Source organism: Christiangramia lutea, assembly GCF_022489035.1.
Classification (GTDB): domain Bacteria; phylum Bacteroidota; class Bacteroidia; order Flavobacteriales; family Flavobacteriaceae; genus Christiangramia; species Christiangramia lutea.
Map to the genome: position 1 here is coordinate 115343 of NZ_JAKVTV010000004.1, position 57671 is coordinate 173013.

At 39.4% G+C, this 57671-nt stretch carries 54 protein-coding genes (2 of these 54 running past the window's edge); 36 read left to right on the forward strand and 18 right to left on the reverse strand.

All coding sequences use genetic code 11. From position 1 onward, the window contains the following. Window positions 1-41: the 3' portion of a M61 family metallopeptidase gene (locus ML462_RS12570; RefSeq protein ID WP_240714164.1), read on the forward strand. Its footprint begins 1450 nt before the window's first position; the window shows 41 of its 1491 coding nt (coding positions 1451-1491); its start codon lies beyond the left edge, outside the window; its stop codon occupies window positions 39-41. A gap of 30 nt (window positions 42-71) precedes the next feature. On the opposite strand, the gene ML462_RS12575 is transcribed toward ML462_RS12570, so the two are convergent. Together ML462_RS12575 and ML462_RS12580 are read right to left on the reverse strand one after the other, a co-directional pair. Next, window positions 72-1580: a BCCT family transporter gene (locus ML462_RS12575; RefSeq protein ID WP_240714165.1), complete on the reverse strand. Its 1509-nt coding sequence runs from the start codon at window positions 1578-1580 to the stop codon at window positions 72-74. A 25-nt stretch (window positions 1581-1605) separates the two neighbouring features. Continuing rightward, window positions 1606-3042, reverse strand: a complete 1437-nt coding sequence (locus ML462_RS12580) for an SDR family oxidoreductase (protein WP_240714166.1) — start codon at window positions 3040-3042, stop codon at window positions 1606-1608. A gap of 70 nt (window positions 3043-3112) precedes the next feature. Here ML462_RS12580 and ML462_RS12585 point away from each other — a divergent pair, with 70 nt between their 5' ends. Next, window positions 3113-3316, forward strand: a complete 204-nt coding sequence (locus ML462_RS12585) for a hypothetical protein (RefSeq protein ID WP_240714167.1) — start codon at window positions 3113-3115, stop codon at window positions 3314-3316. Here the strand turns inward: ML462_RS12585 and ML462_RS12590 are convergent, their stop codons facing one another. Both ML462_RS12590 and ML462_RS12595 read right to left on the reverse strand, forming a co-directional pair. Next, complete coding sequence (locus tag ML462_RS12590) at window positions 3317-3949, reverse strand: MarC family protein (protein ID WP_240714168.1); 633 nt, start codon at window positions 3947-3949, stop codon at window positions 3317-3319. A gap of 105 nt (window positions 3950-4054) precedes the next feature. After that, window positions 4055-4480: a hypothetical protein gene (locus ML462_RS12595; protein ID WP_240714169.1), complete on the reverse strand. Its 426-nt coding sequence runs from the start codon at window positions 4478-4480 to the stop codon at window positions 4055-4057. 110 nt (window positions 4481-4590) lie between these two features. On the opposite strand from ML462_RS12595, the gene argS reads away from it, so the two are divergent. From argS to ML462_RS12610, 3 genes are all read left to right on the forward strand, one after another. Next, entirely contained in the window at window positions 4591-6369 is a 1779-nt protein-coding gene (gene argS, locus ML462_RS12600) for an arginine--tRNA ligase (RefSeq protein WP_240714170.1), read from the forward strand. Between the two features lie 169 nt (window positions 6370-6538). Next, window positions 6539-7867, forward strand: coding sequence for a signal recognition particle protein (gene ffh / locus ML462_RS12605; protein ID WP_240714171.1), 1329 nt, complete (start codon window positions 6539-6541; stop codon window positions 7865-7867). Window positions 7868-7909: 42 nt separating this feature from the next. After that, window positions 7910-8806, forward strand: a complete 897-nt coding sequence (locus ML462_RS12610) for a bifunctional 5,10-methylenetetrahydrofolate dehydrogenase/5,10-methenyltetrahydrofolate cyclohydrolase (protein ID WP_240714172.1) — start codon at window positions 7910-7912, stop codon at window positions 8804-8806. A 34-nt stretch (window positions 8807-8840) separates the two neighbouring features. Here the strand turns inward: ML462_RS12610 and ML462_RS12615 are convergent, their stop codons facing one another. From ML462_RS12615 to rluF, 4 genes are all read right to left on the reverse strand, one after another. After that, window positions 8841-9245, reverse strand: a complete 405-nt coding sequence (locus ML462_RS12615; RefSeq protein ID WP_240714173.1) for a YkvA family protein — start codon at window positions 9243-9245, stop codon at window positions 8841-8843. An 18-nt stretch (window positions 9246-9263) separates the two neighbouring features. Then, window positions 9264-10283, reverse strand: a complete 1020-nt coding sequence (locus ML462_RS12620; protein ID WP_240714174.1) for an AI-2E family transporter — start codon at window positions 10281-10283, stop codon at window positions 9264-9266. A 31-nt stretch (window positions 10284-10314) separates the two neighbouring features. Beyond that, entirely contained in the window at window positions 10315-10737 is a 423-nt protein-coding gene (locus ML462_RS12625) for a VOC family protein (RefSeq protein WP_240714175.1), read from the reverse strand. A gap of 110 nt (window positions 10738-10847) precedes the next feature. Further along, a complete protein-coding gene (rluF, locus tag ML462_RS12630; protein WP_240714176.1) occupies window positions 10848-11648 on the reverse strand; it encodes a 23S rRNA pseudouridine(2604) synthase RluF in 801 nt (266 codons plus the stop codon). Between the two features lie 134 nt (window positions 11649-11782). Here rluF and ML462_RS12635 point away from each other — a divergent pair, with 134 nt between their 5' ends. The 4 genes from ML462_RS12635 to dnaG all read left to right on the forward strand — a co-directional run bounded on the left by ML462_RS12635 (window position 11783) and on the right by dnaG (window position 16339). Next, window positions 11783-12352 carry an RNA polymerase sigma factor gene (locus ML462_RS12635; protein ID WP_240714326.1) on the forward strand — a complete coding sequence of 190 codons (570 nt, stop codon included), beginning with the start codon at window positions 11783-11785 and terminating at the stop codon, window positions 12350-12352. Further along, complete coding sequence (locus ML462_RS12640; protein WP_240714177.1) at window positions 12333-13118, forward strand: hypothetical protein; 786 nt, start codon at window positions 12333-12335, stop codon at window positions 13116-13118. Before ML462_RS12635 ends, ML462_RS12640 begins: the two co-directional genes overlap by 20 nt. Before the next feature lie 108 nt (window positions 13119-13226). After that, window positions 13227-14270, forward strand: coding sequence for a hypothetical protein (locus ML462_RS12645; protein ID WP_240714178.1), 1044 nt, complete (start codon window positions 13227-13229; stop codon window positions 14268-14270). A 110-nt stretch (window positions 14271-14380) separates the two neighbouring features. Beyond that, entirely contained in the window at window positions 14381-16339 is a 1959-nt protein-coding gene (dnaG, locus tag ML462_RS12650) for a DNA primase (RefSeq protein WP_240714179.1), read from the forward strand. On the opposite strand, the gene ML462_RS12655 is transcribed toward dnaG, so the two are convergent. Continuing rightward, window positions 16332-16970 (reverse strand): response regulator, encoded by a 639-nt coding sequence (locus ML462_RS12655; protein ID WP_240714180.1) that lies wholly within the window; start codon window positions 16968-16970, stop codon window positions 16332-16334. The two genes, dnaG and ML462_RS12655, sit on opposite strands and share 8 nt — an antisense overlap. 113 nt (window positions 16971-17083) lie before the next feature. After that, entirely contained in the window at window positions 17084-17875 is a 792-nt protein-coding gene (gene nadE, locus ML462_RS12660; protein ID WP_240714181.1) for an NAD(+) synthase, read from the reverse strand. A gap of 106 nt (window positions 17876-17981) precedes the next feature. Here nadE and gldB point away from each other — a divergent pair, with 106 nt between their 5' ends. The 3 genes from gldB to ML462_RS12675 are packed head-to-tail and all read left to right on the forward strand — an operon-like array spanning window position 17982 to window position 19657. Further along, entirely contained in the window at window positions 17982-18941 is a 960-nt protein-coding gene (gene gldB / locus ML462_RS12665; protein ID WP_240714182.1) for a gliding motility lipoprotein GldB, read from the forward strand. Continuing rightward, on the forward strand, window positions 18941-19279 hold the full coding sequence (gldC, locus tag ML462_RS12670) for a gliding motility protein GldC (RefSeq protein WP_240714183.1): 339 nt from the start codon (window positions 18941-18943) through the stop codon (window positions 19277-19279). Before gldB ends, gldC begins: the two co-directional genes overlap by 1 nt. Next, on the forward strand, window positions 19280-19657 hold the full coding sequence (locus ML462_RS12675; RefSeq protein ID WP_240714184.1) for a GTPase: 378 nt from the start codon (window positions 19280-19282) through the stop codon (window positions 19655-19657). Here ML462_RS12675 and yihA read toward each other — a convergent pair. After that, window positions 19645-20250, reverse strand: coding sequence for a ribosome biogenesis GTP-binding protein YihA/YsxC (yihA, locus tag ML462_RS12680; RefSeq protein ID WP_240714185.1), 606 nt, complete (start codon window positions 20248-20250; stop codon window positions 19645-19647). The two genes, ML462_RS12675 and yihA, sit on opposite strands and share 13 nt — an antisense overlap. Before the next feature lie 12 nt (window positions 20251-20262). Continuing rightward, window positions 20263-21027 carry an alpha/beta fold hydrolase gene (locus ML462_RS12685; RefSeq protein WP_240714186.1) on the reverse strand — a complete coding sequence of 255 codons (765 nt, stop codon included), beginning with the start codon at window positions 21025-21027 and terminating at the stop codon, window positions 20263-20265. 290 nt (window positions 21028-21317) lie between these two features. Between ML462_RS12685 and mraZ the strand changes: the two genes are divergently transcribed. The 13 genes from mraZ to ftsZ all read left to right on the forward strand — a co-directional run bounded on the left by mraZ (window position 21318) and on the right by ftsZ (window position 36929). After that, a complete protein-coding gene (gene mraZ / locus ML462_RS12690) occupies window positions 21318-21785 on the forward strand; it encodes a division/cell wall cluster transcriptional repressor MraZ (RefSeq protein WP_240714187.1) in 468 nt (155 codons plus the stop codon). Continuing rightward, entirely contained in the window at window positions 21772-22668 is an 897-nt protein-coding gene (gene rsmH / locus ML462_RS12695; RefSeq protein WP_240714188.1) for a 16S rRNA (cytosine(1402)-N(4))-methyltransferase RsmH, read from the forward strand. Before mraZ ends, rsmH begins: the two co-directional genes overlap by 14 nt. A 6-nt stretch (window positions 22669-22674) precedes the next feature. Beyond that, window positions 22675-22992 carry an FtsL-like putative cell division protein gene (locus ML462_RS12700; RefSeq protein WP_240714189.1) on the forward strand — a complete coding sequence of 106 codons (318 nt, stop codon included), beginning with the start codon at window positions 22675-22677 and terminating at the stop codon, window positions 22990-22992. A 6-nt stretch (window positions 22993-22998) separates the two neighbouring features. Further along, a complete protein-coding gene (locus ML462_RS12705) occupies window positions 22999-24990 on the forward strand; it encodes a penicillin-binding protein (RefSeq protein ID WP_240714190.1) in 1992 nt (663 codons plus the stop codon). Further along, the gene (locus ML462_RS12710; RefSeq protein ID WP_240714191.1) at window positions 24990-26456 is read left to right on the forward strand and encodes a UDP-N-acetylmuramoyl-L-alanyl-D-glutamate--2,6-diaminopimelate ligase; all 1467 of its coding nucleotides are present in this window, start codon (window positions 24990-24992) and stop codon (window positions 26454-26456) included. The genes ML462_RS12705 and ML462_RS12710 overlap by 1 nt, the downstream gene beginning before the upstream one ends. Continuing rightward, window positions 26456-27688, forward strand: coding sequence for a phospho-N-acetylmuramoyl-pentapeptide-transferase (gene mraY, locus ML462_RS12715; protein ID WP_240714192.1), 1233 nt, complete (start codon window positions 26456-26458; stop codon window positions 27686-27688). Before ML462_RS12710 ends, mraY begins: the two co-directional genes overlap by 1 nt. Window positions 27689-27697: 9 nt before the next feature. Then, a complete protein-coding gene (gene murD / locus ML462_RS12720; protein ID WP_240714193.1) occupies window positions 27698-29035 on the forward strand; it encodes a UDP-N-acetylmuramoyl-L-alanine--D-glutamate ligase in 1338 nt (445 codons plus the stop codon). 52 nt (window positions 29036-29087) lie between these two features. Then, window positions 29088-30296 (forward strand): FtsW/RodA/SpoVE family cell cycle protein, encoded by a 1209-nt coding sequence (locus ML462_RS12725; RefSeq protein WP_240714194.1) that lies wholly within the window; start codon window positions 29088-29090, stop codon window positions 30294-30296. An 86-nt stretch (window positions 30297-30382) separates the two neighbouring features. Further along, entirely contained in the window at window positions 30383-31486 is a 1104-nt protein-coding gene (gene murG / locus ML462_RS12730) for an undecaprenyldiphospho-muramoylpentapeptide beta-N-acetylglucosaminyltransferase (protein ID WP_240714195.1), read from the forward strand. After that, window positions 31487-32845, forward strand: coding sequence for a UDP-N-acetylmuramate--L-alanine ligase (gene murC / locus ML462_RS12735; RefSeq protein WP_240714196.1), 1359 nt, complete (start codon window positions 31487-31489; stop codon window positions 32843-32845). After that, on the forward strand, window positions 32835-33551 hold the full coding sequence (locus ML462_RS12740) for a cell division protein FtsQ/DivIB (protein WP_240714197.1): 717 nt from the start codon (window positions 32835-32837) through the stop codon (window positions 33549-33551). The genes murC and ML462_RS12740 overlap by 11 nt, the downstream gene beginning before the upstream one ends. A 3-nt stretch (window positions 33552-33554) precedes the next feature. After that, window positions 33555-34907: a cell division protein FtsA gene (ftsA, locus tag ML462_RS12745; RefSeq protein ID WP_240714198.1), complete on the forward strand. Its 1353-nt coding sequence runs from the start codon at window positions 33555-33557 to the stop codon at window positions 34905-34907. Window positions 34908-34940: 33 nt separating this feature from the next. Continuing rightward, window positions 34941-36929, forward strand: a complete 1989-nt coding sequence (ftsZ, locus tag ML462_RS12750; RefSeq protein WP_240714199.1) for a cell division protein FtsZ — start codon at window positions 34941-34943, stop codon at window positions 36927-36929. Between the two features lie 69 nt (window positions 36930-36998). Here the strand turns inward: ftsZ and ML462_RS12755 are convergent, their stop codons facing one another. The 3 genes from ML462_RS12755 to ML462_RS12765 all read right to left on the reverse strand — a co-directional run bounded on the left by ML462_RS12755 (window position 36999) and on the right by ML462_RS12765 (window position 39403). Further along, window positions 36999-37202, reverse strand: a complete 204-nt coding sequence (locus ML462_RS12755) for a hypothetical protein (protein ID WP_240714200.1) — start codon at window positions 37200-37202, stop codon at window positions 36999-37001. A gap of 105 nt (window positions 37203-37307) precedes the next feature. Beyond that, complete coding sequence (locus ML462_RS12760; protein ID WP_240714201.1) at window positions 37308-37865, reverse strand: hypothetical protein; 558 nt, start codon at window positions 37863-37865, stop codon at window positions 37308-37310. Between the two features lie 17 nt (window positions 37866-37882). Further along, a complete protein-coding gene (locus ML462_RS12765; RefSeq protein ID WP_240714202.1) occupies window positions 37883-39403 on the reverse strand; it encodes a helicase HerA-like domain-containing protein in 1521 nt (506 codons plus the stop codon). Between the two features lie 133 nt (window positions 39404-39536). Between ML462_RS12765 and ML462_RS12770 the strand changes: the two genes are divergently transcribed. Beyond that, window positions 39537-40673 (forward strand): serine hydrolase, encoded by a 1137-nt coding sequence (locus ML462_RS12770; RefSeq protein WP_240714203.1) that lies wholly within the window; start codon window positions 39537-39539, stop codon window positions 40671-40673. An 8-nt stretch (window positions 40674-40681) separates the two neighbouring features. On the opposite strand, the gene ML462_RS12775 is transcribed toward ML462_RS12770, so the two are convergent. Beyond that, window positions 40682-41737 (reverse strand): S66 peptidase family protein, encoded by a 1056-nt coding sequence (locus tag ML462_RS12775; RefSeq protein ID WP_240714204.1) that lies wholly within the window; start codon window positions 41735-41737, stop codon window positions 40682-40684. A gap of 17 nt (window positions 41738-41754) precedes the next feature. Beyond that, window positions 41755-43110: a D-alanyl-D-alanine carboxypeptidase/D-alanyl-D-alanine-endopeptidase gene (locus tag ML462_RS12780; protein ID WP_240714205.1), complete on the reverse strand. Its 1356-nt coding sequence runs from the start codon at window positions 43108-43110 to the stop codon at window positions 41755-41757. Window positions 43111-43247: 137 nt separating this feature from the next. On the opposite strand from ML462_RS12780, the gene ML462_RS12785 reads away from it, so the two are divergent. From ML462_RS12785 to ML462_RS12805, 5 genes are all read left to right on the forward strand, one after another. After that, on the forward strand, window positions 43248-46334 hold the full coding sequence (locus tag ML462_RS12785; RefSeq protein WP_240714206.1) for a SusC/RagA family TonB-linked outer membrane protein: 3087 nt from the start codon (window positions 43248-43250) through the stop codon (window positions 46332-46334). An 18-nt stretch (window positions 46335-46352) separates the two neighbouring features. Next, entirely contained in the window at window positions 46353-47765 is a 1413-nt protein-coding gene (locus ML462_RS12790; protein ID WP_240714207.1) for a SusD/RagB family nutrient-binding outer membrane lipoprotein, read from the forward strand. A gap of 62 nt (window positions 47766-47827) precedes the next feature. Beyond that, on the forward strand, window positions 47828-48487 hold the full coding sequence (locus ML462_RS12795) for an N-acetylmuramoyl-L-alanine amidase (RefSeq protein ID WP_240714208.1): 660 nt from the start codon (window positions 47828-47830) through the stop codon (window positions 48485-48487). Window positions 48488-48491: 4 nt separating this feature from the next. Then, window positions 48492-49970, forward strand: a complete 1479-nt coding sequence (locus ML462_RS12800; RefSeq protein ID WP_240714209.1) for a M14 family metallopeptidase — start codon at window positions 48492-48494, stop codon at window positions 49968-49970. Between the two features lie 67 nt (window positions 49971-50037). Next, complete coding sequence (locus ML462_RS12805) at window positions 50038-50670, forward strand: 7-carboxy-7-deazaguanine synthase QueE (RefSeq protein WP_240714210.1); 633 nt, start codon at window positions 50038-50040, stop codon at window positions 50668-50670. 47 nt (window positions 50671-50717) lie between these two features. On the opposite strand, the gene ML462_RS12810 is transcribed toward ML462_RS12805, so the two are convergent. Continuing rightward, complete coding sequence (locus tag ML462_RS12810; protein WP_240714213.1) at window positions 50718-51296, reverse strand: DUF2911 domain-containing protein; 579 nt, start codon at window positions 51294-51296, stop codon at window positions 50718-50720. A 255-nt stretch (window positions 51297-51551) separates the two neighbouring features. Here ML462_RS12810 and asnB point away from each other — a divergent pair, with 255 nt between their 5' ends. From asnB to secDF, 5 genes are all read left to right on the forward strand, one after another. After that, window positions 51552-53162: an asparagine synthase B gene (gene asnB / locus ML462_RS12815; RefSeq protein WP_240714214.1), complete on the forward strand. Its 1611-nt coding sequence runs from the start codon at window positions 51552-51554 to the stop codon at window positions 53160-53162. A 178-nt stretch (window positions 53163-53340) separates the two neighbouring features. Further along, a complete protein-coding gene (gene gyrB / locus ML462_RS12820) occupies window positions 53341-55281 on the forward strand; it encodes a DNA topoisomerase (ATP-hydrolyzing) subunit B (protein WP_240714215.1) in 1941 nt (646 codons plus the stop codon). Window positions 55282-55401: 120 nt separating this feature from the next. Continuing rightward, on the forward strand, window positions 55402-56427 hold the full coding sequence (locus ML462_RS12825) for a DUF6588 family protein (protein ID WP_240714217.1): 1026 nt from the start codon (window positions 55402-55404) through the stop codon (window positions 56425-56427). 91 nt (window positions 56428-56518) lie between these two features. After that, the gene (gene mdh, locus ML462_RS12830) at window positions 56519-57445 is read left to right on the forward strand and encodes a malate dehydrogenase (RefSeq protein ID WP_240714218.1); all 927 of its coding nucleotides are present in this window, start codon (window positions 56519-56521) and stop codon (window positions 57443-57445) included. A 170-nt stretch (window positions 57446-57615) separates the two neighbouring features. Then, on the forward strand, window positions 57616-57671 hold the 5' end (the start) of the coding sequence (gene secDF, locus ML462_RS12835) for a protein translocase subunit SecDF (protein ID WP_240714219.1). 2947 nt of this gene lie beyond the right edge of the window; 56 of the gene's 3003 nt are visible here — the first part of the coding sequence; the start codon lies at window positions 57616-57618; its stop codon lies off the right edge, out of view.

Sequence of the window (57671 nt, forward strand, 5' to 3'; positions counted from 1 at the left end):
AGGCTGAAATATGGGAGGGATTTTTGGGTAGCCTTGAATGATTATCCAAAAACGCAATCTCAATTTCAGAATTAGTTTTCAGATTTCTTTCCAGGTCTGGATAAGACTTGTGCCAGGAAAAGAAATATAATTAATACCGTAAAAAAAGCAAATGGGAGCGAGGTGATAATAAGAAGTTTTTGCATGGCGGTTAGAACATCAGAGTTTGGTTTCACCTGCCCAAGCACAATTATTGCTTCGCAAAAGATAAGTATCAAAATAGCCCATGCCAGGCGGTACTTCTTTTCAGGTTCCTGTTTTCCGTGATCTGTGAACATGCTCAGAACAAAAATCGCTGAATCTGCAGAGGTTACCAGAAAACTGATTAGTAAAAGTATAATAATTATGCTAGTCACTATTGGTAGGGGGTAAGCTTCGAAGAAAACAAAAAGCGAGGTAAATACATTATCGAATTCGTTTTGGTAAGATGGCCATTCACTTATCATTTCGAATGCTGAGGTTCCGAATACGCTGAACCAGAAAAAACTACCCAAAGACGGGATCAATAAAACGCCAAATATCATCTCTCTTATTGTTCTTCCTTTTGAAATTCTGGCAATAAAGATTCCCGTGAATGGCGCCCACGCCAGCCAGAAAGCCCAGTAATAATAGGTCCAGTTGGTTAGAAATTTAACTCCCGGGTTAAAATCTCCCTGGGCCAGGCTTAGGGGGATAAAATCGATGATATACCTGTAAAGTGAATTAAAGAAATTAAGGAAGATATTCTGGATGTTTCCCGAAAGCAAAACAAACAGCATCAGGGTTATGGCGGCATAAATATTCCAGTTCGAAATCCTTCTGATGCCCTTGTTAACACCTGCCCAGGCCGAGATAAATGCCAGGGAACAGATAAGGAGAACCAGACCCATATTCAGTAATAAATTGCCCGGTTCCCAGGATTTAATGTGACTAATTCCACCTTCGATTTGGGTAGTTCCCAGCCCGATCGCCGCAACCAGGCCTATTACGGTTGTAAGAATGGTAAGTATATCTATAGATAAAGGTAGATAGCTTATTTTTCTAAAAAATCTGGATCCTGAGCTTAACCTAACATCAGCCTTTTCAACAAAAATGGAATAGCCTATAACGAGCGCAAATAATCCGTAGAAGGCCCAGGCAGTGAATCCCCATTGATAGAATGTGTATTCCAGAGAAATGATTTCGGCCTCAGAGCCTGTTTCTATGGGAGGGTTCAAAAACATAAAGACAGGCTCCTGGACAGCTCTCAACAGTATGCCTGCTCCCATCCCTGCTGAATATAGCATGGCTATCCAGGAAAGTCTGTCGAATTCAGGTGGAGAGTTACCCAATCGAATTCTTCCGATTTTCGAAAATGCGAGTATAAAAAGGAAGAGTACACAAATTAAACCTAACCAGAGGTAAAAACTGCCGAAATACTCTCTTATCCAAAGCGAAACCCTTTCGATACTATTATAAAACTCGTCTGTAAATATGAAAATGAGAACAGAACTAAATATAAGCACGATCGCGGAGATCGAGAATACGGAATTATTTATAAAACGATCAAATTCGTGCTTCAAGACTTTTGATTCTTACTTTATAAATCTAAGTCTTTTTAATTCCCTTGGCAATTCTATTGATCATCCCTTCAAATATGAAATAGTGAAATGGATACATCGCGTACCAGTAAGCCCTGCCTAATAAGCCTTTTGGTCTAAAAGTCGCATTTTGGTGGAGCACGTTTTTGTCATCGATCTTAAACTCAAGCCAGGCCTCTCCGGGTACTTTCATTTCAGCGAAAAGAAGTAAGCGTCTTTCTTCCTTATCGGCTAATAGAACTCTCCAGAAGTCCAGGGAATCTCCGGCGTTTATTTTGTTAGGATGAGTTCTTCCACGTCTTAGCCCAACACCGCCAAAAAGTTTGTCTATATATCCCCTAACCTTCCAAAGCCAGTTGCCGTAATACCAACCGGTAAGACCACCAATGGCCCAGACTCTTTCTAATGCTTCTTCAGGATCTTCAACTTTAATCGATTTTTTATCCTGGAGACAACCATATTTGGGAATCTGTACATATTTATTCAATTCCTTTCTAAACCTCCCGCTGCTTAATGAGTCCTTCCAACTGGAAAGCACTTCATTTTGTTCGATCTTATAGAAGGCTAGTCGGATGGCTTCTTTATAAGGGATTAATTCAATGTCCAGAATTTCCTTTAATCGGGTATCCCTGGTGATCACTTCAACTGACATGCTGTCTACCAGGTTTTGAGCCAGTCTGTAGGATGTTGAGGTTACGAAGTAGAGCCAGTAGGAACTTAATTTAGGAGACATGAAAGGAACGCCTATGATCCAGATCTTTAATCTGCGCACTTCGGCATATTGTTCCATCATTTCCTGGTAGGTGAGAATATCTGGCCCTCCAACATCAAAAGATTCATTATAGCATTTTTGATTTCCTATAACCCCGGTAAGGTACTGGATAATATTCCTGATTGCGATAGGCTGAGATCTGGTCTTCACCCATTTTGGTGTGATCATAACCGGTAATTTTTCACATAGATCCCTTATGATCTCAAAAGAAGAACTACCGGAACCCACTATAATTGCTGCTCTTAATACAGTTACATTGAAGTCGCCTTTATAGAGAATTTCTTCAACTGCTTTTCTGGATTTCAGGTGTTTTGAAAGTTTCTCTTCATTAATGATTCCACTGAGATAGATGACCTGGTTAACTGAAGTTTCAGCCATCATCCGGTTGAAATTCTTTGCAGCTTCGGCCTCTTTTTTATCAAAATCTTTGGTAGAGGCAGTCATAGAGTGAATTAGATAATAGGCTACATCTATATCCTTGATCTTATCTGGTGCCGAAGTGTCTTTTAGGAAATCAAGCTCAACGATCTCCACCTTACGCTTAAGTTCATCCATCGAGGTGAACCTGTTCCTGTTTCTAACCGCGCAAACAACTTCATGCCCCTGTTCCAGTAATTGGGGTAAAAGCCTCATTCCTATATAGCCGTTGGCACCGGTAAGTAATATGCGCATTTAAAAGGTTTGAATATCAAATTAGAAATTTAATTCTTACTTTCACCACCGATTAATAAAACTTTATTAAATGAATAACGTGCTGAAAATTGTCCTTTTGATCATTGGTGTGGGACTTATAGGGTATGGTCTATATAACCTGATAACACCTGAATTTTCTATAGACGCTGGTCCCTTACAGGTCGAGGCACATGGAGACAATACGCAATCTTACGCGATGATAGCCTTCGGATTACTTTCTCTTGTTGGAGGCCTGGCTTTTGGAAAGCGCTAATTAGTTAAACAGGCTGTTTAAAATATTCATTACTGAAGAGCTTATATATTCTACCCCAATTGCAATTACTATAAAGCCGATAATTCTTGAAATAGCATTGATTCCAGAAGCCCCAAGCATGCTTACAATGTAGGGAGAACATCTTAAGACTAGAAGTGTAGCAAGGCATACGCAAAAAATGGCGGCAACCGCAATTAATTTATCGTTCCAGGCCTCATACTCCTGATAAAGACCTATTAAAAATGAAATAGACCCGGGCCCGGCAAGCATGGGAATTGCAAGAGGCGTAAGGGAAACTCCATCTCTTTGAAAAGCATCTTCCTTTACTTTCGGTTTATCCATCCCTTTATGTTTGGAAAAAGAGCCGGTAAGCAAAGCAAATCCGGAAGTGGTAATAATGAGTCCGCCAGCAATTCGCAGGGAGTCAAGACTTATTCCAAAGAAATTTAAGATATATCTACCTGTGAAAAAGCTTATAAGCAGGATCACAAAAATGTTTATCGCTGTTAAGATCGAGGTTTTAGACCTTTCGGCTTTAGAATCATCTTTAGTGAGACCAACGAAGATAGGAACTGTGCCCAGCGGATTGATTACCGAGAAAAGGGCTGCAAATACATAGATGAATAATTCCATTATTTTTTTTCGCAAAATTGCTTCAGGAATTGCTTTTGTGAATTAAAAGCAGGTCAATTTTGCGTTAAAGAATCGTATGAAATTTCAACAATTGTAAATAGAAGATTAAAGGTCTTCGATCTGGGTGGGAGCGTTATCGTTTTTATAATCTATTATCTTTTGAAAGAACTTGTGTATCCCAGGTTTATCTGCCTTCACTTTTATAAAATGCTGGTCTTTATAAATACTGTATTCTTCGGCTTTTCCTTTATATATTTTAAGTTTATAATATGGAATCACCAGGGCGAAAGTCTCTAATATCGACCTGAACATAACGATGATTCCATTACTCCGCATTTCCACATTGCAAACATTGGCATTATTGTCTAAAACAAGAAGATTGTGAATGTCAATACTCGTGTTCGTGATAAGTAGTTTCGGGGAACCTGTGCCTTTTAGTTTTACTCTTTCGAATAGCGTAAAAGGTTTGCCGACTTCATGATTGATCTTTTCGGAAATCGCCGGCCGATTATATGAAATATTAACTAGCATAGCTTTTTTCTTAAATATAAGCAATTGAGGGCAAAGCCTGCCTCCTGAAACTTCAATTCTTTTTATCTTTGCGCACTTTATTAAACGAAATACGCTAAAAGCATAGGAAGATGAATATTGAACAAATTCTGGCGACAAAAGTTAAAGAAGCCGTCCACAAGCATTACGAGGTAGAACCTGAAAATATCGAATTTCAACCTACCCGTAAGGATTTTGAAGGCGATATTACTTTGGTGGTTTTTCCTATGTTGAAGCAGATCAGGACCAATCCGGCTCAACTGGCTGAAAATATTGGGAAATATCTTGAAGAAGAAGTTGAAGAAGTTGCCGCTTATAACGTTATTCAGGGATTTTTGAATATTGTTATAAGTGACCATTATTATATCAATTTCTTTAACAAGGTTAAGGATAGAGAGGATTTTGGAATTTTACTACCGCAGTCTGATGTCAGCGGGATCATGGTAGAATATTCTTCACCTAACACCAACAAGCCTCTTCACCTTGGGCATATTAGAAATAACCTTTTAGGATATTCTGTTTCGGAAATCCTGAAAGCTGCCGGGAATGAGGTTTATAAAGTTCAGGTGATCAACGACCGTGGAATACATATTTGTAAGTCTATGGTAGCCTGGGAAAAATTTGGGAACGGTGAAACTCCAGAGTCTACAGGTTTAAAAGGCGATAAGCTGGTTGGGAATTACTATGTAATGTTTGACCAGGAATACAAGAAAGAGATCGCCCAGCTTAAAGAGGAAGGAAAGAGCGAAGATGAAGCTAAAGCTCAGGCTCCAATTTTTATGGAAGCCCAGGAGATGCTTAGAAAATGGGAAGCCAACGATCCAGAAGTGGTTAAACTTTGGTCTACCATGAATCAGTGGGTGTATGACGGTTTTGATAAAACCTATGATGCACTTGGCGTTGATTTCGATAAGAACTATTACGAAAGTGAAACTTATCTTCTAGGAAAGGATAATGTGCAGAAAGGACTTGAAGATGGTGTTTTCTTCAAGAAAGAGGATGGAAGTGTATGGATAGACCTAAGTGATGAAGGTCTTGATGAAAAGATCGTCCTAAGAAGCGACGGTACGGCCGTTTATATGACGCAGGATATTGGAACAGCAATTCAGAGATTCGCCGATTTCGATATCAATCAGATGGTTTACACGGTTGGGAATGAGCAGGAGTATCACTTTAAGGTTCTATTCCTGATTCTGAAAAAGCTTGGATATGATTGGGCAGATGCTTTATACCATCTTAGCTACGGAATGGTGGATCTTCCATCGGGGAAAATGAAATCTCGAGAGGGAACAGTGGTAGATGCCGATGATCTTATCAAAGAAATGGCTCAAACTGCTAAAAGTATTTCTGAGGAATTAGGAAAACTAGACGGTTACACCGATGCTGAAAAAGAGGAGCTTTACAGGATCATAGGTCTTGGTGCTTTGAAATACTATATTCTGAAAGTTGACCCAAGAAAAAGAATTCTTTTCGATCCGAAAGAATCGGTAGATTTCCAGGGAAATACCGGGCCTTTCATCCAGTATACATATGCAAGGATTCAATCGATCCTAAGAAAAGCCGATTTTGATATCTCTGCAGAGCTTTCTAAAGATTTCAGTTTCCATGAAAAGGAAAAAGAACTGATCAAGCAGGTACAACTATTCCCGGAAACTGTAGCGCTGGCAGCTGAAAATCATTCACCTGCATTGATCGCTAATTACACTTATGAGTTGGTAAAATCATTCAATTCTTTTTATCAGAATGTTCAGATCTTAGGAATTGAAGATGAAGCTGAAAAAGTTTTAAGAGTACAGCTTTCTAACCTTGTGGCTAACGTGATCAAGTCGGCATTTAAATTACTTGGGATCGAGGTTCCGGAGAGAATGTAACAGGAAGTTAGATATAAAAGTGCAAAATTTGATATTTCATCAAGCTGAACTTGTTTCAGCATCTCAACCGAAATGGAATTTTAATTTTTGAACTTTCTCTTTCAGCTTCAAATCATTAAATTTGCAATTCGCTGCTTTGCAGCTATAGAATAAAATCACAGGAAAAATTATGTTTGATAATTTAAGCGATAAGTTAGATAGTGCCTTTCACGTTTTAAAAGGACACGGCCAGATTACAGAGATTAATGTTGCGGAAAGTCTTAAAGAAGTAAGGCGTGCTTTGGTAGATGCCGATGTGAACTACAAGATTGCCAAGGAATTCACCAATACGGTTAAGGAAAAAGCTCTTGGGCAAAATGTATTAAATACATTGAAACCAGGACAGTTAATGGTGAAGCTTGTAAAAGATGAGCTTACCGAATTAATGGGTGGTGAAGCTGAAGGCATTAATCTTTCCGGAAATCCTTCTGTGATTTTAATGTCTGGTTTGCAGGGTAGTGGTAAAACCACGTTCTCTGGTAAGCTGGCGAATTTCCTTAAAAATAAAAAGACTAAGAAACCTCTTTTGGTAGCTTGTGACGTGTACCGTCCGGCGGCGATCAACCAGCTCCACGTTGTTGGAGAGCAGGTTGGTGTTGAGGTGTATTCAGACGAAGGAAATCAAGATCCGGTTGCGATCTCTAGAGATGCTATCGCTTATGCTAAAGATAATGGACATAATGTAGTGATTATCGATACCGCAGGGCGTCTTGCGGTAGATGAAGCGATGATGACCGAGATATCGAATATTCACCAGGCTATCGAACCGCACGAAACTTTATTCGTAGTGGATTCTATGACTGGTCAGGATGCGGTAAATACGGCTAAAACCTTCAACGAAAGGCTGAATTTTGACGGGGTTATCCTTACAAAATTAGATGGTGATACCCGTGGTGGTGCCGCAATCTCTATTAAATCGGTCGTAAATAAGCCTATCAAGTTCATCGGTACCGGTGAAAAAATGGATGCAATCGATATTTTCTATCCTTCTCGTATGGCCGACAGGATCCTCGGGATGGGGGATGTTGTATCTCTTGTGGAAAGAGCTCAGGAGCAGTATGATGAAGAAGAAGCTAGAAAGCTTCAGAAGAAAATCGCTAAGAATGCCTTCGGATTTGATGATTTCCTGAATCAACTTCAGCAGATCAAGAAAATGGGATCTATGAAAGATCTTATGGGAATGATCCCGGGAGCAGGTAAAATGCTTAAGGATGTCGATATTGATGATGATGCTTTTAAAGGAATTGAAGCGATCATTCATTCAATGACTCCTGGGGAAAGAAGTGAGCCAAAGATCATCAACGCCAGCAGAAAGAAAAGAATCGCTAAGGGGTCGGGGACTTCTGCGCAGGAAGTGAATCAGCTATTGAAGCAATTCAACCAGATGGGTAAAATGATGAAGATGATGCAAGGTGGCGGTGGTCGAAAAATGATGCAAATGATGAAGGGAATGCAATAATTTTCTCTCTCTATATACACAACAACTAACACACAACATTTAATGACAATTCTCGACGGTAAGAAGATCAGTAACGATATCAAGGACGAGATCGCAGCTGAGGTTACCAAAATCAAAAAGCGTGGGGAGAAGGTGCCTCACCTAGCCGCTATTATAGTTGGTAAGGATGGTGCAAGCATGACTTACGTGAATTCTAAGGTAAAGGCCTGCGAAAGGGTAGGTTTCGAATCTTCGCTGTACAGACTTCCGAATACTATTAGCGAACTTGAGTTGCTGGATAAAATTGAAGAGCTAAATAAGAATGATGATATCGATGGTTTTATAGTACAGTTGCCGCTACCTCCTCAGATCGATACCCAGAAAGTTCTGAATGCGGTAGATCCAGATAAAGATGTAGATGGTTTTCATCCTACCAACTTCGGAAAGATGGCGTTGGATATGACAACATTTATCCCTGCAACTCCGTTTGGGATTCTGGAACTTTTAGAGCGTTATGATATTCCTACCAAAGGAAAGCATACCGTTGTAATTGGGAGAAGTTATATTGTAGGTAGACCTATGAGTATTTTAATGGGAAGAAGTGGATTCCCAGGGAATTCAACGGTAACTTTAACTCATGAATTTACAAAGAATATTACCCAGGTAACTTCCCAGGCAGATATAATAATCATAGCAGTTGGTATCCCAGATTTTCTTAAAGGGGAAATGATCAAGGATGATGCAGTAATCATCGATGTAGGAATTACACGGGTTCCGGATGATAATGCGGAAAGAGGCTATGTAATAAAGGGAGATGTTGATTTTGATAACGTAAGTAAGCGATGTTCATATATCACTCCGGTGCCGGGTGGAGTAGGACCCATGACGGTTTCCATGCTACTTAAGAACACTTTGCTAGCGAGAGAAAGACATAAAAAAAGAGCCATGGAGGCAAAATAATATTGAAAAAGGGAAGTTTTAAACTTCCCTTTTTTTATGCTTCCTGTTGCTCGAGTTTCCAGTCTAAATAGTTGTGCAGATCAGATTCTATGAACCTCAATCCAAAAGTTAAGATCGCCAGGTCATCGATGTATCCTATCCCCGGAATAAAATCTGGAACGATGTCCAACGGATTAAGGATATATAAAAAGGCGAAGGCGATGGTGGCAATAGTAAACCAGGGGACTTTGGAATAAACACCTTTCCGGTAGTCTTTTAACATCCCGAACATTACTTTTCCCAGTTCGCTATACTTTTGCAATAGTCCGGAATTATTGATCTTTTTGTCAATTTCTTCCTGGCTGTCCATAGCAATGGTGACATCATCATCATCGATCTTTGTAACTTCAGTTTTTACAAAGTCTTCATCTACTATTTCATTCTTCTTTTTTCCAAACATATAAGTTGATTTAAGTGGCTATAAATTGTGATGTGCATTCCCATATTCCTTTTTATAAATTTTCAGAATAAGAAGAAAAAGGGATATTAACAGAGGGCCAAAAATTAGCCCGATAAAACCGAAAAGAGGAACGCCAACGATAACACCAATGAGAGTTATCAATGGATGTACACTGGCTAACCTTTCCAGGACATATAATCTTATGATATTATCTGTGGAACCAACAATCACGAAGCCATAGATTAGAATAGCAACGCCCTCCCAGTTACTTCCCTGGGAAAATAATAAAATTGCAGCCGGGATAATCCCGATCGCGGTTCCGATAAAGGGGATCATTGAGCCAATCGCGGTGATCACGAACCAGAAGAACGGATCTGGCACCCCGAAAATAAGAAAACCGATCAAGGCAATAATTCCCTGTACAAAAGCTACAAGCGGAATACCAAGGGCATTCGATTTTACAAGTTGACTGCTTTCATCACCAATGATGCGTAGGTTTTCCTGGCCTAATGGGATATAGGTGATCATGGACTCCCTGAATGATAACTTGTTCGTTAACATGTAGTATAAAATGAAATACATGATGCCTATTGCGATGAATGCGTTGAAGGTGCCGCCGGCAAGATTTTGGAGGTTCGACGAGACCCAGTTGGTCACAGAACTGGTATCCATGCCAGAACTAAGGCTATAGCCAATCTTATCCTCAATATTATTCATCTGCAGTTTAATGGCACTAATAACCCTTTCAGAGTTTGCAACCGCTTTCCCTATTTTTGAAGTGAGCATCACAGCAATAAGGGAGACCGGGATAAGTATTCCAATGAAAGATGCAGCCATTAGAACGGTCGCGGCCAGGGGAGGCCTCCATCCTCTGTCCAGTAGTTTCTTCATCCAGCCTTTAAGAATAACATATAAAGTCACCGCTCCCAGAATCCCGGAGAGATATGGTATAATTTCGGTAACTATTAATACCGTAAGAAACATAATTAGTAGCAGAACAAATAACTGGCGTACTAATGAAGGTTTTAGTCTATCCATGAATGGTTGGTTGGACTTTTTAATTTAGCAATTAAGTTGCAAAAAGCTGATCCATATTTTTGAAAGCCTTGAATTCAAGTGCATTTCCGCATGGATCCTTGAAGAACATGGTTGCCTGTTCTCCAGGTTTGCCTTGAAATCTAATATATGGCTCTATTTCAAATTGGATATTCTTGCTTTTTAGTAAGCTGGCGAATTCATGAAAAACATCCCACTGCAGCACCACTCCAAAATGTGGAACTGGTACTTGTTTTCCGTCTACAGGGTTCGAGGTAGATGCCTTGGTTTCCTGCGGATCCTGATAATGGATAACCAGCTGATGTCCAAAGAAATTAAAGTCTACCCAATGATCGCTGCTTCTTCCTTCTCCGCAACCTAGAGTTTCTTTATAAAATTTACGGCATTTTTCAAGATCTGATACCGGGATGGCTAGGTGAAATGGTTGTACTTTCATGTTAGTTTTAATTCTTAGATTATTAAAGATAGAATAATTGCCTTAATAGAAGCGAATTAAAATTAACAAGAACCAATAATAAACCGATAATTGCTTGCGCTAATTAACTGTTAAGATTTAGGCTTTCTAGGGCGTTTTCCTCTTCTTGGGTTTGTTTTTACCGAAGTGTTGAGGACTGAGCCTTCTTCGGTCTTGGTAGAATCTCCAAGTAAGCTGTTGATTGTCTCTAATTCTTTTTCAGTAAGATCACGCCATTGGCCTACCGGGATATCCAGGGAAACATTCATAATCCTTACCCTTTTTAAGGAGGTAACATCATAGCCTAAAAATTCGCACATTCTTCGAATTTGCCTGTTCAGTCCCTGGGTTAGAATGATCCTGAAGGTATGCTTGCTTAATTTTTCTACCTCACATTCACGGGTCACCGTATCCAGAATTGGTACTCCGGAAGACATCTTTTTTATGAAATCGGATGTGATGGGTTTATTTACAGAAACCACATATTCCTTCTCGTGATTATTTCTGGCTCTTAATATTTTATTTACAATATCGCCGTCATTAGTAAGAAATATTAAGCCTTCACTGGGTTTATCCAGTCGACCGATAGGAAATATCCTTTTAGGGTAGTTGATGTAATCTATGATATTGTCTTTTTCAACCCTGGTATCTGTAGTGCAAACAATACCAACGGGTTTATTGAAGGCAATGTATACGTTGGGTTCTTTTAATTCTTCTTTAGAAACAGGTTCGCCGTCAACTTTTACAATATCGCCAGGGGTAACTTTAGTTCCCATTTCTGGAACTTTATTATTTATGGTAATTCTCCCCTGGTCTATGAGTTTATCAGCTTCCCTTCTTGAGCAATATCCTAACTGACTTAAATACTTGTTTATTCGTACTTCCTGTGACATAAAATCTATTCTGACGCAAAGATACGAGATAAGATTTTGAGTGACGAAATTGAAAAAAATGAAAAAATTAAAAACCTCAGGCAACCTTTCGTAACTTTCAGTCGTCTATATAAATAGAAGGCCTTTTGAAAATGGTGAAAGTAATACAGCTTTTTAAAAATGAATCCTCTTTAATAAAAAGAGCTGCATCGGGAAACCGTTCTGCTCAGCAGAGGATCTATGAGTTGCATTCACCTAAAATGCTGAGCGTTTGCAGGCAGTATATTAAAGATATACATCATGCGGAAGAAGTATTACTAAACGGCTTTTTTAAGGTTTTCAAATATTTAAAAGATTTTAAGGAGGAAGGAAGTTTCGAAGGTTGGATTAGGAAGATTATGGTCAGAGAGGCTATTTCTTTTTTAAGACAACATAAAAAACTGAATTTTCAGGAAGATCTGGGTTACGTAACCAATGAAGTTTTCAATAATATAAATTCTGAAATGGAGGTAGCCGAAATACAAAGCCTCATAGACAGCCTACCGGAAGGTTATAAAATGGTGTTTGTCATGTATGCAGTGGAAGGTTACAGACATTCAGAAATAGCAAAAATGCTTGAGATAAGTGAAGGGACTTCCAAATCCCAGTTATTTAAAGCGAGAAAGATGCTACAGGAAAAAATAAAAACAATTAATTCATCAGCTTATGGCACCAATGAAATTTGAAGAGCATGTTAAGGAGAAGCTGGATGGGAGAGAGATCAAACCGTCGGCCGGGAGTTGGGATAAATTGAATTCCAGGCTAAACAAAGCTGAAAAAAAATCGGATAGAAAATGGTGGTTTTCAGCGGCAGCTGCTGTGTTAGCGATTTTGGTTTCCAGCCTGTTATTTGTAAACCAGCAAAGTGATATTTCAGCTCCTATAGCTGATAATCCAGCCGATATTGAGGTTCAGAAAAAACCGCAATCGAACGAGGTGACAAAACCAGTTCAGGTAGCTTCCGAAGAGAATATGGAAAAAAAGAGTTCAGCGTCAGATCCATCTAAAATCATCAAATCTAAAAGGAATAACTCTGAAAGTGCAATTGCAGAGAGCAATAGATTTGAAAATAACCAGAGGTCACAATCAGTTCAGTCTGATCCTGTCAAAAAAAGGGAAATTTTAGAGCCTGTAGTTTTTGAGCCAATCCCGTTGGCAGAAAGTGAAAATGACCGGTTTGTTAATAAAGTTCAGGAAGTTCTTGACATTATGGCTAAAGGAGAGAAAATTGCTGAAGATTATACCGAAGCTGAAGTAGATGCTCTGCTTGCACAGGCTGCTAGTGAATTAAGCAAGGAAAGGATTCTTGACCATGAAGGAGTTGTAAGCGCAGATGCTTTGCTGGCCGATGTAGAATTCGAGGTAGATCAATCTTTTAGACAGGAAGTGTTTGATTTTCTGAAAGAGGAATTTCTAAAAGCTAAAACCGCGGTCGCAACAAGAAACGATTAAATAAAATCAATTTAAATATTAATTATCCCGAAAGGGTCATTCATCAATCAATTTCTGATGAGGAAGATTTTTGTCTAAATCTGAAGGAAACTTAAAACAATCAATTCTATGAAAACCATTATCATTTACATCACCCTGGCCCTGTTCACTTTTTCAAGTAACTATGCGTTTTGCCAGGAAGGAAATGTTCAAACAAAAGAGGAGATCCTTGAATTAAAAAAGGAGGAGATCATCAAAGAGGAAAAGGAAAAATTAAAAATAAAGGTAGAAACTATAAATGAAAGGCTGGAGGATGAGGAGATCACTCCAGAGGAAGCTGAAGTGCTTAAAAAGGAAGCGGCAGAATTTCATGCTAAAAACATAGAAAATCGCATTACAATTATGGAGAATAAATTAGAGCTGGAAGAGCGCAATGCAGATTCTAATGATTATCGCGGTTATATTGAAATAGGGGAAGAGGGAAAGATTATCAGCGTTAAACTGGACGGTACAGAACGCGAAAGAAAATATGATAAGCGCACAACCAGCGACCTGGTGATTGCAGCTGGATTCAATAATGCATTGCAGGACGGACAATCCATAAATGATTCAGATTTTAAGATTGCAGGTAGTAGATTCTTTGAAATTGGTTGGGCATGGAAAACCCGTGTTTTCGATAACTCTAACTGGCTAAGACTGAAATACGGATTCTCATTCATGTTTGACGGTTTGAAAGCTACAGACAACCGCTATTATGTACAGGAGGGAGATGAAACATTCTTCCAGGAATTTGAATATGATCTTGATAAGTCTAAATTTAGAATGGACAAGTTGGTGGCTCCAGTGCATTTTGAATTTGGCCCTTCTTCAAAACAAGAAAGTAAGAATTATGTTAGGTATTCTACAAATGGAAAATTTAAAATAGGCCTGGGGGGATATGCTGGGGTAATGATAGGAGAACGCCAAAAACTGAAATATAAGATCGATGGCGATAAGCAGAAAGATAAACTTAAAGGAGGTTACAATACCAACGATTTTGTATACGGACTTAGTGGCTATTTAGGTTGGGGCTGGGCTACTTTATATGCCAAATATGATCTAAATCCCATCTTTCAGGATCCGAATCCAGAGCTACATAATTTTTCCGTAGGACTTCGTTTTGATGTAGATTAATTAGCCAACATAAATTTGTAATTTTGCGGGGCTTTAGAAATATGAAATTCATATTTTTAAAGCCTCATCATTTTCGTTAATTTCAGAAAACTAATAGAAAACCAAATCAATTGATCTCAAAATCTACTATAGACAGTGTATTTGAAGTTTCCCGTGTAGAGGAGGTTATAGGGGATTTTGTTCAGCTTAAAAGATCGGGAAGTAATATGAAGGGGCTAAGCCCTTTTACTGAAGAACGTACTCCCAGTTTTATGGTTTCTCCCGTAAAACAGATATGGAAAGATTTTAGTAGTGGGAAAGGTGGTAATGTGGTTGCTTTTTTAATGGAGCATGAACATTTTACCTATCCTGAAGCCATTAAATACCTGGCTAAAAAATACGGGATCGAAATCGAGGAGACTCAGCAAAGCGATGAACAGAAAGAACAGGCTAATGAGAGGGAGAGCATGTTCCTTGTCTCTGAATACGCCAATGAGTTCTTTCAGAAAAGAATGCACAAGACCGATGAAGGTCAGGCTATTGGTTTAAGTTATTTTAAAGAAAGAGGTTTTACTCCCGAAACCATTAAGAAGTTCGACCTTGGATATTCCCCTGATGATTGGGAGGTTTTTACCAGGACAGCGTTGGATGACGGATATAAATTAGAATTTCTTGAAAAGACGGGTCTAACCATAGTAAAAGAGAATAAAAAATTCGACCGTTTCAAGGGTAGGGTAATGTTCCCTATACATTCCATGTCTGGTCGGGTATTAGGTTTTGGCGGAAGGATCCTTTCCACCACCAAAAGGGCGGCTAAATATCTTAACTCTCCTGAAAGTGATATTTATCATAAAAGCAAGGTTCTTTATGGGATCTATTACGCGAAACAGGCTATTGCCAAAGAAGACAATTGTTATCTGGTAGAAGGATATACAGATGTGATCCAGTTTCATCAAAGCGGAATTGAAAACACGGTTTCTTCTTCAGGAACGGCCTTAACTCCTGAACAGATTAGGCTGATAAACCGCCTAACGAAAAATATCACCGTTCTTTTTGACGGTGATGCTGCTGGTACCAGGGCCTCACTAAGAGGTATTGACCTTATTCTTGAGCAGGGGATGAATGTGAAGGTATGTTCCTTTCCTGAGGGTGAAGATCCAGATAGCTTCGCACGTTCCAATTCTGAAGATGAATTAAAGGAATTCCTGGAAGAGAATTCTCATGATTTCATCACCTATAAGGCTTCATTGCTGATGGATGAAGCCAAAAATGATCCTGTAAAAAAGGCAGGACTAATCAGGGATATGGTGGTGAGTATTTCCAAAATCCCAGATAATATTCAGCGTGAAGTTTACCTCCAGGAGTGTTCGCGTATTATGGATATTAATGAAGATGTACTATATGCTACCCTGGCGCAGCTTGAAAATAAAAATACCCAACCCTCCGGAAAGCCGAAAAAGCAAAAAATGGAGGTTGTCAAAGAAGAGCCTTCCAGTAGAACTAAGGTAGATCATCTTTATATCCTGGAGAGAAATATCATCAAGATCTTATTGATGTATGGGAACCGGGAGGAAGATTTCGAGGATCTACTACTTAAGCAACACGAAGAGACCGGGGAGCTAATTCTTGAGCCCGAGGTTCAAAATTCAAAAGTATTCGAGAAGATTTACCTGGATTTGCAGGAAGATGAGATCGCTTTTTCAAATGAAGCATTCAGAAACCTATACGGGATCCTGATCAATAAATTGAACAGCGAGGCAGAATTTGGTGTTGAAACCATTATTAATGAACTCGAGGAGGAACAGGCGAAAGAGATTACAGATATTCTGATGCATGAAGAGCAATATGAACTGCATAGCTGGGATCGTCACGATATTCCTGTAAAGGAAAAGGAGAGTACCGTAGATCAATTCGTAAGTCAGACGATCTTAAACTTACGTAGACATCTAATTGACCTTAAACTAAAGGATCTCCTGGAAAATATTAGAGTGGCTGAAACCGAAGATGAGCGGACAGATATCAAAAATGAAGTTATGGGCTTCAATAAACTACGAACCCTATTGTCTGAAAGACTGGGAAGAGTTATGTAGTATTTAGCTGAAGTAATCTTGACTGCGTAATTAGGTCGGCTACATTATCTACTTTTAGCTTTTTTAGCAATCTGGTTTTATAGGTACTAACCGTTTTCTCGTTAATGTCAAGAGCCTCTGCTATATCCTTATTTCTTTTTCCTGAAGAAAGTAAATTAAGGACTTCAGTTTCCCTTGTAGAGAGTTTTTTAAACTTTGTAATTAAACTCTTACCTCTTGAGATGCCGGAATTCAATTTTTCGGTGATCTTGCGGTTCAGGTAAATTCCGCCACGTGCAACCTGATAAATAGCCTTCTCAAGGGTTTCAGTGTCTGAATGTTTCGAAATATATCCTGCAGCCCCGGCCTTTATAGCACTTAAAGCATACATTTCTTCAGGATGTGAGCTGAAAATAAGAGTTTTTACTTCAGCATATTCCTGTTTTATACGCCTAATAGCGTTGATCCCATTGATTTGGGGAAGATCTAGTTCTAAAATCAAAACATCTGGTGCCTCTTTCTCCAGCTGGTTGAATAGCTGAGTCCCGCTGCCTACACGTCCTGTAACCTGAAGGGCCGGATTGTTTTGAAGTACACATTTTACACCTTCCAGAATAATTGGATGGTGGTCGGCAATTAATACTCGATACATGATTCTTAATTAAAACAAGTCCGGGGGTAACTCGTTGAGTTTGGTTTGCTTTACCTAAAATAAGGCTTTGACTTTTTAAAATGTGAATCTGTAAGATAAATTCGATAAAAGGATTAATTCTTTAGATGAACGGGAATCTCACAAACCGGTATAGGATTCATTTTGTGTTGGTTAGCGGTATTTAGCCTGGTGTAGATTTCAAAAACCGTACGTTGTCTTCCTTCAAAATCTGTCGCAGATTTTCCTGCTTCAGAATGCCTCATGGCCCATTCCAATTCGTCATAAGAAGCGCCTAATTGATCTTCATCACTCCGGCTATCTCCAAATAGTCCATCGGTGGGTGCTGCGGTCATTATTTCGTCAATAATATTAAGGTATGAGCCTAATTCATAGACTTCGCTTTTCATAAGGTCTGCAATAGGACCTAAGTCTACACCGCCATCTCCGTATTTGGTATAAAAGCCTACTCCAAAATCTTCCACTTTATTACCCGTTCCAGCCACGAGATATTTATGCAGTCCGGCGAAGTAATAAAGAGTGGTCATTCTTAGGCGTGCTCTTGAATTCGCCAGGGCAAGGTCCAAGGATGAGGTTTCCCGGTGTTGCGGCATTCCATTTTTGAATTGATCAAAAACCGGGGTTAGGTTGACTTCCAGACCACTAACATTTGCGAAATTATGCTTTAGTTCATCGATATGCTTTCTGGCTCGGCTTATTTGTTTCTTATCCTGATGGATAGGCATCTCCAGGCATAAAGTAGGCATTCCTGTTTTTGCACAAAGAGTAGAGGTAACTGCCGAATCGATCCCACCGCTTACACCAACTACAAATCCATTCATATTTGCTTTAGTGGCATAGTCTTTTAGCCAGTTTATAATGTGGTCTGCCACTTTTTCGATCTGCATAATATTGGGTGATTTAGTTTGTAAGTAATACCTTTGCCCCACAAATCTAATACTTAAAGCCAATTTTTAAAAGGGACCGGCGTTAAAGCCTTCACAATAGAGAATTATGCTGAAGAATCTTTGGTTTTTAATACTGCTTTTAAGTCTTTTTTCCTGTGATAAACAATCTGAAACTGAAGCTAAGATCGAACAGATCGATGTTGAATTTGATGTGATTAGATTCGACAGGAAATTTGCTGATGCAACAGTAGAAAACTTACCCGATTTAAAATCTGATTTTCCATTCCTGTTTCCTGAACATTATCCAGATAGTGTTTGGGTACAGAAGTTGAATGATAGTATACAACAGGAAATCGAAACTGAGGTTTTAAAAGAGTTTCCCGAATTCTCAGAGCAGACGGACGAGTTGCATAGTTTATTTCAACACATAAAATATTATTTTCCAGATTTTCGGGTGCCAGATGTAATCACGATCACTTCAGAAGTAGATTACAAGAATAAAAGTCTTTATACCGGGGATTACCTCTTTGTAGCTCTTGATACCTACCTGGGAGAGGAACATAAGTTTTATGTGGGGATTCAGGAGTTTTTGAAAAAGAATTTCAGAAAGGAGCAAATATCGGTAGATGCCGCAGATGAAATTGCCATGAAATATGTTCCTAAAGCCGAGTCCAGAACTTTCTTGTCTCATATGCTTTATTACGGTAAGCTGCTGTATCTAAAAGATAAATTCATTCCATTTAAAAGTGATGCGGAAAAGATTGGTTATTCTGAAGAAGAACTGGAATGGGCAAAAGCAAATGAAGACCAGATCTGGAGATATTTCATTGAAAACGAATTGATCTTTGATACAGATTCTCAGTTATATGAAAGATTCCTGTATCCGGCACCCTTCTCTAAGTTCTATTTGCAGCTCGATGCCGAATCACCATCAAGACTTGGTCAGTATATCGGTTGGAACATCATTAGATCCTATATGGATAAGAATGATGTGTCCATCAAAAAAATGCTCAATACTTCAGCTGAAGAAATATTTAATAAATCGAACTATAAACCTAAGAAATAATGTCTCAATACAAGAAGTCTGAAATCAATATAGAGGTAGTCACAGATGAAAATCACGTGCCGGAGAATATCACCTGGAGCGCCCAGGATGGGAATGTTTATAAGGAAGATGCCAAAGCGTTAATGCTTTCAGTTTGGGATAGTAAGGACCAGGAGACACTACGAATCGACCTTTGGACCAAGGAAATGCCGGTGGATGAAATGAAGAAGTTCTTTCACCAGACGCTGGTTTCTATGAGCGATACGTATTTTAGAGCTACTCAGGATGATAAGATGCGTGATACCATGAAGGATTTCTGTGATTATTTTGCTGAAAAAACCGAGATCAAAAAAGGATAATTGGAAAAGCTCATTTTTATATATAATGCCGATTCAGGTAAGTTGAACGCTTTGATGGATTCGCTGCATAAAGCGGTGAATCCATCTTCATATTCGTGCAAATTATGTGAGCTAACCTATGGCGCTTTAGACGAAAAAAAAGCCTGGAAAGATTTCCGAAAAGACCTGGAGGTGGAAACTAGTTTTCTGCACAAAGATGAATTCTTAAAAGCCTACGCTTCGAAATTTGGTCACAAATTTGAATTCCCGGTAATTCTGGCGCAGACTAATAAAGGTCTGGAAGTTTTTGTGTCTAAAACCGAATTTGAAGAGATCAACAATCTTAATGTGTTGATAGACAAAATTAAAAACAGGCTGAAGCTTTATCAGGAGGCGTGAAGCTGATCATTGATCCCGTCTATATAGTCTAAAACTTCATCCTTGCCAAGTCCGGCTGATGCTGAAGTAATAAAATATTCTGGCATTTCTTCCCAGATTTCGAGCATTTCAGCTTTGTAATTTTCAATGTTCTTATGTAGAGCTTTCTCCTTTAGCTTATCTGCTTTGGTAAAAATTATGCAGAATGGGATTCCGTTTTCGCCCATCCATTCCATGAATTCCATGTCTATGGGCTGAGGTTTATGGCGTGAATCTATCAAAACAAACGCACAAACCATCTGTTTTCTATTCTCGAAATATGCCGTAATGAATTTCTGAAAGACTTTCTTGGTAGATTTTGAAACCTGAGCATATCCGTAACCTGGTAAATCTACAAGGTGCCAGTTCTTATTGATCAGAAAATGATTTATGAGCTGTGTTTTTCCTGGTTTTGCTGAAGTTTTCGCCAGGGATTTTCTGCCGGTTAGCATATTGATAAGAGAAGATTTTCCCACATTACTTCTCCCAATAAAGGCATATTCAGGCAAGGTGCTGTTAGGGCACTGATCAACCTTGGAGTTGCTTACCACAAATTCAGCGGTCTTGATTTTCATTGAAGCAGGTTTTTAGATATCTCTTCCTTTCAACCAGTCATGTAAAATCTGGTTGAATTCTTCGGGATGTTCCATCATAGCAGCATGGCCGCATTTGTCTATCCAGTAAAGATCTGCGTCTGGTAACAGTCTTTGGAAATCTTCTGCCACCTCTGGTGGTGTAACAGAATCGTTCTTTCCCCAGATCACACAGGTAGGGGTTTGCATCTTCGGAAGATCCTTAGCCATGTTATGCCTGATGGCACTTTTGGCAATCGCTAAGGTTTTTACAAGTTTGTTTCTATCGCTCACCGTTTCATATACTTCATCTACGATCTCTTTTGTAGCAACCTTTGGATCATAGAATACGGCTTCTGCTTTTTTCTTTATGAATTCATAATCACCGCGGCGAGGGTAGCTTTCTCCCATAGCATTTTCATATAATCCGGAACTACCTGTTATTACTAGAGCTTCTACAGTTTCTGGGAACATTTTTGTTGCCAGGAGGGCAATATGACCACCTAGAGAATTACCAAGCAAGATCACTTTTTCATATCCTTTAAAATCTATGAACTCCTTCAGGTATTTGGCAAATGTACCTACACTGGTTTTTAATAGTGACATGGAATACAGCGGAAGTTCCGGAATAAGAACTTTATAACCATTTTCCGGAAAATAACTGGTTACGCCATCGAAATTACTGAGGCCTCCCATAAGTCCGTGAAGAATAACAATCGGCGTTCCTTCCCCCTTTTCAAGATATGTGAATTTGCCTTCTTGCCTTAAGTGATCTTTCATTGATAGCCTTTGCGGTTAGCAATCGCAAATATAGCGATTTCGTTACAAGTATAATCATTTTTGAGTAACTGCAAAGGCTTTTCTGGCAAGTGGGAAATTTATGAACAGGCTTATTTTTTCAATCCATTATCCACATTTACCCACCATTTTTCAATTTCCTGAATCCTAAGCCAGTAGCGCTATTTCGTAGGTTTTCAAATACATACAGTGGTAAAACTTATCAACATTGTGGTAAAAAGTGGTAAATTGTGGTAATATTTTCAATATATTTGGCTCTATATAGCTTGACTGTGATAAATCTAATCGGGACATACGAATGTAAGGTAGATGCTAAAGGCCGATTGTTAGTGCCTTCAGCGTTGAAGAAGCAGTTGGCTCCCATGATGCAGAACGGTTTTGTGATAAAGCGGGCGGTTTTTCAGAATTGCCTGGAGCTTTACCCGATGGAGGAGTGGGATGTTCTAATGGCCAGGATGAACAGATTGAACAGGTTCAAGAAAAAGAATGTTGATTTTATTAGAAAATTCACTGCCGGTGTAAAGACTGTTGAGGTTGATACGAATGGCAGGTTGCTTATTCCTAAGGATCTTATTGGTTTTGCTGGAATTGGGAAAGAGATCGTTCTTTCTTCAGCAATTAATATCGTTGAGATTTGGGATAAAGAGAAATATGAACAAGCCCTCGATGATTCTTCAGATGGTTTTGCAGACCTGGCAGAAGAGGTGATGGGAAACGATGAGTTTGATGGAATATCATAATCCTGTTCTTCTAAAGGAATCTGTTGATGGTCTTGATGTAAAACCTGATGGAGTCTACGTGGATGTAACTTTTGGGGGAGGGGGGCATTCCAGGGAAATTTTAAAAAGGCTTGGTTCTGAAGGGAAACTGTTTGCTTTTGATCAGGATAAAGATGCTTTTAAAAATAAAATTGAAGATGAACGCTTTACGCTGATCAATGAAAATTTCAGGTTTATTAAACGTTTCCTGAGGTTTTACGGTGTAAAACAGGTGGATGGTATTCTTGGTGATTTTGGAGTTTCCTCGCATCAGTTCAACGAAGCTGAAAGAGGTTTTTCAACCCGGTTCGATGCGAAGCTGGATATGAGAATGAACCAGGGAGATAAACTTAGCGCATATGAAGTGATCAATGAGTATGATGAAGAGCAATTAAAAAAGCTTTTTTATGCTTATGCAGATCTTAAGAATGCGCCCAAACTGGCCAGGACAATTGTTTCTGAAAGAAAGAACAAGCCTATAGAGACCAGTGAGCAGTTAAATGAAATATTAAAGCCTCTTTTATTTAAGGGTAAAGAAAATAAAATACTGGCTCAGATCTATCAGGCGATTAGGATAGAAGTGAATCAGGAGATCGAGGTTCTTAAAGAGTTTTTGTTGCAAACGGAGGAGCTTTTGAAACCCGACGGAAGGTTGAGTCTTATCTCCTATCACTCTTTAGAAGATAGATTGGTGAAGAGGTATATAAGGAGTGGTCTTTTTGAAGGTGAACCTGAAAAGGACATGTTTGGAAATATAGATGTGCCATTTAAAAAAGTGAATGGCCTTATTGTTCCTTCAAAGGATGAAATTCAGCAGAATAACAGGGCTCGAAGTGCAAAACTTAGAGTAGCGAGAAAGTTATAATTGGTTATGAAAGGTGGATTTTACAATATTCTGAAGGCTAATTTTCTTATCAGTGAAGACGCGGTAAAGAACTGGAGATTTATAGTTTTCTGTACTGTTCTGGCAATAATTATGATCGCAAGTTCGCATAATGCCGAGAAAAAAGTACATCAGATCGCAAAGTTAAATAAAGAAGTTCTTGAATTGAGGAGTGAGTTTCTGGAAAGGCGATCTAATTTAATGAGAGTAAAAATGGAATCTACCATAACTGAGAAAATGGTAGAAAAGGGAATAGGGCCTTCAGAGACCCCACCCAATAAGATAAGAGTGAAAATAAAAGACTAACCTTAAATGGCTACAACCGAAAAAAGCATCCTGAATCGAATGTATTTCGTGGCTGGCTGTCTCTTCCTTTTTGCGATAGCGGTAGGGGTCAAGTTGCTCAATATCCAGTTTGTGCACGGAGAGCACTATAAGGAACTGGCTGAGGAGCGCACTCTTAAAAACTTCAAAATTCCGGCCAACCGTGGCAATCTTTATGATGTAAATGGAAATCTTCTGGCAACCTCAGTTCCTAAATATGATGTAAGGTTCGATGCGGTAACAGTATCAGATAAAAACTTCGAGGAAAATATTGGATCTCTGTCAGAAAGTCTTTCTAAAATGCTTGGGAAACCTGCTTCATACTATTCTCAAAAATTAAGAGCAGCAAGAGCGAATAGACAACGCTACGTGTTAATTGCCAGAAACCTGGGGTATTCAGATTATATGAAAATGCGAGAGTTCCCTATGTTCAACCTTGGAGCTTATAAAGGCGGGATGATCACCGAACAAAGTACAGTTCGTGAACATCCGCTGGGGAAAATGGGAGAGCGAACTGTTGGTTATGAAAGAAGGGATGAAAACGGATATTTCACCAGGGTAGGTCTGGAAGGAGCTTTTAGTAATTACCTCAGAGGAACCGACGGAAGAAGACTAAAACAGAAGATTGCCAAGGGGCAATGGAAACCTATAAGTGATAATAATGAATTAGAGCCTAAAGATGGTTATGATGTGGTGTCTACGATAGATGTGAACATTCAGGATATAGCACATCATTCCCTTTTAAGGCAATTGGAATATTTTGAAGCCGATCATGGTACTGTAGTCGTAATGGAAACAGCTACCGGTGAGATAAAGGCAATGTCTAATCTGGGCAGAACTAAAGAGGGTACATACTTTGAGAAAAGAAACTATGCGGTCTATGAAGCTCATGAACCAGGTTCTACTTTCAAATTGATGGCTATTGTTGCGGCTCTGGAAGACGGAGTGATAGATACAAGCAAAGTATTAGATACTGAAAATGGCGTAGTGCGATTTTATGGTCGTCCCGTAAGAGATTCCCGCCATGGTGGATATGGTGAAATTTCGGCGGCGAAGGCATTTGAAGTTTCTTCCAATACTGCTTTTACAAAAATGATCACCGAAGGGTATAAGAACAATCCTTCAAAATTTGTTGATCGACTATATTCAATGGGACTTAACCAGAAGATTGGTCTTGAAATTAAAGGTGAGGGATCCCCCCGAATCCCTCATCCTCAAGACAAGGGCTGGAATGGTCTTAGCCTTCCGTGGATGGCTTTCGGTTACGGAGTAGCGATCACACCATTGCAAACCCTAACTTTTTATAATGCCATTGCCAATGATGGTGAGATGATCAAGCCAAGGTTCATAAAAGAAGTAAAGGATAGGGATAAACCAATTATTACCATGAACAAGCAGGTGATGAATCCTGCAATCTGTTCCGTGGAGACCGCGAAGAAAGTTAGGGAGATGATGAAGAAAACCGTAGAACGTGGGACAGCGGCTAATATTTATACTGAAAACTTTTCCATGGCCGGAAAGACTGGAACCTGCCAGACAGAATACTGGATTGAGCCGGGAAGATATATCGCATCTTTTGCGGGTTATTTCCCAGCTGAAAATCCGAAATATTCCTGTATAGTGGTAATTCACAAGCCTAACAGAAGAAAGGGGTACTATGGAAATATCGTAGCTGCTCCCGTATTTAAGGATATCGCGAGAAAGATCTATACAGATACTCCTGTAATGGATGAAATGGAATCACTGGAGGTGAATGATGAAGAAGTTCAGATAAATTTCGAAGAATATTACGCCAAGATCCAGGATGAAAAATTATTGATGCCAGATGTGACGGGGATGCCGGCGATGGATGCACTTTCAATTCTTGAAAACCTTGGGTTGGAAGTTAGATTATATGGTAAGGGAGTGGTGAAAAGGCAATCTGTTTCAGCAGGTCAGAAACTGAAGAATAAGCAAACAGTAAAACTGGAATTGAGTTAATGAGTGTTTTAAAGGATATATTGTATAAAGTGAATATGAAGGCGGTGACCGGGGATACCGGTGTTACCATCAATGATATCCATTTTGATTCCCGGAAGGTAAAACTTAATGATGTTTTTGTTGCGATAAGAGGAGCCATCTCAGATGGACATGATTTTATAAGGAATGCTGAAAATCAAGGTGCTTTAGCAATTGTGTGCGAGGAGATTCCAAAAGATAAAATCAATGGGGTAACCTATATAGAGGTTGAAGATACCAAAAAAGCTCTCGCCTATATTTCTGCCAATTATTACAAAAATCCTTCAGAAAAGCTAAAACTAATTGGTGTTACTGGAACAAACGGGAAAACCACCATTGCGACATTATTATATGATCTCTTTACAAAGGCGGGATTTAAGTGCGGTTTGCTTTCTACGGTGAAAGTGATGGTGGGAAATGAAGAGTATAGTGCTATAAGAACCACTCCAGATTCGATCACCATTAATTCTTATCTGAAGGATATGAATGATGCCGGGGTGGAGTTCTGTTTTATGGAGGTAAGCTCACACGGGATAGACCAGCACAGGACCACGGCATTAAAGTTTGAAGCAGGGATATTTACCAATCTTTCTCATGATCACCTCGACTATCACAAGGATTTTGCTGAATACCGCGATGTAAAAAAACGCTTTTTTGATGAGCTGCCTTCCTCGGCATTTGCACTTACTAATGCCGATGATAAGAACGGGCTAGTAATGCTTCAGAATACCAAGGCTAAAAAATATACTTACGCATTAAAAACCTATGCCGATTACAGGGCCCAGATCCTTGAAAATAATTTTACTGGTCTTCTTTTAAAAATTGACGATCAGGAATTATGGACCAGGCTAATCGGGAATTTTAATGCTTATAATGTCCTTGCAATCTATGCTGCAGCAGATCTTCTAGGTTTGAATACCATGGAAATTCTTCGCATTATCAGTGAACTTAATTCAGTTAATGGAAGGTTTCAATATGTGATCTCTGAAAAGGAAAAGGTAACGGCTATTGTGGATTACGCTCATACGCCAGATGCCCTGAAAAATGTACTTGAAACTATCAACAGTATTCGAACTAAAAATGAAGAAGTGATCACGGTAGTTGGTTGCGGAGGAGATCGGGACGCCACTAAAAGGCCAAAAATGGGTCATATAGCTTCTTCGCTAAGTACGAAGGTGATCTTTACAAGCGATAATCCTCGTACCGAGGATCCTGATAAGATCATTGAGGATGTGGAGGCAGGTGTTGAGCCTCAGAATTTCAAAAAGACGACAAGTGTAACCAATAGAAAGCAGGCCATAAAAACAGCCTGCCAGATGGCGGGACCAAATGATATCATTCTCATCGCCGGGAAGGGGCATGAGACCTATCAGGAAGTGAATGGAAAAAGAACCGATTTTGATGATCTCAAAATCGTGAATGAATTTTTAAAACAACTGGATAAATAATGCTGTATTACCTGTTTAAATTTCTCGAAGAGCAGTATCAGTTGCCAGGAGCGCAGTTGTTTGAATTCCTGTCGTTCAGGTCGGCCATGGCGATCATCCTGTCGCTGGGTATATCTACGATCTACGGAAAAAGGATTATCAATTATCTAAGAGCTAAACAAATTGGTGAAAGCGTTAGGGATCTTGGCCTTCAGGGGCAAACCGAAAAAGCCGGAACTCCAACCATGGGAGGTGTTATCATTATTATCGCTACGCTTATCCCAGTTTTGCTTTTTGCTAAACTCGAAAATATCTATGTGATCCTTTTGATAGTAACCACTTTATGGATGGGGGCGATCGGATTTCTGGATGATTATATAAAGACTTTCAAAAAAGATAAAGAAGGCCTTAAAGGTATTTTTAAGGTTATTGGCCAGATAGGCCTGGGATTGATTGTTGGAGGAACCATGTATTTTCATCCCCAGATCACTACCAAGGAGGTGGTTACTGAAACCAATCCCACTGAAAATGTGATCGCCCGTGCCGAGGTAATCGATATGGGACCTGAGGTGAAAGATACCAGTACTACTATCCCTTTCGTGAAGAATAATGAATTTGAGTATTCAAAACTTATAAGCTGGATCAATCCTGAGTTGGTTAACTATGCGTGGATCATTTTTATCCCAATAGTGATCTTTATCGTAACTGCTGTTTCTAACGGTGCAAACCTTACAGATGGGATCGATGGACTCGCTGCCGGATCTTCAGCAATAATTGTATTAACCCTGGGGATTTTTGCCTGGGTATCTGGTAACATAATTTTTTCAGATTATCTGAATATCATGTATATCCCTCGTTCTGGAGAGATGACAATTTTCATAACTGCTTTTGCAGGTTCGCTAGTTGGTTTTCTATGGTACAATACCTTTCCGGCCCAGGTTTTTATGGGGGATACCGGAAGTTTAACCATTGGAGGGATCATTGCAGTTCTGGCGATAGCAACAAGAAAAGAATTATTGATCCCGCTTTTATGCGGAATCTTTTTAATAGAAAACCTTTCAGTGGTAATGCAGGTGGGATGGTTCAAATTCACCAAGAAGAAATATGGTGAAGGACGAAGGATTTTCCTGATGTCTCCATTGCATCATCACTACCAGAAGAAAGGACGACATGAGAGCAAGATCGTTGTTCGGTTTTGGATCGTTGGGATTTTCCTGGCTATCCTAACTATTGTGACGCTTAAGGTTCGATAGAAAATTAAAATGAGTAGGAAAATAGCCATACTTGGAGGAGGCGAAAGCGGAATTGGAACTGCGATTCTAGCCAAGAAAAACGGGTATGAAGTATTTCTTTCAGATAAAGGTAAGATCAGGGAGAAGTACAGAGATGTTCTTGAACATATTGAGATCGATTGGGAAGATGAAAAGCATACCGAATCAAAGATTTTTGATGCCGATGTAGTGATGAAAAGCCCGGGAATTCCAGATACCGCTCCTTTGGTAAAAAAGTTAAGAGAGAAGGGTGTTCCGGTAATTTCTGAGATCGAATTTGCATCATGGTTTTCTGAAACACCAGTAATTGGAATTACAGGTAGTAATGGGAAAACCACCGTGACCAGTCTTATTCAGCATTCTTTGAAAGAAGGCGGAATAGATTCCGGGATGGGAGGTAATATTGGGAACTCCTATGCAAAACTGGTCGCAGAGGAGGACCATGACTGGCACGTGCTGGAGATAAGTAGTTTTCAGCTCGACGGAATTGTAGATTTCAGGCCGAAAATTGCCATTCTTACGAATATCACTCCAGATCATCTGGACAGATATGATTATAAACTGGAGAATTATATAGCTTCAAAATTCAGAATTGTCGAAAACCAGACCAGGGAAGATTTTTTCATTTATGATGCTGATGATGAGAATATTTCAGAATGGTTGAAGAAGAATCCCGTAAGATCTCAAAAACTGCCTTTTTCATTAGAAAAGAAAATTGAAAATGGCGCCTATATGGAAAATGAAAATATTGTTGTAAACATTAATAACACCAAATTTACTATGCCAACATCAGAACTTGCCCTTCAAGGCAAACATAATGCTAAGAATGCCATGGCTGCGGCCACGGTGTCGCAATTGCTCAGAATAAGAAAGCAAACGATAAGAGAGAGCATGTCTAACTTCCAGGGAGTGGAACACCGCCTTGAAAAAGTCCTGAAGATCAATAATGTACTTTATATCAACGATTCTAAAGCAACCAACGTGAACGCGACGTTCTATGCGCTTGAGAGCATGGAATCTGAAACTGTCTGGATCATTGGAGGTGTGGACAAAGGAAATGTTTACGATGACCTTTTGCCTTTAGTGAACGAAAAAGTGAAAGCGATTATCTGCCTGGGAGTAGATAACAAGAAAATAAAGGCTTCGTTCGGAAATATTGTGGAAGCAATAGTTGAAACAACCTCAATGAAAGAAGCGGTTCAAATGGCCTACAGGCTTGCAGAAAAAGGTGATAATGTATTATTATCTCCGGCATGCGCAAGTTTCGACCTTTTCGAGAATTACGAAGATAGAGGAAGACAATTTAAAGAAGCAGTAAGGAATTTATAAAATTTAGACCTCACAGGTTTCAAAAACCTGTGAGGTCTGGAATTAACGAATAATGAGCAACGTTTTTGCAAATCTTAAGGGAGACAAGGTGATCTGGGCAGTAGCCGGTTTGTTGGCAATATTTTCTTTTTTGCCGGTATACAGTGCCAGTAGTAACCTTGCTTATCTTCACGGAGATGGAAGTACTTCCGGTTACCTGGTGGTGCATTTTTTCCATCTGCTCCTGGGATTCTGCGTATTGTTTGCTGTTCATAAAATACCATATCACTACTTCCGGGGAATCTCCATTCTTTTATTGCCCGTGGTGATATTATTACTTTTAATTACTATTGCGCAGGGAACTACCATAGAAGGTGCTTATGCCAGTAGATGGATACAGATCCCGGTGCTGAATGTGTCTTTTCAATCATCTACCTTAGCAGCGGTAGTTTTGATGGTTTATGTCGCTAGGTATCTCTCCAAAATAACTGAAAAGACAGTCACTTTCAAAGAGACAATTCTTCCGCTGTGGCTGCCTGTTTTTGCCGTATTAGTGTTAATTTTGCCCGCCAATTTCTCCACTACTGCGATCATATTTTGTATGACCCTGGTGTTGATGTTCTTAGGTGGTTATCCAATAAAATATCTTGCAGCTATTGTAGGGGTAGGGATCGTGATGCTGAGCATTTTCGTCCTTACCGCCAAGGCTTTTCCTGGTCTTTTGCCGAACAGGGTAGATACCTGGACCAGTAGAATTGAAACCTTTTTTGATGATGAGGAGGGTACAGAGCAATACCAGGTTGAAAAAGCCAAAATTGCGATCGCCCAAGGAGGCATCACCGGAACCGGAATTGGTAAAAGCGTTCAGCGAAATTTTTTACCCCAGTCTTCTTCAGATTTTATCTACGCGATAATTGTGGAGGAAATGGGACTTATTGGAGCATTCGGTGTTATGCTAGCGTACTTGTTGTTACTATTCAGGATCGTAATTGTAGCCACCAAAGCCAATACGGTCTTCGGAAAACTCGTTGTAATGGGTGTAGGTCTCCCGGTAGTTTTCCAGGCGCTGATAAATATGGGAGTAGCAGTTGAATTATTTCCAGTAACGGGACAAACTCTGCCGCTAGTGAGTAGTGGAGGTACCTCGATCTGGATGACCTGTATAGCGCTGGGAATCATTTTGAGCGTAAGCGCAAAAAGAGAAGAAATTAAGGAATCTGAAAATAGAGAGATCGAAGGTGAAGAGGAAAATCCTCTTGACATTTTAAGCGAAGCGATATGAAAACCCATATGGGGTATTAAAGAAAATTGGTCATAGTTAGTTGATGAATTTACTCGACTCGAGAGTGGCCAATTAAAAATATAGAAATGAAGAAAGGTTTACGCGTCATATTATCTGGTGGAGGAACAGGAGGACATATCTATCCTGCGATCGCCATTGCTGATGAGATAAAGAGAAGGTATCCAGATGCTGAGTTCCTTTTTGTTGGCGCGAAAGACAGGATGGAGATGGAGAAAGTTCCTCAGGCCGGTTATGAGATAGAAGGCCTTTGGATTAGCGGAGTGGACAGATCTTTTAGTTTGAAAAATTTCATATTTCCGTTTAAACTGATGAGTAGTCTTTCTAAATCCAGAAAGATCATCAAAAAGTTTAAACCAGATGTGGTTATTGGAACCGGTGGTTTTGCCAGCGGACCTTTATTGAGGGTGGCTATTTCCAAGGGAATTCCTACCCTTATCCAGGAACAGAATTCGTTACCGGGAATTACCAACAGGATCCTGGCGAAATATGCCGATAAGATTTGTGCGGCCTACGAGAAAGTAAAGAATGTTTTTCCTTCTGAAAGAACCATTATTACCGGTAATCCGGTGAGGCAGGATCTACTAAAGGTTGATGAATTAAGGGATGAGGGAATCAAACATTTTAATCTTTCAAGAGAAAAAAAGACTGTTCTGGTACTTGGTGGAAGTCTTGGTGCTAGAAGGTTAAATAAGCTAATTGAAACTTACCTGAAAAAATTCAAGGAGGAGGATATTCAGCTTATCTGGCAAATAGGCAAACTGTATTACGCAGATTATAAAAAATATGAATCTGAGCAGATAAGGGCAAAAGAATTCATTAACCGAATGGACCTTGCTTATGCTGCGGCAGATGTGATCATTTCAAGGGCCGGGGCAGGCAGTGTTTCAGAATTATGCATTGTTGGGAAGCCGGTATTATTCATTCCATCCCCGAATGTTGCTGAAAATCACCAGGCGAAAAATGCCATGGCGGTCACCGAACATGACGCGGCTTTAATGATCACAGAAGATGAGTTAACTGAAAGATTTGAACCATGTTTCTTTAGTCTCCTGACAGATGAAAAAAGGCTGGCTCGATTTTCAGCAAATATTAAGAAACTGGCTCTGCCAAATGCGACTTCAGATATAGTTGATGAAGTGGAAAAGCTAATAGAAAAGAATAAAAAGTAAGTGAAGGATCTTAACCACATAAAGCATTTTTATTTCATCGGAATAGGTGGGATCGGGATGAGTGCCCTGGCCAGATATTTTAAGGCCAAAGGGAAGTTTGTGGCTGGTTATGATCGCACAGAAACCGAATTAACCGATACTCTTGAAAGTGAAAGTATCGAGGTGAATTATTCGGAAGAGATTGAAAATATTCCTGAGCAAATATGCCAGGATCCAGAAAATACGCTGGTAGTATTCACCCCGGCCGTTCCTAAAGATTTTAAGCAGTTCGAATACCTGAAACAAAAGAATTTCAGTATTGTAAAAAGAGCTGAATTACTGGGAATGGTAACAGACCAAAAATACTGTCTTGCCGTAGCCGGTACCCACGGTAAAACGACTACCACCTCGATCCTCGGTCACTTGCTAAAGGAAACCGGGGCGAAAGTAACTGCATTCCTTGGTGGGATTAGTGAAGATATACAATCAAACCTCATTATGCAGGGAGACGATGTAGTTGTGGTTGAAGCAGATGAGTTCGATAGATCCTTCCTTCAACTGTCGCCAAACCTTGCGGCGATCACTTCTATGGATGCAGACCATTTGGATATTTATGGAGATAAGAGCGAACTGGAAAAATCGTTCAGGGAATTTGTTTCAAGAATAGACAAAAACGGAAAACTATTCATAAAAAATGGATTATCTCTCGATGGTGTCACAATTGGCATAAATGATGAGAGTGATTATTCAGCACAAAATATCAAAGTTGGAGAAGGTCATTATGTTTTTGATCTAAAAACACCTTCTTCGACCTTAGAAAATTTAAAATTTAATCTACCCGGCAAACACAATTTGCTGAATGCTATAACAGCCCTGGCAATGGCCATTGAATACGGTTCCCCAACCGACGGTCTGGCCAGGGCTTTATATTCGTTCAAAGGTGTTAAGCGTAGATTCAGCTATAAAATCAAAACGGATAACCTGGTCCTGATCGATGACTATGCGCATCACCCTACAGAGATCTCTGCGGTTCACCAGGCGGTTCGTGAAATGTATCCCAACAAAAAAGTTTTAGCGGTTTTTCAGCCCCACCTGTTTAGCCGTACCCGCGACTTCGCTGAAGAGTTTGCCACAAGCCTTTCAAAGTTTGATAAGGTGTTCCTGCTGGATATTTATCCGGCCAGGGAACTCCCCATAGATGGTATTTCTTCAGCCTGGTTGCTGGATAAAATTTCTAATTCGGAAAAAGCGCTGGTAAAAAAATCAGAATTACAGCAAAAGATAAAGGCAGAAAATCCTGAAATCGTTGTAATGCTTGGTGCCGGAGACATAGGGGCCGAAGTTGAAAAAGTAAAAAAAACATTGTTACATGAAGCGTAGTTTAGGTTACATAAAGGCTTTCGTTTTGGTAGCACTCGTGGGTGTTTTGTACGGTTTTGCTGAAAAACGTCATAAATCACGGGCAATCAACGATATAGGTGTAAAATTCACAGACACTGAAAATCTCTATGTGACTGAGGAAGTGGTTAATAAATTGTTGATACAAAATAATTCAGCTGTCTCGAGTATAGATAAAGAAACTTTAGATTTGAATAGGGTTGAATCCCTTTTGAATGAACACGAAATGATTGAAAATGCGGAAGTTTACCTCACGCTTGATGGTAAATTGAATGCAGAAGTAAGTCAGAGAAAGCCAATTGGAAGAGTGATTGGAAATTCATCATTCTATCTCGACAGGAATGCTGAATTAATGCCATTAAGTGAATTTTATACAGCGAGGGTTCCGCTGATGTTTGGTTTTGATGGGTCTAATGTTGCGAAGGCTTATCCCATAGTGAACTTTATTAAGAACGATGAGTTTTTGACCAGACATATTACCGGGATCAGCCGGCTTGAAGGAGATAAATATACGCTTGAACTTAGGGAACTTGATTTTGAACTTTACTTCGGAGATTCAAGCAATGTGGCTTTAAAATTCAACAATTTTAAGGCATTTTATAAGAAAGCACAGAAAGAAAAAAAATTAGATACCTACAAAAAAGTGAACTTACAATTTGGAGACCAGGTTGTGTGCACGAAAAAATAGTTTATGGAACAAAACGATATTGCAGTAGGATTAGATATTGGAACAACAAAGATTGTGGCTATGATAGGTCGCAAAAATGAGTACGGCAAGGTTGAGATCATTGGAATTGGAAAATCAAAATCTCTAGGTGTACACAGGGGCGTAGTAAATAATATTACGCAAACCATCCAGTCTATCCAGCAGGCAATACAGGAAGCGGAAGCCGATAGCGGTTTAAAGATTAGTGAAGTAGTAGTTGGAATTGCCGGGCAGCATATTAGAAGCCTTCAGCATAGCGATTATATAACCCGTCAGAATCCTGATGAGGTTATTGATGCAGATGATATTCATACGCTTTGCAACCAGGTTCACAAGTTAGTAATGCTTCCGGGAGAGGAAATCATACACGTACTTCCTCAGGAATTTAAAGTGGACGGTCAGGCTGAAATCAAAGAGCCTATCGGAATGTACGGAGGAAGACTGGAAGCCAATTTCCATGTAGTAGTTGGCCAGGTTTCTTCTATTAGAAATATTGGAAGATGTGTTAAGAGCGCTGGATTGGAACTTTCAGCAGTGACCCTGGAACCATTGGCATCTGCTAATGCAGTTTTAAGCCAGGAAGAGAAAGAAGCCGGAGTTGCACTTATCGATATAGGTGGTGGTACTACCGATCTTGCAATTTTCAAAGACGGGATTATTCGTCATACGGCCGTGATCCCTTTCGGTGGTAATGTGATCACCGAAGATATCAAAGAAGGTTGCTCAATCATTGAAAAGCAGGCTGAATTGCTGAAGATAAAATTTGGTTCAGCATGGCCGGGAGAAAATAAGGATAACGAGATCGTTTCTATTCCTGGATTAAGAGGAAGAGAGCCGAAGGAAATTACCCTTAAGAACTTATCCAAGATCATTCATGCACGTGTAGTTGAGATCATCGAGCAGGTTTACCTGGAGATCAAAAACTATGGTCATGATGAGCAGAAGAAGAAGCTTATCGCCGGTTTAGTGCTTACCGGTGGTGGAGCACAATTAAAGCACATAAAGCAACTGGCTGAATATATCACCGGAATGGATACCAGGATTGGTTATCCAAACGAGCATTTAGCCGGGACAACAGATTCGGAAACTACCAGCCCTGTTTATGCTACCGCGGTAGGTTTGGTTATGAACAGCCTGGAGAAGGATAGTGCAAGATTTCAGGAAGAAGCTGTGCTGTCTGATTCCAGTCCGGTAGACGATTCCGAAGAAAGTGAAGAAGGAGATCAGGTGATGGAGAATCACGATCTGGAGGAAGAGACCTCGAAAAAAGTGGCCCGCAAAAGCATTTTTGACAAGTGGGCAGAGAAATTTAAAGATTTTTTAGATAACGCAGAGTAATTAAGATACAATACAACCAGTAAAACAGAGTTTATGAGCAGTAAAGAATTTGGAGACATCTCATTCGATTTACCGAAGAATCAATCGAACGTCATCAAAGTGATAGGAGTAGGCGGTGGAGGAAGCAATGCCATCAACCACATGTTCCAGTTGGGAATTAAAGGGGTTGATTTCGTTGTTTGTAATACCGATTCCCAGGCACTTGAAAACAGTTCGGTTCCCAACAAGATTCAGTTAGGTGTGACCCTTACCGAAGGACTAGGAGCAGGAGCAAATCCTGAAATTGGAGAAAAGGCAGCAGTAGAAAGTTTTGAGGAGATCAAGCAAATGCTGGATACCAATACCAAAATGGTGTTTATTACTGCCGGAATGGGTGGTGGTACCGGTACTGGTGCTGCGCCTATTATCGCGAAACAGGCAAAGGAACTGGATATACTTACGGTTGGGATCGTAACCATTCCTTTTCAGTTTGAAGGAAGGAACAGGAACGAACAGGCACAATTAGGAGTTGAAAGGTTAAGAAGCCACGTAGATTCTCTTATTGTGATCAACAATAATAAACTTCGTGAAGTTTATGGAAATCTAGGTTTTAAAGCCGGATTCTCAAAAGCTGATGAAGTACTTGCTACAGCCTCAAGAGGTATTGCTGAAGTAATTACGCATCATTATACACAAAACATTGACTTGCGTGATGCGAAAACCGTATTGAGCAATTCTGGAACTGCTATCATGGGGTCCGCTCAGGCTTCAGGAGCAAGCAGAGCTACAGATGCTATTATGAAAGCTCTGGACTCTCCATTACTAAACGATAATAAGATCACCGGTGCCAAAAATGTTTTACTGCTAATTGTATCTGGTAACGAGGAGATCACTATCGACGAAATTGGTGAAATCAATGATCATATTCAGGCGGAGGCCGGGCATAGCGCTAACATCATCATGGGTGTTGGTGAAGATGAAGCTCTGGAGGATGCTATTGCTGTAACTATTATCGCTACTGGTTTCGATGTAGAGCAGCAAAACGAGATCACAAATACTGAAACTAAAAAGATCATTCATACACTTGAGGATGAACAAAAGGCAGAACAGGAATTAACTACGAAGAAGTCTGCTCCTATCTCCCAGGTAACGAATGCTCCAGTGAATAGAAACCCAGAAAATGAGTTGCAATTCGAGGAGCCAGCAAAAGAAGAAAAAATTGTTCATACACTCGACGAAAATGAAGAAGAGGTAGATGAAGTGGGGAACATTCAAAAAAAGGTAGATGATGTTTTCAAAACACCTGATTTCGCACGTAAACTGGATGTGATCTATGAAGAGATCGATCCTGAGGAATTCATCATCAATGATACAAGCGAAGAGGTGAAAGCAATGGAGGTAAACGAACCCGAAGAGGTGAAACCGGAAGAAAGCAAAGATCAGTTCATGTTTACTTTCGATATGCCAATGAAGGAAGAGAAGAAACCTCAGACCAGCTCTAGAAATGAGGAGGTTAAAAGGCATAGCCTTGAAGATGAGGATGAGACCAGGAATATCAAGGTAAATGAACCCGTTGAAATAATTCCGGTTACTGAAAATTCAGCTCAGGGAGTTAAAAGATATAGTCTTGATGATTATATGGAGATGGAGGAGAAATTAGAGGAATCCAAGGCTCCTAAGAAAGAAGAGGAGACCGATGATACCATCGCCTTCGAAAAGAAAACAGTAGCTCCTGCGCCGGAGAAGGACAATTCGGGAGATAATCATGATCCTTTTGATAACCCAATCTCTTCTGAAGTTGTAAGACAAAGAACGGCGGAAAGGAAAGCTAAAATGAAGGAGTTTAATTATAAATTCAGAACAGGTGGTTCTGCCCAAATCGATGAGATCGAGAAGCAACCGGCTTATAAAAGAGCGGGTATAGAACTTGATAATTCCAAGCCTGGAGAAGGGAAGTTGTCTCGTACCAGTATAGATCAGGACGAAAACAACGATCTTCACTTCAGGAAGAACAATTCTTTTCTACATGATAATGTAGATTAATTTTCAACCTAGCCACGAAAAAGGGACGCAATTTGCGTCCCTTTTTTATTTTTTGAAATTTAGATGAAACTAGTTCTGGGTTTTTGCCTGTACTTCATCTGTATCTCTTCTGTACTTTAACATTGAGATTCCGGCTATGAAAAATATGAAGCCTAAAATAGTGAGTGCCCAAGGGCTTAGCATTAAAGCTACACTACCAAAGATTCCTAATACTCCCATTACAAGCGCGATCGCACCTCCTATGGTCATAATCATTGCTAAGACTTTAATCATAATTTTTGTTATTGGTTATGGTTTAAAAATAGTTAAACCAGTTATATATTGATAGATATTAACAGATTTTACCAATTTTTAAAGCCGTCTTAACTAAGTTCACACCTAGTTCCAGTAGATCATAAAGTATTTGATCTTAGCAGTATCCGGGATCTGAGACGCCATGATCTTACTGTCTGTATCATATCTCAGGCTAGTTGGAAGCTGATTTTTGTCTATGGTGATATAGGCATTGATTTCATCTATGAATATCACGGCCGAATTAATGGTGTTTTCTATCCTTGAAATATTATAGTTTTCAACAATATCCTTGAAGGTGCTCTCGGTGGTTAGGCCATTCTTGGTTTCATACCTGGGATCAAGTATCCTTATATAACCAATAGTGCTTGTGGAGTCAAATTCCTGTAAGGGTTCGAGGCTTAGTAAAGCTTTTCCATCCTTACTGAAAATCTTTATTTCATCTGTAGATCTAAATTCCTGAGGCCCGCTGGTTTGGCGAACAATACTATCGTTTTGGAAAATAGAATCCAGCTGGTTTATTTTAATTTCCTTTTTAAGCGCTCCTACCTGTTTGGAGGTAATTAAATAGGGGTTTTCCTCATCGCTGGTGCAGGAAGTAATACTAGCGCATAAACCAAGAATTAATAAAGCTTTTTTGTACATATTAGATTAGGTAGTTTTTATTTTAAAAATTTATTCAGGATTCCCATTACGCCTCTAATGAAAGTTGCGCTGGTCAAAACTTTTATAATTGCGCCTTCGGTACTATCTGTTCGTCGGCGCGAGGTTGATTCTGTTACTTCTTTTCTTTCTTTTTTTGCCTTTTCCTGAGCTTCAGTTCTTTCGGCAATCTCTATTTTTTGGTTTAGGATCTCGTAGGCACTTTTCCTGTCAATTTCTTCATTGTATTTAGAGGTTAACTGTGAGCCTGAGATCAGGTTTTTCAACTCGACTTCCGTAAGAATATCCATCCTGCTCATTGGAGCTCTAAGCATGGTTGCGACAAGGGGTGCAGGCCTACCTTTTTCATTTAAAGCTGAAACCATCGCTTCGCCTATACCTAACGATGTAAGCATATTTTTGGTATCATAAAATTCTGAAATCGGATAATTTTCTGCAGCGAGCTTTATCGCTTTTCTGTCTTTAGCTGTAAACGCCCTTAATGCATGCTGAATTTTCAATCCCAACTGCCCAAGAACTTCTTCCGGAACATCTGCAGGGTTCTGGGTTACAAAATAGATTCCGACTCCTTTAGAACGTATCAATTTTACAATACTTTCTATCTGGTCTAATAATGCATCTGAAGCTTCCTCAAAAATAAGATGAGCCTCATCTATAAACATCACTAGTTCCGGTTTGTCCATATCTCCTCTTTCAGGAAATGTGGAGTAGATTTCAGCTAAAAGGCTAAGCATAAATGTGGAAAACAATTTTGGCCTATCCTGAATATCGGTAAGTCTCAAAATGTTCACATAAGCCTTGCCTTCGTTTGTTTTCCGAAGCAAATCTGTTACCTCGAAAGATCTTTCACCAAAGAAAAGGTCGGCTCCCTGTTGTTCAAGGGCCACGATCTTTCGAAGAATTGCTCCGGTAGAGGCTGTAGAGATCCTTCCATATTCTTCTTCGATCTCATCTTTTCCCTCTTCCGTTGAATACTGTATGATCTTCTTCAAATCCTTAAGGTCCAGCAGTGGTAACCTATGATCATCACAATATTTAAAAAGGATGGCCATTATTCCCGTTTGAGTAGATGTAAGATCCAGAATTCTCGAAAGCAGAACCGGGCCAAATTCACTCACTGTAGCTCTTAACCTAACCCCATCCTGTTCTGAAAGGCTTAGTATCTCAGTAGGAGAATTTCCAGGAGTGAAGGGAAAATTAAGTTTCTGATGTCTTTCTGCAATAAAATCAGCACCCTCAGCTGCTTTTGCAATTCCGCTAAGGTCTCCTTTTACATCCATTAGCAGAACAGGAACTCCTTTTTGAGATAGGTTTTCTGCAAGGATCTGTAGAGTTTTAGACTTTCCGGTTCCAGTAGCTCCTGCGATAAGGCCATGCCTGTTCATTGTCTTTAGAGGAATTTTTACAGCAGCTTCAGCATGAACATCACCATTTAGCATTCCGGCACCCAGGTATAGGTAATCACCTTTGGTAGTATATCCTTTCTTAATTTCTTCAATAAATTGAGTGGTTCTGTCCATTATCGCTAAGTTATTATAAAATTGATAATTCAAAAGAAGAAAACCTTCAGCATCTTTAAAATCATAAAAATTGTTTAAAATTGAAGATAAGATTACTTTTATAAAAATACTACTTGGCTAATTCAATCAAATTATGATAAAATATCTTTTTAATTTAACATTGATTATTTCCTTGTCCGGCTTCGCCCAGCAAAAGGGTGCATTATCGGAAATTATACAATCTGAAGACCCAAAACTTTCCAGGGTGATCCAAAATGTTGAAGACCATGAATTACAAATAATCTATTCAAAAGTTATCAGGAATAACGGAAAGGTTTCTTTTGATGATTTTCAATATGGTGTAGATGCAAAGGATTATTTCTATCCCGCCAGCACGGTGAAATTACCAATTGCTGTGCTTAGTCTTGAGAAGATAAATGAGTTGAATGAGAAAGGTTTTAAAATAGATAGAAATACCAGTTACCGACTGGAAAATGATTCGCTGGATCACACTATTGCCGGAGATATTAATGCGATTTTTGCGGTAAGTGATAATGATGCATATAACCGTTTATTTGAATTTCTTGGACAGGATTATATCAATTCAAAATTGAGATCTAAAGGCTTGAAGCCAGTAAGAATTTCTCATAGGTTTTCTGGAGAAGGTTCGGGAGATACCTTAACCAGGCAGATGGTTTTTAAACTTCAACAAGGAGATTTCAAATTGCCGGTTACCAATAATGCGAAGGCAGATTCACTTGAATTATCAAAGGTGATTAAGGGAGTGGGATATATTAAAAATGGTGAACAGGTAGACGAACCTTTCAGTTTTGCTTTTAAAAACTATTTTCCATTAGAAACTCAGCATAACCTGATGAAGAGATTGTATTTTCCTCAACTTTACCCGGAAAATGAGGTCTTTCAGTTAACTAAAGAAGATTTGAATTTTCTAAAGGCTGCCATGTCCAGGCTGCCAAGAGAGATGGATTATGACGAATCTGAATATTATGATAGCTATGGAAAGTTCTTTCTATACGGGGACTCCAAAGACCGCATGCCTTCTCATGTGAAGATCTATAATAAAGTAGGGTATGCCTATGGCACTCTTACTGAAACTGCGTATATACAGGATGAAAAAAATGATGTCGACTTCCTGTTATCCGCAAGTCTATTGGTCAATGAAAATGGTATTTTCAATGACGGGGTTTATGAATACGAGGATTTAGGTATACCATTTCTGGCTGAACTTGGCAGACAGATCTATCAAATGGAACTACAACGTAAAAATTAAATCACCGGCTATTTTACCGCCGGTGATAAAAGTTTTAAGGTGCCATTGGTTGCATTTAATTCAGCTTGAATTCCATTTGGAATGGTAGCATTATCGTCTATATGGCCAATCATGGCGCCGGAATAAGCCGGAATATTGAGTGGTTTAATATAATGATCTATCACTTCTTCCATAGTAAGGGAGCCATATCCACTTCCCCCGGGGTCACAATCTGTACATTTCCCGAAAACAAAACCGCTGATCTGGTCAAATACACCTGCCAGGTATAATTGGGTCATCATTCGATCCATGGCATAAATCTTTTCACCCACATCCTCAAGGTATAGAATCTTTCCGTTCCAGTCATCCGGGAAATAATCAGATCCCATGATACCGGTAAGTACCGAAAGGTTTCCACCCAGGAGTTCACCTTTTACGGTGCCTTCCTTAATCACCCTGATCCTGTTTTTTGTCTGCACCAGTTCATCCCCTTTCTTTTCAGGATTTGAATAGGTAATGGCTTCTTTCTGAAAAAGCAATCGTTTTAAATAACCACTGCTAAAGGAATTCCAGGTGGAAACCGCAACCGGGCCGTGAAAAGTAGTAAGCCCAGTTTTTTCATAGATCGCCAGGTGCAAAGCAGTGATATCGCTGTATCCGATAAATATCTTCGGGTTTTTCTTAATTGCCTCATAATTCAGTTTATCCAGAATTCTAGCTGCACCAGAACCACCGCGAAGAGCTATGATCGCCTTAATGGATTCGTCTCGAAACATTTCGTTTAGTTCTTCTGCACGCTCTTCATCGGTGCCTGCAAGGTGGCCATACCGGTTTTTAGTGTTTTTTCCGAATTTTACTTTAAGGCCCATGGCTTCAAAAGATTCTTTCGCGATATGGTAAGGTTCCGTCTCAAAAATAGCGCTAGCCGGGCTTACAATTCCAATCGTATCGCCTTCTTCCAGGGCTTTTGGGATAATGGCATCTTTTAAATGATTGTTTACTGGTTCCTGGTTATATGAGATTGGATTCAGGGGGATCAATAGCCCGCCCATACCCATATTCTGTATAAACTTTCTTCTTTGCATGAGGTTGGGAATATATTTTAGTAATTATCTCTTACCTTTTCTAAAATCCTGGTCATACCTTCCTTAAGTTCAGAGGTAGGTACGGTATAATTACTATTCATGAAGCTAAAAATTAGGGTTCTGCCACTTTTGGTAACAAGGAAACCACTAAGACTATGATTGTTTTTTAAGGTTCCTGTTTTGGCATAAATATAAGGAGTTTCAGCTTTGTAATAATTTTTGAGGGTACCAGATTCACCTCCTGCGGCTAAAATTTTGAAAAGCTCTTCCTTCGGCATCTCCATTTCAATCTTTTCAATGAGTTTTGCCATGGTTCTTGGGGTGAAAAGATTATACCTGGAAAGTCCCGATCCGTCATACCATTGCGGTTCATCGGGAAGATCATTGAGGTGTTCCTTTTTCATATAGTCTATGGCGATGTCGGTTTTTAGGGTATCAGAGATTTTATCGGCAGCCATTAGAAGGATCTGTTCCGCGATAAAATTGTCGCTTACCTGCATCATTCTTTTATAAATACTGTCGCTTGAAATGCTAAAAATCGTTTTGTCAAAAACAAGTTTTTCCGGATTTCCATGGTAGACTGAAATCTCGCGATTCAAAGTGTCTGAAAGTAAACCTGCGATTAATTCTTCCGAGAATTTAAAAGGAACATATTGCATGAAATCATTATCCCTGTTAAAGTTTTGATACTCCATTCTGTTCGAAGAAAAATCTCTTTGAGCATATTTGTTTTTTTTGCCCATAATCTCTACTGGAAATATGGAGTCCTGCATTCTTTTCGGTGTTACCGTAGGGGCCGCAGTACCGGCTTTAAATTCCACCTTGAGGAGATTTCCATAAACGGGAAGGTCGATCCTTTCGGCAGAATAATAGGAATCATAATCTCCCCAGGCCCAACCAGGTCCCAGGGCTTTTTCTTTATAAATAGGAGGAACATAAATTAAAGAGGACTCCTGAGCATTTAAAAATTCAAGAATTTCAGATTCAGGAAGATCTGGATTCATCAAAGTGGGGTCTCCGGTTCCTTTGAAAAAAAGACTGTCTCTTTTCACGGTATACCTCAAAGCCGGAACTGAATCACCCAGGACCTTCAGGCCAGTGTAAAGCGTAAATAATTTAGTATTTGAAGCAGGGGTGAAATACTTTTCTTCATTATGAGCATACAACATCTTCTGAGAAACTGGATCGTAAATAACAAATCCAGCAAATCCCTGGCTGAATTCTTTAGCCTCAATAAATTCTTTCTCGATTTCTTTATTAGTCTTCTTTATAGCAGAGCAGGAGGTAAGAATTAATGAGATTAGTAATGGAATTGCCGATGAATAAGAATGTTTTTTGAGTAGATGAAAATTTAGTAAAAAAATATTATTCATGTTAAAATGATATGATTTAGAGGTAGTTGTTAAAATAATGTTGAAAAGTGTTTAAACTTTTACCAAAAATAATAATAAATAAACCAATGGTTCTAGTATATTTATTTTTCATTCACAATTAATTAACAATATAAGGTATGAAATTAAAAAGTATGATAATGGTCTTTTTGACCATTTTTCAATTTGCATCCTTGGTAGCACAGGAAGATTCTGTGAGCGGTCTGGTAACCAGCTCTGCAGACGGTGAGCCTGTTTTTGGCGTCAATGTGCTGGTTAAAGGTACTAATCGGGGTACAACAACCGATTTTGAAGGAAATTATCAGATCGATGTAAATCAGGGGGAGATCCTGATTTTCTCTTCGATAGGTTTTGAAACCCAGGAAATCACCTATTCAGGACAATCTACCTTAAATGTTACTCTGGTGGAAGACCTGGAAAGCCTGGATGAGGTGGTAGTTACTTCATTCGGTATTGAGCAGGAAAAGAAATCACTGGGTTACGCGGTTCAGGAGATTGGTTCCGAAGAGATCACCAAAACGAAACAGCAAAATCTTGTAAGTGCTTTGCAAGGGCAGGCTGCTGGTGTGCAGGTTACCAATTCTGGAGGTGCGCCAGGTATGAGTGCAAGAATCATTATCAGGGGGGTTAATTCCCTGGATCCTGGCGCCGATAATCAGCCTCTGTTTGTTATTGATGGGGTGCCTATCGATAACTCTACTATTGAATCTAATGGTACGCCACGTGGATTATCTAACCGTGCCGCTGACATCAATCCTAACGATATCGAGTCTTTGAACATACTAAAAGGTGCTGCTGCAACCGCACTTTATGGGGTTAGAGCATCGAACGGAGCAGTAATTATCACCACTAAAAAAGGTAAAGCAGGAAAAGTGAGGATCAATTTCAATACTTCTTTAGGTTTTGATGAGATCAATCAGTTTCCAGATTTCCAGGAAACTTATGGGCAAGGGTTCTCTGGAGAATATAACCCAGATTCGTTTTGGCCAAACTGGGGACCTTCCATGGAGGAGATCAACCAGATAGATCCAGACGTAAGGTTTTATGATATCTGGGATGATGCTATGAGAACAGGTGTGCAGATAGATAATAATATAAGTATTTCTGGTGGTAACGAGAAAGCTACATTCTATGGTTCTCTGGGTAGACTCGATCAGGAAGGGATCATTCCATTTAGTGATTGGGGAAGAACTTCAGCAAAATTAAGTGGAGAAGTTGTTTTTAGTGAAAAGTTCAGGTTTTCGGGAAATGTAAATTATACTGTAACCGGAGGTAATCGTGTTCCTCATGACAGGTTTATGGAGCGTCTTGTTTACTGGTCTCCAAATCATGATGTAGAAGACTATATTAATGAAGATGGTACCATGAGAACCTACGGAAATACCAACCCGATCTATGATGCCAGATTTAGTACTTTTGAAGATGAGGTAAACCGAACTGTTGGTAACCTTCGTTTTACCTACAGTCCTTTTGAATGGCTTGATCTAACATATTTAGTAGGAACAGATTATTACAGTGATAAAAGAACCGAGATCACACCTGGGCCATTAGGAATCGACGGTGAGAATCCTTTGAGTAGCACTGGTTTTATTACTGAAACCAGGATTAACAGTCGGGATATTAACTCGAACTTCTTCATTACTCTTAAAAACGACTGGACAGAAAAACTGAATACCACTTTGCGTCTTGGTAATGATGTTTTTGAAAGGGATTATGAAAGGGTAGATGCAACTGGAGTTGAATTCGTGATCCCGGAGTTCTATGATCTAAGTTATGCGTCTCAGATTTCCAATTCTCAGGATAAAAGGAAAAGAAGGCTTGTTGGGTTGTATGGTGATCTTATGGTGAATTACGATGAGACCTTATTTCTTAATGTTACAGCCAGAAATGACTGGACTTCTACACTTCCAATCGGGAATAATTCCTTCTTCTATCCTTCGGTTAACCTAGGTTACGTGTTTACTGAAAGTTTTGAACAACCAGACTGGTTTACCTTTGGTAAAATTAGAGGTTCCTGGGCCGAAGTAGGTAAGGATACCGATCCCTATTTAATTGGACAAACTTATGCTTCTCCTAGTGTATATCCATTGGGCGGTGAGGTAGGATTTACAAGATTTAGCCAGTTCGGTGATCTTGAATTAAGGCCTGAAAAAACCACTGCCATCGAATTTGGTACAGACCTGAGATTTTTCGAAAACAGGTTAGGACTGGATGTGACCTGGTATAAGTCCAATAGTAAAGACCAGATTATTCCGGTTCCAGTAAGTGAAACAGCTGGTTTTTCTACCTTTGTTACCAATGCGGGGGAGATCGAAAACCAGGGATGGGAATTCATCATAAGTGGTACTCCTGTTAGATCTGAAAATTTCAGATGGGATGTTTCTCTTAACGCGGCCTATAATCAGAATGAGGTTAAAAGCATTCGAGAAGGGATTGAAGAGATCGTGGTTGGAACCCAGTTTGGTTACGGCGGATCATCAGTTACCATTAAATTACTGGAGGGAGAGCCTTACGGTAATATTTTCGGAACCAGTTATGCAAGACAGGGAGCAGACCCAAACAGTATCTATCTTAATGAAAGCTTACCTATTATTATAAGAGAAGATGGTTTTCCAGATAGAAATGGAAGCCAGTTAGTTCTGGGGAATACAACTCCTAAATGGATAGGTGGTTTGAAGAACGATTTCAGTTTCAAAGGTTTTGATCTTTCATTCCTGATCGATTTTAGATCTGGAGTAGAGCAGTACAATCAGTATGATAACTTCTTTTCAGCTTTCGGTATTGCAGAATATACTCTTAACCGGAATGAAACTATTGTTTTTGATGGCTTTCTTGAAGATGGCTCTCCAAATACCCAGCCGGTTTGGCTAGGCCAGGGAGAAGGGCCTGACGGAAGAAATTATGGTGCTGGTTTCTATAGGAATATCTACCGTACTGTAAGTGAGAACTTCGTTCAGGACGCTTCCTTTATAAAGCTTAGAAATATTACTTTAGGATATAACTTTCAGGGTAATATTCTGGATGTTCTACCATTCGAATCGGCAAGAATGTCGGTTGCTGCGAATAATATTATCCTTTATACGCCCTGGGATGGATTTGATCCTGAGTCATTCAGCTCGGGTGCAGGAGGGAATGCGACAGGTTTAACAGGACTGGGTTATCCAGGTGTTAGAAGCTTTTTCTTTACACTAAACCTTGGACTTTAAAAATTAAAAAATTAGGATATGAAATTTAGAATAAAAAAATACAAATACGTAATCCTCGCCTGTGCCTTTGCGTTTACATCATGCGATGATTACCTGGACATAAATGATAATCCAAATAACCCAACAGAAGCACCTCTGGCCGGGTTAATGGTGAATTCTACCTATGAAACTTCCCAGAACACCTTTAGGATGGGGGATATAACAACTAATTATGTGCAATATTTAGCTTCGCCCAATGAGGCCAGTGCTTCTGATGTTATGGAGCCTGTGAGTTATAGTGGTACCTGGGGTTCTTTATATAATGTAATGACCGATATTAATGACCTTATTCTGAAAGCTCAGGATGAGGAGGCCAATCATTATGAAGGAATCGGGCAGATCCTTATGGCTTATAATCTGGCGTTAACAGTAGATGCCTGGGGAGATGTTCCTTATACCGAAGGCTTTAATTTTGTTACGGTAACTCCATCTTATGATGATGACTCGCAGTTATATAGTGAGATTATTTCCCTTCTAGATAGTGGTATGGCTAATCTTTCTATGGAAACCAGTGCTTCTGTTGGTGGTGATGACTTTATCTATAATGGAGATGCTGATAAATGGATGAAATTTGCCTATATGTTAAAGGCAAGATATCTGAATCATTACAGTGAGACGGGAAATTACGATCCTAACGCAGTTCTGTCGGCACTTGAAAATGGTTTCGATGGCAATGAGGATGATGCTCAAATGGAGTATTTTGTTGAATCTATCAATCCATGGGCAGATGTAGCAATAGATAATGCCAATCTTTTCCTTGGTGGCTGGATCTCTGAGCAATTTATTGAGTCTTTAGACGGAACCCTTTACGGAGTTGAAGATCCCAGATTGCCTTTGATGGTTGGAGCAACAGATGATGGAGAGTATATAGGTACGGTAAACGGAGCTGGAAGGGGTGATGCGCCAGAGCAAGGTGCAAGATCTGTTCTGGAGGAAGGAGATTTTTATACTACCAGGCAGGGCCCTGTTTTGATCGCTACTTATGCTGAACAAAAGTTCATTGAAGCTGAGGCTGCCTTCGGAATCGATAAAGCTCGTTCTTATCAGGCTTACCTGGATGGGATAAGAGCTCATATGACCAAGGTAGGAGTTGAATCTACCGAAATTGATGCTTATATCAGCAATCCTGAAGTAAGTATGGGGGTGGATAGCTTTACCATTGATGATATTTTCAAGGAAAAATGGGTGGCTCTGTTCCTTAATCCCGAAGCCTGGGTAGATGCCCGCCGTTACGATTATGGCTATGAGGATTTTGATCTTCCTGAGAATCTGAATCCAGACCTGGGAGGAATGTTCATTAGAAGGCTGGCTTACCCAGATTCTGAAGTAAGCAGAAATGGAAATAATGTTCCTGATGTTACTTTGTTGGATCCTGTTTTCTGGGATGAATAAGAATTAAAAAATTTTAAAGGCCCTGTTTAAAGCACAGGGCTTTTTTTGTTTAAAGAAGTTTTATGAAAATAATTAGATCAATATTTATAGTTTTTTGCCTGGGGCTCATTTCCTGTAAATCATCCAGGATAGTAGATAAACCAATAGAGTTTGAGCGAGATCGTATCGATCTTTCATTGGCCTATATGCAGGATCGCTATGGGCTTAAAAAAGCTGCACCTAAGATCGATCCAAAGATGATTGTATTGCATTGGACAGCAATTCCAACTCTTGAAGGTTCTTTTAATGCATTTAAGAACTCTACGCTGCCACAATCGCGGGAAGCTATTTCCGGAGCTAGTCAGCTTAATGTTTCTTCTCATTTCCTGGTAGACAGGGACGGCACTATTTATAGGTTAATGCCTGAAACTTTAATGGCTCGTCATGTAATTGGTTTGAATCATACCGCCATTGGAGTTGAAAATGTTGGAGGTACAGAAGAAACTCCTCTGACCGAAGCTCAGCTTCAAGCGAACATCTGGTTAGTGAAATACCTTAAGAAAAAATATGATATTGAATATCTTTTAGGTCATTATGAATATATCAATTTTGAAGATCATGAACTTTGGTTGGAAGTTGATGATGCTTATAGAACAAAAAAAACAGATCCAGGAAAACAATTCATGCAAGATGTTCGTAAAGCTGTGAAAAATCTTAATTTTAAACCGGTTCCAGAAAAATAGAGATATGAAAAAGAATATTTTAAGCCAGCTTTTGCTCTTGGTATTTGTTCTTGCAGGTGTAAAGACTGAAGCGCAGAATGTTCAATTTGCTCAAGATCTTGAAGCTGAATATGAGCAATTCAGGGAAGAGAATATAAACTCAAGAAGATTTAAACACGATGATATTCTTCCTCTTATCGAGAATTATAATGGACAGCAAGGTTTTCAAGTTCAGGAGGTGGGAGAATCTATAGAAGGCAGAAGTCTTCACCTGGTAAGTTTAGGTAAAGGTGAAACCGATGTTTTTCTCTGGTCGCAGATGCATGGAGATGAATCCACCGCTACCATGGCAATTTTCGATATTCTGAACTTTTTTGAATCTGGTGAATTCGAAGAGGAAAAAGCAGAGACGCTCTTAAATTTAAAAATTCACTTTCTGCCAATGTTAAACCCAGACGGTGCCGAAAAATTCACTAGACGTAACGCCCTGGGAATCGATATTAACAGGGATGCTTTAAGACTCCAGTCTCCAGAAGCAAAAACTTTAAAAAGAATTAGGGATAGTCTTGATGCAGATTTTGGTTTTAATCTGCATGATCAAAGCAAATATTACAACGCGGAAAGAACTGAAAAGCCTGCAACAATTTCCTTTCTGGCTCCGGCCTACAATTATGAAAAGGATATCAATGAGGTTCGTGGAAATGCCATGAAAGTAATTGTTCAAATGAATAGAGTTCTTCAGAAGTTCGCGCCGGGTCAGATAGGTAGGTATAATGACGATTTTGAGCCAAGAGCTTTTGGTGATAATATTCAGAAATGGGGAACCAGTACTATTCTTATAGAATCCGGAGGTTATCCTGATGATCCCGAAAAGCAGGAAATTCGAAAACTGAACTTTGTGAGTATACTTTCTGCCTTATATGCTATTGCAACCGAAGATTATAAATCTGCTGAAATTTCAGATTATGAGAATATTCCGAATAACGACAGGATGTTATTTGACCTAAAGGTAACCGCAATTAATTATAAGTTGAATGGAGAGTCTTATATTCTTGACCTGGGAATAAACAGGTTTGAAAATGATTTGAGTGGTAATTCTGAATTCTATTATTCAGGAAGAGTGGTGGATCAGGGGGATCTTTCCACGAGCTACGGTTATGAAAAGATTGACGCATCTAGTATGGAGTTTAAATTCGGTAAAGTTTATCCTGATAAAGTAACTTCGGAAGAAGAGCTGTCTAAACTTGATCCGAAGGAACTTTTAAAAAAGGGATATGCCTATATTACTGTAGATTCCACGCTATTGGATAATAGTCATTCAGATTATCCTCTTAACCTGGTTTCTGAAGGGTTTGCTCCGAAAAATGAAATTCTTAAACCAGGAATAGCCGCAAACTTTTTCCTCTACAAAGATGGGAAGGTAGAGTATGCTGTTATCAATGGTTTTATTTCAGACCTGGAAGATCCCGTGAAGCAAATTAAGAACAGCCTTATTCTTAAATAGGTATGAAATTTTTATTCGGTCTGGGTTCTTTATTTTAGAAGTACAAGTTTGCTTATCTTTGCAGGCTATGATTTCAGAAGAGACAAAAGAGCTGGTAGATAGAGGTATAATGCTTCCGTTGATGGAAGAATTCTATACTATTCAGGGGGAAGGATATCACAAAGGAACTGCGGCCTATTTTATAAGGATTGGTGGTTGTGATGTAGGTTGCCACTGGTGTGATGTGAAGGAAAGCTGGGATGCTGAGGTTCATCCGCCAACGCATATTGGTCAGATCGTTGAAAATGCAACCAGATATAGTAAAACCATTGTTATTACCGGTGGAGAGCCTTTAACCTGGGATATGACTGAGTTGACCGGAAATCTAAAAAAGCAGGGTTGTGATATTCATATTGAAACTTCCGGTGCGTATGACCTTACCGGAACCTGGGACTGGATTTGTCTTTCGCCAAAAAAAATCAAACTTCCTAAACCTGAAATTTATTCAAAAGCCCATGAGCTTAAAGTGATTGTTTTCAATAAACATGACTTTAAATTTGCCGAAGAGCAAGCAGCCAAGGTAAGTGAAGATTGTATTCTTTATTTACAGCCTGAATGGAGTAACCGGGAAAAAATGATTCCGATGATCGTTGATTATGTCATGCAAAATCCTAAATGGAAAGTCTCGTTACAAACACATAAATATCTTAATATCCCATAAAAAAAACGCCCTCTAGGGGCGTTTTCAATTTAAATCTCTTTACTCTTCTAATTAGCGTTTTTAAACGGAACTTTTACATAGCTTTCGTCCCATCCAATTAAAAGATCTGCTCCATCACCAGATTCCTGAAATGCCATAGATAGCGATTCGATTGTATTAGGCGCCTGTCTTACAGGAACCGTAATTCTTACCTTGTCTTCTTTTTCAGAATATTCGTAGGCTCCCCAGGTATTGGTCTTGCTGTTAAGAATTACCGTCCATTCTGTTTCACCAGGTATGGTATAGAGGGTATAGGTGCCTGCATCTATAACTTCATCTGCAACTTTCATCTTTTTATAAAGAGTAAGTTCAGTAGCTTCGTTAGCTCCGGTTCTCCAGACTTCACCATATGGAATAAGTTTTCCGAAGATCTCACGATTTCTTTTTTGAGGACGGCTATAAATAACTCTGGCTACTGCCGCATCGTCCTGATCTTTGTACATTGCTAGATCCATTGGGCTGGCATCCATTTTTGAAAATTTCAATTCCTCTTTAGAGAAATTTACTTTATCATCCTCCTGTGCATTTGTAGGGTTAGATATAAATAAACAAATAGCGCTTAAACTTCCTATAATAAGCCTTTTCATAAGTTTTGTATTGATTTATAATTTTTAATAAAGATAAATGAAGCATCCTGTAGGCCTTGTTAAAAAAGAATAAAGGTGCTGTTAAAGTTTACTTTTTTACGAATGAAAGAATTCTAGCTATATTTTAAATTTATACTTATAAATTATATCTAAATAACACATATTGGTATAATATAAATACTTATTAGTGGTTTATTGTTTTATGTAGATAAGTATAACTACATATTTGTATTATAATTATAAATAATATAAGTCATGTGTGGAATTTTAGCAGTTATCGGAAAAGACATTGAAGCAAGCAAAATAAGTGCTCTTTCTAAGAGAATGTCTCACAGAGGACCCGATGAAAGCGGATTAAAAATTACAGAGAAAGGTTATGTTCTGTCTCACGAACGTCTTTCAATTGTAGATCTAACAACAGGAATTCAGCCTATTAAGGGAACCAATTCAGCATGGATGGTTCACAATGGTGAGATCTATAACCACATGGCGCTTAGAAATAATGAACTGAAAGATCATAGCTTTAGGACTACCGGGGATTCCGAGGTGATCGTTCATATGTATGAAAAATTCGGTTATGATTTTGTGGATAAACTTGATGGGGTATTCTCTTTCGTAGTGGTAGATGGAGATGATTTCATTGCGGGGAGGGATCCAATTGGGGTGAAGCCGCTATATTATGGTACAGATGAGTCTGGAGCAATGTGGTTTGCTAGCGAGATGAAAGCACTTGCTGAAAGTTGTGTTGAATTCTCAACTTTTCCTCCAGGTCATTATTACACTCCTTCAACTGGTTTTGTAAGATATTATACCCCGGAATGGTTTGATTCAGAAAGAGCTGTTCAGCCAGGCGATCTTACGAAATTAAGAGAAAGTTTAATTGAGGCGACCAGGAAAAGATTGATGGCAGATGTGCCTTTAGGTGTACTTCTTAGTGGAGGTTTGGATTCATCTTTAACCTCTTCAATCGCAGCTCGTTTAATGCAAGGTTCAGGTCAAAAATTACATTCCTTTTCTATAGGATTGGATTCTGAAGCTCCAGATCTTGTTGCGGCAAGGAAAGTAGCAGAATTCCTGGGAACAGAGCATCATGAAATCCATTTTACGGTTGAAGAAGGAATCGAAATATTAAGCAAATTGGTATGGCATTTAGAAACTTATGATGTTACTTCTATCAGGGCTAGTACTCCTATGTATTTTCTATCTAAAGCGATCGCAGATAAAGGGATCAAAGTTGTGCTTTCGGGAGAAGGTTCAGATGAAATTTTTGGAGGATACCTATATTTCAAAAATGCGCCTTCCGCAGAAGAATTTCAAAAAGAGACTATAAGAAGGGTGCAAAGGTTGGCGACCGCTGATTGTTTAAGAGCCGATAAATCTACGATGGCTCATGGTCTCGAGGCAAGGGTTCCGTTTTTGGATAAAGCCTTTTTAAAGACGGCTATGGAGATGGTTCCAGAGGAAAAAATGCCAAAAACCTATGACGGTGTTGAAAAGTATATACTCAGAAAGGCATTCGATACGCCTGAAAAACCATTTTTACCCGATGAAGTGCTGTGGAGGCAAAAAGAACAGTTTAGTGACGGAGTTGGATATAGCTGGATAGATCAGCTTATAGAATACGCCTCTGCGCAGATAAGCGATGTGCAAATGGAAACAGCTGCCTTGAAATACCCGGTAAACACTCCTATGACTAAGGAGGCTTATTTCTATCGTGAATTGTTCCATAAACATTTCCCTCAGGATTCAGCGGCCAAAACGGTAAAAAGATGGATCCCGAAATGGCAAAAAGACCTTGATCCTAGTGGAAGGGCTAACGAAACTCATGTAGCTCCTGGAATGAAAAAAGAGATGCAAAAAGTTTAATTTGACCGACCCTACAACTCTGAAACCCGGAACCGGAATTAATACTTCTGGCTTTCGGGTTTTTCCACATAATTTGTTGATAACTTAAGGTGTTATAAGGTTGCTTCAACCTGTTAAAAATATGCGAATTGTTATATTTGTTCGTTATCCAAAATAGACGAAATTAATTAGCATATATATGAGCGAAGAAGCTAAGAAACATAATTATTCCGCCGACAGTATTCAGGCACTGGAGGGCATGGAGCATGTTCGTATGCGGCCTTCAATGTATATTGGGGATACAGGCGTTAGAGGTCTGCATCATTTGGTATATGAAGTTGTTGATAACTCGATAGATGAGGCCCTTGCTGGACACTGTGATAATATAAAAGTTACCATCAATGAGGATAATTCCATAACCGTAGAAGATAACGGTAGGGGAATTCCTATTGATATGCATAAAAAAGAAGGAGTTTCCGCACTTCAGGTTGTAATGACCAAAATTGGTGCCGGGGGTAAATTTGATAAAGATTCTTATAAGGTTTCCGGTGGTCTTCACGGGGTTGGTGTAAGTTGTGTGAACGCACTTTCTACCCACCTTAAGGCGACCGTTTATAGAGATAATAAGATTTGGGAGCAGGAATACGAGATCGGAAAGCCAATGTATCCTGTGAAACCTGTTGGTGACACTGAGCTTAGTGGTACTTTAGTAACCTTTAAGCCAGATCCATCTATTTTTACTCAGACTCTTGAGTATAATTATGATACGCTTGCCAGCCGTATGCGTGAGCTTGCATTCCTTAATAAAGGGATTAGGATCAGTTTGACGGATAAAAGAAATAAGGAGGAAAATGGAGAATTTGTTCATGATGACTTCCATTCAGAAGAAGGTCTGAAAGAATTTATAAAGTTTCTTGATGGGAATCGTGAGCCGATCATTGGAGAAGTGATCTCTATGGAAGGCGAAAAGAATGAGATTCCGGTCGAAGTCGCCATGATATATAATACTTCATTTAATGAGAATCTTCACTCATATGTGAATAATATTAATACTCACGAGGGAGGAACGCATCTGTCAGGATTTAGAAGAGGGTTAACTACCACTCTAAAAAAATATGCCGATGCATCCGGATTGCTGGATAAAGTGAAGTTTGAAATTACAGGGGATGATTTCCGTGAAGGACTTACGGCGATTATATCTGTAAAAGTAGCTGAGCCACAATTTGAGGGTCAGACTAAAACGAAGCTGGGTAACCGTGAGGTGACTTCAGCTGTGTCTCAGGCGGTTTCAGAAATGCTTGAGAATTATTTAGAAGAAAATCCGAATGATGCTAAAACCATTGTTCAAAAAGTAATACTTGCTGCGCAGGCTAGAAATGCCGCGAAAAAAGCCCGTGAAATGGTTCAGCGTAAGACTGCCATGAGTGTTGGTGGCTTGCCTGGGAAATTATCAGACTGCTCAGAGCAGGATCCGGAACAATGCGAGGTTTTCCTTGTTGAGGGAGACTCGGCAGGGGGGACGGCCAAGCAGGGCAGGGATCGTAAGTTTCAGGCAATTCTTCCGCTTAGAGGTAAGATCTTAAACGTGGAAAAAGCCATGTCTCACCGGGTTTTTGATAACGAGGAGATCAAAAATATCTACACTGCTTTAGGTGTGACTATAGGTACCGAAGAGGATAGCAAGGCGCTAAACCTTTCGAAACTTAGATATCATAAGATCGTGATCATGTGTGATGCCGACGTGGATGGTAGCCACATTGAAACCTTGATTCTAACTTTCTTCTTTAGATATATGAAAGAGTTGATAGAGAATGGACACATCTATATCGCAACTCCGCCGCTTTACCTTGTGAAAAAAGGTCAGAAAAAAAGGTATGCGTGGAATGAAAAGGAACGTGATGAGATCGCTGCCGAATATAGCGGAGGAGTCCAGATCCAGAGATATAAGGGTCTTGGGGAAATGAATGCGGAGCAACTTTGGGATACTACCATGGATCCAAACTTCAGGAAACTAAGGCAGGTGAACATCGATAATGGAGGAGAGGCAGATAGAATCTTCTCTATGCTGATGGGGGATGAAGTGCCTCCTAGACGAGAGTTTATTGAAAAAAATGCTAAGTATGCTAATATTGATGCATAATTGCAACTGAAATTTTTATAGAAGACCCACACCTAAAATACTAAGTGTGGGTTTTTTTTATCCGAATAAAATCTGAGAATTATATTTTATTATTTTTACCAATACTAAACCCAATTTATCGTGAAAAATCTTACCTCTATATTCCTTCTTGGGATTCTTTTGTGTACGAACTCATTGATGGCTCAGGATGAACCATCAGATCTGGATCTATTTGTAAATGATATGCTTTTTCTAGCCGATGGTTTTGCTTCACCGGCATCAGAAAGTGCAGCTTATCAGGCAACAGCTGGATGGTTTACTTCTGCGAGAGCGCTGGAAAAATGGAAAGTAGATGTTTCATTACATGGCAATGCTATTTTTGTTCCGTCGAGTAAAAAAGAATTCACTTTAAATAATAACGATTTTCGTATTCTGCAAATTGTAGGTGATGACAGAGCATTAGTACCGACAGCATTTGGAGCCTCAACCGATATACAGTTTGAAGGACAGCGAAATATTGTGATTGAGGAACAGGATGATTTACCATTAGTGCCGCCGGGAACTGAAATACCTATTTCTTCATTTGATGCAATTGATGGAATTGATAAAGGGGCATTAGTATATCCATTTGCTCAGGTATCAGTTGGGTTGCCTTATGGTACAGAGATTGGGGTTAGAGCTTTACCGTCCATGGAAATAGATGGATCGGAGTTTAGTACATATGGTGTTGGGATTAAGCATAATTTTAATCAATACTTTAGGTTTGATGATGAAGAAAACCTTCAGGTGGCAGCGATATTATCTTATAATATTTTTGATGTTAAGTATGAGTTTGATCCAATCTCGATTGAGCAGGTGGTTCAGTTAGACCTAATAGATGTTTCAGCGAATGTTTGGATGGCAGAAATTCTTGCTTCTAAAAAGTACGAAAATTTTGAAATATTTGGTGCTCTGGGGGTGGCTCAGTCTGATTTCGCATATGAGTTTGGTGGTAGTGGTATAGCACTTTCTCGATTAAATACTGAGATGACCAGGTTGAATGATAAAGAAGCTCAATTTAAAGGAGATATTGGTTTCAATCTTTATTTTAATCGATTTAAAGTTTCTACCATGGCTACTGCAGGGAAATTCGTAAATGTAAATTTAGGTCTACACTTTATACTGTAACAGACTGATTTAACCATTCCTTATTATTATTACTGCCTCATTATTCGTAATTTCGCAGTCAATATTAATAGAAATCAAATAATATTTTAACATGAAAGTTACCATAGTAGGAGCAGGTGCCGTAGGTGCCAGCTGTGCCGAATATGTTGCCATCAAAAATTTTGCTTCAGAAGTTGTTCTGCTTGATATAAAAGAAGGTTATGCCGAAGGTAAGGCAATGGACCTTATGCAAACTGCAACTCTTAATGGCTTCGATACAAAAATAAGCGGAAGTACAAACGATTATTCTAAAACCGCAAATTCTGATATCGCTGTAATTACCAGCGGAATTCCAAGAAAGCCAGGGATGACTCGTGAAGAATTAATCGGGATCAATGCAGGTATCGTTAAAGAGGTTTCTTCAAATCTTATCAAGCATTCACCAAATGTTACCTTAATCGTTGTAAGTAACCCTATGGATACAATGACGTATTTGGTACATAAAACTACCGGTCTTCCAAAAAATAAGATCATTGGTATGGGTGGAGCTTTAGATAGTGCTCGCTTTAAGTACAGGTTGAGCGAGGCTCTTGAATGTCCTCCTTCAGATGTTGACGGAATGGTAATAGGTGGGCACAGTGATACAGGAATGGTTCCTCTTACAAGATTGGCTACCAGAAATTCTGTGCCGGTGAAAGCTTTTCTCTCTGAGGAAAGACTAAATCAGGTAGCAGAGGATACCAAAGTTGGTGGAGCAACTCTTACCAAGCTTTTAGGTACCAGTGCATGGTATGCTCCAGGAGCGGCTGTGTCTGGATTGGTTCAGGCAATCGCATGTGACCAGAAAAAAATGTTCCCATGTTCTGCTCTATTGGATGGTGAGTACGGATTAAATGATCTTTGTATAGGTGTGCCGGCAATTCTTGGTAAGGACGGATTGGAGAAGATTGTGGAGCTGCAATTAGATGATGCCGAGAAAAATAAGATGAAAGAAAGCGCAGAAGGAGTTAAAAAAACCAACGGATTACTAGACGTGTAATTTTTTTAGCAAATTCTTTTAAAAATACCCTGAAAAGCCACAGTTTTTGTGGCTTTTTTGTTGGCTTTAAAAGTTAAAATTATCCAAAAAAAAATATTGGGATTTGATAATTGAAGTCCTATATTTGTCCGTTTTTAAAATAGACCTAATAATCAATAATTTGAGGAATAATGCAGAATAAAGGACTGATTAAAGTTTTTGCAATTTTGTTTGGGCTGGTATGTCT

Bases quoted from the DNA above. Each gene is read 5' to 3' on its own strand.
- ML462_RS12780 (WP_240714205.1), bottom strand. From the start codon at position 43,110: ATGAATAATATTTTTTTACTAAATTTTCATCTACTCAAAAAACATTCT.
- ML462_RS12795 (WP_240714208.1), top strand. From the start codon at position 47,828: ATGAAAATAATTAGATCAATATTTATAGTTTTTTGCCTGGGGCTCATT.
- ML462_RS12725 (WP_240714194.1), top strand. From the start codon at position 29,088: ATGAGCAACGTTTTTGCAAATCTTAAGGGAGACAAGGTGATCTGGGCA.
- ML462_RS12615 (WP_240714173.1), bottom strand. From the start codon at position 9,245: ATGTTTGGAAAAAAGAAGAATGAAATAGTAGATGAAGACTTTGTAAAA.
- ML462_RS12655 (WP_240714180.1), bottom strand. From the start codon at position 16,970: ATGTATCGAGTATTAATTGCCGACCACCATCCAATTATTCTGGAAGGT.
- ML462_RS12775 (WP_240714204.1), bottom strand. From the start codon at position 41,737: ATGCAAAGAAGAAAGTTTATACAGAATATGGGTATGGGCGGGCTATTG.
- ML462_RS12705 (WP_240714190.1), top strand. From the start codon at position 22,999: ATGGCTACAACCGAAAAAAGCATCCTGAATCGAATGTATTTCGTGGCT.
- ML462_RS12590 (WP_240714168.1), bottom strand. From the start codon at position 3,949: ATGGAATTATTCATCTATGTATTTGCAGCCCTTTTCTCGGTAATCAAT.
- gldC (WP_240714183.1), top strand. From the start codon at position 18,941: ATGTCTCAATACAAGAAGTCTGAAATCAATATAGAGGTAGTCACAGAT.
- ML462_RS12800 (WP_240714209.1), top strand. From the start codon at position 48,492: ATGAAAAAGAATATTTTAAGCCAGCTTTTGCTCTTGGTATTTGTTCTT.
- ML462_RS12685 (WP_240714186.1), bottom strand. From the start codon at position 21,027: ATGAAAGATCACTTAAGGCAAGAAGGCAAATTCACATATCTTGAAAAG.
- murD (WP_240714193.1), top strand. From the start codon at position 27,698: ATGAGTAGGAAAATAGCCATACTTGGAGGAGGCGAAAGCGGAATTGGA.
- ML462_RS12770 (WP_240714203.1), top strand. From the start codon at position 39,537: ATGATAAAATATCTTTTTAATTTAACATTGATTATTTCCTTGTCCGGC.
- ML462_RS12765 (WP_240714202.1), bottom strand. From the start codon at position 39,403: ATGGACAGAACCACTCAATTTATTGAAGAAATTAAGAAAGGATATACT.
- ML462_RS12810 (WP_240714213.1), bottom strand. From the start codon at position 51,296: ATGAAAAGGCTTATTATAGGAAGTTTAAGCGCTATTTGTTTATTTATA.
- ML462_RS12700 (WP_240714189.1), top strand. From the start codon at position 22,675: ATGAAAGGTGGATTTTACAATATTCTGAAGGCTAATTTTCTTATCAGT.
- ML462_RS12790 (WP_240714207.1), top strand. From the start codon at position 46,353: ATGAAATTTAGAATAAAAAAATACAAATACGTAATCCTCGCCTGTGCC.
- rsmH (WP_240714188.1), top strand. From the start codon at position 21,772: ATGGAATATCATAATCCTGTTCTTCTAAAGGAATCTGTTGATGGTCTT.
- ML462_RS12760 (WP_240714201.1), bottom strand. From the start codon at position 37,865: ATGTACAAAAAAGCTTTATTAATTCTTGGTTTATGCGCTAGTATTACT.
- gldB (WP_240714182.1), top strand. From the start codon at position 17,982: ATGCTGAAGAATCTTTGGTTTTTAATACTGCTTTTAAGTCTTTTTTCC.
- ML462_RS12785 (WP_240714206.1), top strand. From the start codon at position 43,248: ATGAAATTAAAAAGTATGATAATGGTCTTTTTGACCATTTTTCAATTT.
- mdh (WP_240714218.1), top strand. From the start codon at position 56,519: ATGAAAGTTACCATAGTAGGAGCAGGTGCCGTAGGTGCCAGCTGTGCC.
- ffh (WP_240714171.1), top strand. From the start codon at position 6,539: ATGTTTGATAATTTAAGCGATAAGTTAGATAGTGCCTTTCACGTTTTA.
- ML462_RS12640 (WP_240714177.1), top strand. From the start codon at position 12,333: ATGGCACCAATGAAATTTGAAGAGCATGTTAAGGAGAAGCTGGATGGG.
- yihA (WP_240714185.1), bottom strand. From the start codon at position 20,250: ATGAAAATCAAGACCGCTGAATTTGTGGTAAGCAACTCCAAGGTTGAT.
- argS (WP_240714170.1), top strand. From the start codon at position 4,591: ATGAATATTGAACAAATTCTGGCGACAAAAGTTAAAGAAGCCGTCCAC.
- ML462_RS12740 (WP_240714197.1), top strand. From the start codon at position 32,835: ATGAAGCGTAGTTTAGGTTACATAAAGGCTTTCGTTTTGGTAGCACTC.
- rluF (WP_240714176.1), bottom strand. From the start codon at position 11,648: ATGTCACAGGAAGTACGAATAAACAAGTATTTAAGTCAGTTAGGATAT.
- ML462_RS12585 (WP_240714167.1), top strand. From the start codon at position 3,113: ATGAATAACGTGCTGAAAATTGTCCTTTTGATCATTGGTGTGGGACTT.
- ftsA (WP_240714198.1), top strand. From the start codon at position 33,555: ATGGAACAAAACGATATTGCAGTAGGATTAGATATTGGAACAACAAAG.
- ML462_RS12595 (WP_240714169.1), bottom strand. From the start codon at position 4,480: ATGCTAGTTAATATTTCATATAATCGGCCGGCGATTTCCGAAAAGATC.
- ftsZ (WP_240714199.1), top strand. From the start codon at position 34,941: ATGAGCAGTAAAGAATTTGGAGACATCTCATTCGATTTACCGAAGAAT.
- ML462_RS12625 (WP_240714175.1), bottom strand. From the start codon at position 10,737: ATGAAAGTACAACCATTTCACCTAGCCATCCCGGTATCAGATCTTGAA.
- ML462_RS12805 (WP_240714210.1), top strand. From the start codon at position 50,038: ATGATTTCAGAAGAGACAAAAGAGCTGGTAGATAGAGGTATAATGCTT.
- asnB (WP_240714214.1), top strand. From the start codon at position 51,552: ATGTGTGGAATTTTAGCAGTTATCGGAAAAGACATTGAAGCAAGCAAA.
- murG (WP_240714195.1), top strand. From the start codon at position 30,383: ATGAAGAAAGGTTTACGCGTCATATTATCTGGTGGAGGAACAGGAGGA.
- ML462_RS12645 (WP_240714178.1), top strand. From the start codon at position 13,227: ATGAAAACCATTATCATTTACATCACCCTGGCCCTGTTCACTTTTTCA.
- ML462_RS12610 (WP_240714172.1), top strand. From the start codon at position 7,910: ATGACAATTCTCGACGGTAAGAAGATCAGTAACGATATCAAGGACGAG.
- ML462_RS12620 (WP_240714174.1), bottom strand. From the start codon at position 10,283: ATGGATAGACTAAAACCTTCATTAGTACGCCAGTTATTTGTTCTGCTA.
- ML462_RS12755 (WP_240714200.1), bottom strand. From the start codon at position 37,202: ATGATTAAAGTCTTAGCAATGATTATGACCATAGGAGGTGCGATCGCG.
- gyrB (WP_240714215.1), top strand. From the start codon at position 53,341: ATGAGCGAAGAAGCTAAGAAACATAATTATTCCGCCGACAGTATTCAG.
- nadE (WP_240714181.1), bottom strand. From the start codon at position 17,875: ATGCAGATCGAAAAAGTGGCAGACCACATTATAAACTGGCTAAAAGAC.
- ML462_RS12710 (WP_240714191.1), top strand. From the start codon at position 24,990: ATGAGTGTTTTAAAGGATATATTGTATAAAGTGAATATGAAGGCGGTG.
- ML462_RS12580 (WP_240714166.1), bottom strand. From the start codon at position 3,042: ATGCGCATATTACTTACCGGTGCCAACGGCTATATAGGAATGAGGCTT.
- mraY (WP_240714192.1), top strand. From the start codon at position 26,456: ATGCTGTATTACCTGTTTAAATTTCTCGAAGAGCAGTATCAGTTGCCA.